Here is a 57671-nt window from a genome sequence, read left to right on the forward strand (position 1 = left end):
CGTGTGATTCCAAGAAGAGATGAGAAACGAATCGCTTGTGAACGAAGACTGGGCGCGTGTTGTTTCGCGGCTGGGCGGAGCTGAGGCTCTGGAGGCTGGCGCGCGGGAGACGAAGGCGTTTGTTCGCCCGCGCGAGATCAGCAATGCAGTCGATCTGCTGCGGCTGATCCTTGCGTATTGCCTGGGCACGAGAGGTCTGCGGTTGACGGCGGCATGGGCGACTTCGGTGGGCCTTGTCGATATCTCCAACGTGGCTCTGTTATACCGGCTGCGTCAGTCCGGGGATTGGCTTGCACAGCTGATAGGCCGGGCACTTGCGAGCGGTGCGCCGAAGGCAAGCCGCGGTCGACTGATCCGCATCGTTGACGCCACGACGGTCCCAAAAGCTGGAACCGGCGGCAGGCAGAAGAATGCGGTGTGGCGCATCCACAGTGCGTTCGATCTTCCGCAAGAACGTTTTGGTCACTTCGAGCTGACCGACGAACGCGCGGGCGAGACGCTGGACCGGATCCCGCTGATTGCCGGCGAGATCCGTCTTGCCGACCGCGCCTATCTGCAGCCGGAGCGCATGGCGTATCTGGTCGAGGCCGGTGCGGACTTCGTGATCCGCTCGGGCTGGAAGAGCGCTTGTTGGCTGGATCGCAAAGGCAATCTGATCGATCTCGTCGCCGAACTGCGCAAGGCCGCGGCACGCGGCATCATCGACCGGCCGATCTGGGTAAAACGCAAGTCTGGTGGAGCACCGCTTGCTGTGCGTTTGGTTGCCGTCAAGAAACCTGCAGATGCGGCTCAGGCTGCACGGCGCAAGGCACGCAGGACGGCTCAGAAGGGAGGCCATCGTCTCTCCAGGCAAACGCTTGATGCTGCGGATTGGGTGATCCTGGTGACCTCGCTCAAGCCCGAGGACTTCACAACCGCTGATCTGCTTGCCCTTTACCGGCTGCGATGGCGGATCGAACTCGGCTTCAAGCGGCTGAAGAGCCTGATTGGCTTGAAAGGACCTCCAGGAACTGACGAGCGGTCTGCCAGACCCCATATCCTCGCTCACCTGCTGATCATTCTTCTGCTCGAGCCGCTTGTCGACGAACTCGAGGACTCTCCCCGCTTGGCCGAAGCCGCCTAACCAGACCTGCAGCATGGCGCCTGCTCCGTCAGCTCATCGCCTCCCTGCTCCAAGCCATCATTCCCCAGCCCACAATCGCGCGTCTGCGCAGAGCCAGCCTCGCTCTCCAACGACATCTGCGCGAGCCTCCCAGACGTAAACGCCGCTATCAGGCCATGATCAAACTATCTTAGCGCCTATGGGCCTTCGCCGGGACGACAGCGAGTGTGTTGCGCCACTCGTGAGTCATACTTCCGCATTCTCGCGACATGATCTGCCCGAGCTTTGCATTTCGTTCCGCCCTCTCTCGAAACAGAGGGCGCAGGGAAAGCCGGGTGCGCGCTGCACCCGCGGTCTCGTGTGCAAGAGTAGAAAGAGAAGCGCACACGAGCATACAGGTCCAGCGGAGGCACTCCGGCTTTCCCTGCGCGATGGTTTTACGGCTTATACGTGCTCTCCCCGGCGAGACTAGGCTTTGTTGTCACCGCCCTCGCAAAGACGCTGTCGCGCACTTCACGAGAGGACACCTGCCACTGGGGCGTCAGGTCCACACGATTTCACCGTCCACGTCATGCGCCCTCGTCAGTTGCGCATTCCGCGTCCACCGCATCCCACCGCGCGTTCGTGACGTGCGCACGCCCCTCTTGTCGGGTGGGACGGCGGTATTAAACGGCTGAGTTGGGGTGCGCGTCATACGAAATTACTTCTGTCGCGATGGCTTGACCCGCCGGGCAACTCAGTGATTGGCGATTTGACGATGACTGGAGCCAAATCACTTCAGCACTTCGCCGGTGCGATCGGTCAGCGTCAGAACCGCCGCAAAGCTGATGACGGCCGCGCCCATCAGATAGAACGCCACCGTGACCGGCTGTCCGGTCCAGCTGATCAGGGCCGTAATGATGGCTGGCGTGAACCCGCCGAAGATCGCGACGCCAAGGCTGTAGGTGAGCGAGATCCCGGTGGCACGCACCTGGGTCGGAAACAGTTCGGCCAGCACCGCCGAGGCCGGTGCCGTATAGATCAACATGAACATGGCAACGACGATCTGAGTCGAAACCAGACGCTGCGGCGTCGGCGACGCAATCAGATAGGAGAACGCCGGATAGGCAACGACCGCAAGCCCGGCCGCGCCAGCGAGCATGATGCGGCGGCGGCCGTAGCGATCCGCCAGCGCGCCGATCAGCGGACAGAACAGCAGCACCGTGCCGATCACCAGCGGGCCGAGATACGACTGCGACAGCGACACTTTCAGCTCGCGCACCGCGAAGGTCGGAAAATAATTCGCGAGGTATTGCGCGACGGTCCACAGCATCACGATCAGAATGCCCGTCAGCACCGTGCGCCAATGCTCACGCAGCACCAGCCGGATCGGCGCCTCGGCCGCATGGTCTGATGCCTTGAACAGCGGCGCGTCCTCGAGCTCGCGGCGGATATAGAGTCCGACCGGCGCGATCAGGAGACCGACGACGAAAGCCAGACGCCACCCCCATTCGGTCACGGCATCGGCCGGCAACAGCAGCGCGATGGTGATCGCGACCAGTCCCGACAGCATGGTCGATCCACCCTGCGACATCTGCTGAAACGATGCAAAGAGCGCGCGGCGCTGCGGTGGCGCGTGTTCGACCAGCGTCGAGAGGGCACCGCCGATCTCGCCGCCCGCTGAAAATCCCTGGATCAGGCGCGCGACCAGGATGATAATCGGCGCCGCAAGTCCGATAGAGTTGTAACCGGGGCACAGCGCGATGATGCCGGTGCCGAGCGCCATCAGCAGGATCGTCAGACTCAGCGCGTCACGCCGGCCGCGCCGGTCGGCAAAGCCGCCGAGCACGATTGCGCCGAACGGCCGCGCAACAAAGCCGAGGCCGAAGGTCACGAAGCCAAGCAGCAGCGACACCACCTCGCTGTCAGCCGGAAAGAAGGCCTTCGAGATCGGGACTGCAAAGGCCGCATAGATCGCGAAGTCGTACCATTCGAGCATATTGCCGACTGTCGCCGCAACGACGGCGCGCACCGCCGACTGACGTTCATTCGCCGTCCCACCTTCCGCAATTGCGCTCACTCTGTGCCCCCTCCCAGTTGCAATCCCGTCGATGCCGCGCCAACCGGCGTCGGCTCGTCGTGTGGGGCAAAAAGCTTGCACGCAGCATCATGCTATGCAAATATTTATTTCCTTTCCGAATTTCTATGCGGTTGATGAATAGAAAACCCAACATCGTGGATTTGGCAGGCGACAGCAAGATTCGTCCCTCGCTGCGCGAGATCGAGGCGCTGCGTGCCATGATCGCGACGGGAAAGACGACACATGCGGCGCGCCAGCTCGGCATGTCGCAGCCGTCGGTGTCGCGCGCGATCGCAAGCCTCGAGGCGCGCCTCGGGCAGCCGCTGTTCGCGCGCCGCAACGGCCGTCTCGCGCCGACTGCGGAAGCTCTTGCGCTCGAAGCGCGGGCCGCCGTCGTCTTCGACCTGCTCGATCAGCTTGCGGCCCCGCGCGGCGACGTCGCGACCACGATCCGCGTCGTGGCACCGCCGACGCTCGCCCATCTGTTTCTCGCGCCGCTGCTGGCGCGCTTCATCGCCCGCGAGCCGGGCACGCGCGTTCATCTGGAAGTCGGCAAGTCGACCGACTGTCTCGGGGCTGTTGCTGACGGCAGCGCCGACCTCGGGCTGGTGGACCAGGCAACGTCCCATAACGGTGTCCGGCTGGAGATTTTCCGGCGGGCGCGCCCGCATGCGCTGCTGCCAAAGCGGCATCGCCTGGCCATCAGATCCGAACTGACGATCGGTGATCTCGTCGGCGAGCGCATGATCGCATTGAGCCGGCGCTTTCCCCTGCGCAACAAGATCGACGCGGCTTTTGCGGCGGTTCGTTCCGAACCGCTGATCGTCGCGGAGGCCTCCACCTCGGTGGTTCTGGTCGAGATGGTCCGCGCCGGCCTCGGGATCGCGATCCTCAATCCCTTCCCGCTCGAACTGCGTCCCGAAAAGTCCATGGTGTTCCGTCCGCTGGACCTCAAAATGACGCTCGAAACCGCTGTCGTCGTTCCAGCGCAGGGATCGCTGGCGCCGGCGGCGCGCTCGCTCGCCAATTTCATCCGGACCGGACACCCGGCCAGCCAGTTTTCCAACGCCATCGAGTAGACCAAAACATGCAAACCCCACGCCCCGAACGTATCCGCAAGATCCTCGCCGACCTCGTCGCCTTCGACACGATCAGCGATCGCTCCAACCTGCCGCTGATCGCCTATATCGAAAACTACCTCGCCTCGCTCGGCGTGACCGGGCAACGGATCGTGGACGACACCGGGCAGAAGGCCTCGCTGTGGGTCACCATCGGCCCCGAGGACAAGGCTGGCCTGGTACTGTCGGGGCATACCGATGTCGTGCCGGTTGCCGGACAGGAATGGACCCACAATCCATTCGAACTCGTCGAGCGCGATGGGCGGTATTACGGCCGCGGCACCACCGACATGAAGGGGTTTGTCGCCGTCTGCCTCGCCATGGTGCCGGAGATGATCGAGGCTGATCTGAAGACCCCGATCAACCTTGCGATTTCCTATGACGAGGAGATCGGCTGCGTCGGCGTACGCCCGATGCTACACGAGGTTTCCCAAAAACCGGTCAAGCCGCTCGGCTGCTTCGTCGGCGAACCGACGCAGATGCAGGTGATCATCGGACACAAGGGCAAGCACGGCGTCCGCGCCACCTTCCGCGGACTGGCGCGCCACTCCTCGATTGCGCCTGATGGCGTCAACGCCATCGAATATGCGGCCGACCTGATCACCGAAATTCGTCGCCGCGCCGTGCTGCTTGCCCAGGAGGCCGAACAGAACAGCATCTACGACGTCCCGCACTCCACGCTGCTCACCAGCATCGTGCATGGCGGCGCGGCGCTGAACATCGTGCCTGACCATTGCACCGTGGAATTCGAATGCCGAGGCATCGGCATCACCGAGTCCCGGCAGGTGACGGACGCGATCGTGGCCTGGGCCAAGGCCGAGATCGAGCCCGCCATGCGCAAGCGTCATCCGGATTGCGGCATCGATTTCGAGGAGATCCTCGACTATCCGGCGCTGGACACGCCGGCGGAGAATCCCATCGTCACGCTGGCGAAGCAACTCGCGGGCCGCAACGACCACGCCAAGGTCGCCTTCGGCACCGAGGCCAGCCTGTTCGTCGACATGGCTGGCGTGCCGTCGGTCGTGGTCGGCCCCGGCGGAATCGCGCAGGCCCACACGCCGGATGAGTTCGTCGAGATATCGCAGCTCGAGAGCTGCGGAAACTTCGTCGCGCGGTTGATCGCGCATTGTGCGAAGTCGGCGTAATTGCGTAGCCCGCATGAGCGCAAGCGATATGCGGGACCCCTGCCCCGGGTATCGCTTCGCTCACCCGGGCTACATCCTTGCTATTCCGGATACCCCAGAATCGTCTTCAGCAATTTGGGAAAGCGCGCATTGATATCGGCTTCGCGCACCACATTCCGATGCTCGACGCCTTTTTTCGAGGTTTGAATCAGACCCGCTTCGCGCAGAACGCGAAAATGGTTCGACAAGGTCGATTTGGCCATGCCAGGGCACGGCGCGGCTTCCGCGCAGGACATGCAATCGCCCTGCGCAAGCAGGCTTTTGACGATCCGCAGCCGCATCGGGTCCGCGAGCGCTGCCAGCACTCCGGCCAATGTGATGTCCTCGCGCGAGGGGTGAACGAATTGCACCATGCCCAAATATATAGCGCGGCCCTTGAACCTGTTCAATAGTTCACTATTACTGAACTATTGAACAAGCCGCGCGTCCGCGCGGTCATGGAGAGCAAGATGACCAAGAGACTTGAAGGCAAAGTGGCGCTGGTAACCGGCGCGTCAAAGGGTATCGGCGCCGAAATCGCGGTCCGCCTCGCCGCGGAGGGTGCCGCGGTTGCCGTCAACTACAGCGCCAGCAAAGGGGCGGCCGAGCGCGTGGTGGGTGCGATCACCGAAAAGGGCGGCAAAGCTATCGCCGTCCATGGCAATCTCACCGACGCCAGCCATGTGAAGTCGGTGGTATCAGAGACCGTCAAGGCGTTCGGCCCGATCGATATCCTGGTCAACAATGCCGGCCTCTACGAGTTCGCGCCGCTGGATGGCATTACGCCTGAGCACTTCCACAAGCATTTCGATCTCAATGTGCTCGGCCTGCTGCTGGTTTCGCAGGAAGCCGCGCGGCACTTCAATGCGGCCGGTGGCAGCATCATCAATATCAGCTCCGGCGTATCGACGATCGCGCCGCCAAACGCCGCCGTCTATACCGCGACCAAAGCCGCGGTGGACGCGATCTCCTCGGTGCTGTCGAAGGAGTTGGCGCCGCGCAAGATCCGCGTCAATACCGTCAACCCCGGCATGATCGCGACCGAAGGCGTCGTTTCCGCCGGCCTTGCCGAGGGCGACATGCGCAAGTGGATCGAGTCAGTCACGCCGCTGGCGCGGATCGGCAAGGTCGAGGAGATCGCAGCAGCCGTGGCTTTCTTCGCCTCGAACGATGCCTCCTACATCACCGGCGAAACACTGCACGTGACCGGCGGTCTGCACTGAGGCGCTTGTTCTCGTGACGTCACAACCCGTCCGGTGGCAAGCCTGATGCGCTTGCCGCCGGACGCAACCGGTCACGGATGCGCTCGCGATAGAGCGTGTAGAGGCCGGACGCCACGATCATTGCGGCACCCGCGATCATCGGGACATCGGGCCGGTCGCCGAATACGAAATAGCCCGTCACAATCGCCCAGAGCAGCGCGAGATAGCGGAACGGCGCCACCGCGGAGATATCGCCCGATCGCAACGAGATGATGGTGCACTGATAGCCGATCAGCACGAACACCGCCGCCAGCGCCAGCAGCCCGAGCGCGCTTGCGGATGGCGGGGTCCAGCCGCCGAGCGGAAACAGCACGATGGCGCCGGCGGTCGTCACCGCGAGCGTCGTCACCAGCGTGATGAACAGCGATGGCAGCTCCGCCGGGATCCGCCGGGTGACGAGATCGCGCACGGCGCAGAACGCGACCGAGAGCAATGCCAGCAGCGAGAACTGGCTGAAACCGGCCATGCCGGGACGGACGATGATGAGCACGCCGAGAAAGCCGGCCGAGATCGCAAACAAGCGCCGCCAGCCCACGGGCTCGCCGAACAGCAATGCGGCGCCGAGCGTGATCACCAGCGGCAGCGCCTGGAAGATCGCCGAGGCATTGGCGAGCGGCATATGCGCAATCGCCAGCAGATAGGTCAGTGTTCCCCCGATCTCGCCAAACACCCGCAGGCTCAGCGGCCCGACCGCCAACGCGGTCACCGGCCGCAGCGCCTGCCGATGCAGCGCCAGCGCGCCGATCAGCAGCATCGCGAACCCGCCTCGCACCAGCATGATCTGCCCGATGTTCATCTCGGACGAGACCGCCTTGGTGATGGTGTCGTTGGTGGTGAAACTGGCCATCGCGACCGCCATGAACAAGCCGCCGCGGACATTCGGGGAGAGCTTCAAGATGGTGCGTCCGATCAGGACAAGAGCTATTCCGTTCCGATGGAATCGGAACGGAGCTCTCGATTCTTGTTTTGACGCGTTTTCTTCACGCGAACCGGTATCCACTTCGCTCGAAAACGCTCCAGGGCAGGTTATCTGACCAATTCCCTTGCCAAAACAGCGCCGCAAACTCAAGCCGCCGTGGCGCATTTTGTCGCTCCGTGAGGGCTTTGGTGTCCGGTTTCGGGACCGTCGCCTCACCTGACGTGTGATCGGCTTCACTTGCGGGAACATTCTATCAATGGTTGAATGCCCTCATATTCGACGTTTGAAATTGAATGCAAGTCCATTGCCGGGAAGTTTCTTGAAGCTCCCCTCGACGCATAACCGGTTCAGCGTCAGCGCATAGGCACCAATCGCGTGCTTGAATCCTCAAGGCACGATTGATGCACGAGCAGAAAGCCGTTGCACGCTGCCGGATGCCTGCCGAGGGCCACAGATGTCTCTGACGCCCGCTCAGCAAAGGCGAATTGGATCATGTCTTATCTTAATCAGATTCTGAATGACGAGAGCGTGCTTCGCATGATGGCGATAGCCACCTTCAGCCTTCTTGTTCCACTGGGAGTTTATGTCGGTCGCATGAATGTGCGTGCCTCCCGGCACGAGATCGTGCTCGACCTCGAAAGACTGTTCCAGTTTGCAAAATCCGACGGCCGGCCGATCATCCTGCCGTCCTTCGAGCTCGTCAAATACAAGTACGATCCCAAGTCCAACCCTAAGCGGAGCGGATCGACCAATGCCAACTCGATCCGCTACTACGTGTTTCCGGTCGCGATCTATGTCCTGCTGACTTATCTCTGCTTCGAATTCGCTTTCACACCGCGTAATTCCAGCGGCCTCTATGATCCCCATGGCCTGAGCTTTTACGCGCAACCCAAAGGGTGGCCGGGAATGGTCACCTACACATTCCTCAGCAGCTACATCTGGACGCTGCAATATCTGGTGCGGCGGATCGCGAATTTCGACCTGTCTCCGATCTCGTTCTTCACCTCCTTCATGCACATCACGCTGGCACTGTTCGTCAGCGCCGCGGTGGCGCAGAGCGGTGTCTTCGACCTGCTGGGCGACAAGCCGAAGATTGCTGCGGCGTTCGTCATCGGGTTCGTCCCCGACCTGTTCATCAGCGTGCTGATCGCGAAGTTTCCCTGGATTCGGCTGCGGCGCGTCTCACCGGCCAGCAAGGCGCTGCAGGAGGAGCTGCCACTCGACATGATCCTGGGCATCGACCCGTTTATGAAGCTTCGCCTCGGCGAGTTCGAGATCGAGGACGTGCAGAACCTCGCGACGATGAATCCGATCCAGATATTCGTGGAGACGCCCTATGGACTCTACGAGGTAATCGACTGGGTCGCGCAGGCGCAACTCATCCTTGCCGTCGGGCCGCTACGCACAATCGCGCTGCGCGAGATCCACATCCGCACCATCTTCGATCTCGAGCGCTGCCTCGACAATCCGCTCCTGAAGGAGCGCGTTGCCCGCATCCTGCTAGGACTGGACATCAGCGGCTTTACGGACAAGGCCGTCCCGGTCCCGCAGGACGGCGCAGTTGGGACCGAACGCATCCTCGACCCAACCGACATCCTCGCCGCCGTCATCTCCTACATCCGCGACGATCTTCATGTCAGGCGGCTGCGGCAGATCTGGGATGTGATCAACAGCAGCCTGGACGGCCGCTACCATGAACCCAAGGGGCAGGCCGCGAAGGCCCGCGATGCAAAGACGGCGTCGCGGAAGCTTCCCTCCGAGCCGCCGCGCCCCCCGCACAAGCCGAAAAACGGCGGCATCGATAAAGCGCCCCCCCAACCGTCCGGCGGCCCACATTGAAGCGCGATTTCGCCCGTCAGCGACGCGTGGACGCAAAGCAAAGGCCCCGGTGGAACGCGAAGCATCGCGTTCACACCAGGGCCTTGATCATTGAACCATGGAACGCGGCGTTGCCTGCGTCAGACCGCGCCGGCCTTCTGCGCGTAGTCCCATGACGCCTGCGACAGCGGCACGGTGCGCTTGGCCGATTCGAGGGCCTTGGCATTCGCGGCGGTGCCGTCGCGGACCCGCCCCGCAATACCCTGGGTGATGCCGGCAAGGCGGAACAGATTGTAGGAGAAGTACCAGTTCAAATCCGGCACCGTCATGCCGGTGACGTTGCAATAGATCTGCGCGGCTTCGTCCTGGCTCGGAATGTTCAGCGCCTTGAGGTCGGCGCCCGCCAGGCCCGGCATGGTCCACTGCATCAGCAGATAGGTGAAGTCGGCCATGGGATCGCCGAGCGTCGACAACTCCCAGTCCAGCACCGCCTGCACCCGCGGCTCGGTGGCATGGAAGATCATATTGTCGAGGCGGTAGTCGCCGTGCACGACCGAGACCCGCTCCTGCGGCGGCACGGTCTTCGGCAGCCACTCGGCGAGCTTCTCGAATTCCGGAATGTGCTGCGTTTCCGACGCGCGATACTGCTTGGTCCAGCGATCGACCTGGCGCGCGAAATAATTGCCGGGCTTGCCGAAGTCGCCGAGCCCGATCTTCTGGGGCTCGAGCATGTGCAGATGCGCCAGCGTCTCGATCTTGCTGATGAAGATCTTTCGGCGCGCCTCCGGCTCCTGGCTCGGCAGCGCCGGATCCCAGAACACCCGCCCCTCTTCCATCGACATGATGTAGAAGGCGGAACCGACCACGGCGTCGTCGGTGCACAGCGCGTAGGCTTTGGCGACCGGAAAATTCTGCTTGCCGAGGGCGGCGATGACGCGGAACTCGCGATCGACCGCATGCGCCGACGGCAACAATTTACCGAACGGACGACGGCGCATCACGTAGGAACGGCCGGGCGTCTCGATCTGGTAGGTCGGGTTGGACTGACCGCCCTTGAATTGCAGGACCTTCAGCGGGCCCTGATAGCCTTCGACGTGTTCCCGCATCCAGGCGTCGAGGTTCGCCTCGTTGATACGATGGCGCTCCTCGACTTCCCTTGTGCCGGAAAATTCTTCGTCTTTCCTGACGCCGTCCGCCACGATGACGCTCCCTCAACTGTTCTTGGAGAGCGCCATCTGAGGCCAGCTCCCTAAATCAGGCTGGCTCGCCAGCCCGATTTTTTCTACGTTTTGAGCATGATCTTCCGGAAAACCGGTGTCCACTTTTCCGGATCATGCTCTAGTGCGTCTTGTTTGCATACTTCCGAAGTTCAAGTCTGGCAATGGCACGATTGTGCACCTCGTCCGGACCATCCGCCAAGCGAAGCGTGCGGATGTGGGCATAGTCCTTGGCGAGGCCAGCCTCGTCGGAGACGCCGCCGCCACCATAGGCCTGGATCGCGTTGTCGATGATCTTCAGCGCCATATTGGGGGCCGCGACCTTGATCATCGCGATCTCGGCCTGCGCACTCTTGTTGCCGACCTTGTCCATCATGTCGGCGGCCTTGAGGCACAGCAGGCGGTTCATCTCGATATCGGCGCGGGCTTCGCCGATGCGCTGCTCCCACACCGAGTGCTCGATGATCTTCTTGCCGAACGCGGTGCGCGACGCCAGCCGCTTCACCATCTTCTCCAGCGCTTCCTCCGCCTTGCCGATGGTGCGCATGCAGTGATGGATGCGGCCCGGACCGAGCCGGCCCTGCGCGATCTCGAAGCCGCGGCCCTCGCCGAGCAGGATATTCTCCTTCGGCACGCGCACGTTCTCCAGCAGCACCTGGGCATGGCCGTGCGGCGCGTCGTCGAAGCCGAACACCGGCAGCATCTTCTCGACCTTGATGCCGGGAGTGTCGAGCGGCACCAGGATCTGCGACTGTTGCTGATGCTTGGCAGCGTTGAAATCGGTCTTGCCCATCAGGATCGCGATCTTGCAGCGGGGGTCGCCGACGCCCGACGACCACCATTTGCGGCCGTTGATGACGTAATGATCGCCGTCCTTCTCGATCCGGGTCTCGATGTTGGTGGCGTCAGACGAGGCCACCGCCGGCTCGGTCATCAGGAAGGCGGAACGTATCTCGCCGTCCATCAGCGGGCGCAGCCATTTGCGCTTCTGCTCCTTGGAGCCGTAGCGGATGAACACTTCCATGTTGCCGGTATCGGGTGCCGAGCAGTTGAAAACTTCCGACGCCCAGGAGATGTGGCCCATCTCTTCCGACAGCAGCGCATATTCGAGGTTGCTCAATCCCGCGCCGTGGAATTCATCGTCCTCATGCGAGGACGGCGGCATGAACATGTTCCAGAGGCCTTCGGCCTTCGCCTTCTTCTTCAGGTCCTCCAGGATCGGGATCACCTTCCAGCGCGGGCCTTCGGCGTCCTGCTTGTCGTAGATCGGCACTGCGGGACGGACATGCGCCTTCATGAAGGCCTGAACGCGCTCGAGCCATTCCTTCTGCCGTGCCGACAAAGTGAAATCCATGGGACGCTCCTCGTTTTTCTAGACTTGGGCCGTACTGTCCACCCCGCGCCCGCGCGCCGCAAGGGCGTTCGCCGGAACACGCTGAGTTGGCGTGCCAGAACGCCGCCCCGCGAGATGCAGATTGACATTTCCGGCTGTTCAAACGATAGTTTCATACATATGTTTGAAATGCAACCGCAGCATCGGGGGTAACCCATGCCGAGCGACCAGACCCGATCCGCCATTCTTGCCGCCGCCGAACGCCTCTATGCCGACCGTGGCTTCGGCGACGTCACGCTGCGCGACATCGTCGCGGAGGCGAACGTCAACCTCGCGGCCGTGAACTACCATTTCGGCTCCAAGGACGAGTTGATCGCGGAGCTGTTCGTCACCCGCAGCATCCAGACCAATCGCGAACGCCTCAATGAATTGAAGGCGGCTGAGGAAAAGGGCGGCGGCCGCGCTTCGATCGAGGATATCATGCGCGCTTTGGTCGGCCCAACCTTGCGCGGCTGCCTCGGCCCCGACCGCGAAGGCTCCACGGCGGCGCGCTTCATGATCCGCGCCTCGATCGAATCGGTGCCGCCGATCCGCCGCATCAAGAACCGCGAGGTCGATCATTTGCGCAAATTCGCAGCCGCGATGCGCCGCGCGATGCCTGGCCGCGACGACACCGAACTCTATTGGGGCCTGAACTTTGCGCTTGCGATGGCGCACCACACCATCCGCGAGAAGGAACGGCTGATCCGGCTCTCGGAAGGCAAATGCGATCTCGACGACGTCGCAGGGATCATCGACCGTGTGGTCGCTGTGTCGGTGATGGCGCTGACGACGGGAGATGCCGCAAGCAAATCACCGCCCGCGCGGCCGGCCGTGGTGCACGGGCGGCTGACGCGGCAGGATTTGTGAAACGCCCCTGACCTCACACCATCGCGATGCAGTCAACCTCGACGTCGAACGGCCCGGTCCATTCCGGGATACAGACGAAGATACGCGCCGGCGGTTCGTGCGGGAAATACTTTGCATAGACCGCGTTGAACGTGGCGAAGTGCTTGGCGGACGTGCAGAACACGTTGCACTTCATGACATTGTCGAGCGTGGCGCCGGCGGCTTCGAGACACTGCTTGAGCTGTGCCATGACCAGTTCGCTCTGCCGTTCGATCGACGCGCCGGCGGCGAACTCGCCGGTTGCGGGATCGAATGGCGGCAAACCGGAGACAAAGATCATGTTCCCGGCCCGGGTCACGGCCGACGCCGGCGCCTTCCAGCGCTCCAGCCAGCTGGAGATCGGCTCGACGCGAACGACTTCTCGTTTCATGGGTGCCACCTGCGATGGGATGATCGATGGCGCCAAACTAGCAGGCTTGTGTCAACAATGATTCGATACCGGTCGAAGTGTGGATGATGATCGCGACGGTCTCATGCCCCGCGATAGATCGCAACAGCCGCCGCAGCCAGCTCCGCATTGTCGGCTGCCTCGGTCCCGTCGGGTAACGCCTTGCCATCTTCGAGGCCGATCCGCGTCGACCAGCGCCGCCGGCGCGCCTCCGCGACGAACGGCCAGACGGTGGCGTCGAAGCCATGCAGCAATATCTGACGCCGGACATTGGCGCGATCGAGCACCGAGGCGACGTCATCCGCGATCCGCAGCGCCTTACCGAGGTCCTGCACGTCGATTTCGATCAGGACCCGAAACACGTCCTGATGCCCGGGAAGCCGGACAAAGCGCTCGGCGTCGGCGGCCGATGCGAGGCCGGCTTCGATCCCGACATGGCGGCCGCGCAGCAGCTCCATCACCGCCGGCGCGTCGGGCTCGGACAGATTGACCGACGCATAGTCAGGCAACTGTCGCCAAGCAGCGATCGCAGCCCGCGTCCGCTCCACATCGTTCTCGATCCACGCCCCGGTGGAGACGCCGATCAGGGTGCCGGGACAGCTTTGCCGGACGGCCAGAACCGCCTCATCGACGGCATTCAGGCTTTCGCGGCGTTCGACGCCGCGCGGATGGATATGCAGTTCGGCGGCACCTGCCGCGACACAGGTTGCCCCATCGCCCGCCATCGCGTCCGCCGACAGCGGAAGGTGCGGGTGAAAATCAGTGGGACGCGCGCCGTTGAGGCAGGCCTGAACAATCATCTGCGGTCACGCCCCAGCTTTGCTTGACGCGGCGATCAATCGCATCACGGTAGTTCAGCGGCGATGGAATGTCACCGCCGCTCTACCCTGCCCGCTATACGATCCCTTGCGCCTTCAGCCCGTCGACCTTGGCCTCGTCGTAGCCGATCGTCGCCAGCACGTCCTTGGTGTCGGCGCCGAGCAGCGGCGGGGCGCGGTAGTCGGTGATCGGGGTGCCAGAAAAGGTCAGCGCATTGCGGATCAGCGACAAATCAGGTTCGTAGGGATGATCGACCTTGACCCGCATGCCGTGCGATTGCACGTGCGGGTCGTTGAACACCTGCTCGAAATTGTTGATCGGACCTGATGGCACGCCGGCCTCCTCCAGCTTGTCCAGCCAGTACGCGACCGGTTGCTTCAGGAACAGCCCGGCGAAGATCGCCATGATCTCCTTGCCGTGCACGACACGGTCGTTGTTCTTGACGAAGCGCTTGTCGTTGGCGAGCTCGGGCTCGCCGAGCACCGCGCAGGTGCGCTGGAACTGGCCGTCATTGCCGACCACCAGCATCAGCTCGCCGTCGGTGCAGCGGAACACACCTGCCGGCATGCCGCCATTGCCCCAGGTGCCGCGGCGCGGCGGCATCTTGCCGTTGACGAGGTAGATCTGGAGCCAATGCGACAGCGAGGCGATCACGGTGTCGAACAGGCAGACGTCGACATGCTGCCCTTCGCCATTGTTGGCGTCGCGATGGTAGAGCGCCGAGAGAATCCCGATCGAGGTGTTCATGCCGGTCATGTAATCGACGATCGAGGGGCCGACCTTCATCGGACCCTCGCCAGGCTCGCCGTCGATATGGCCGGTGACGCTCATCAACCCGCCCATCGCCTGCAGGATCGCGTCATAGCCGGCGCGCCCAGCATAGGGACCGGTCTGGCCGAAGCCGGTCACCGAGCAATAGATGATGCCGGGGTTGAGCTGCTTGATGGTTTCGTAATCGAGGCCATAGCGCTTGAGGTCGCCGACCTTGTAGTTCTCCATCATCACGTCGACCGACTTGGCCAGCTCACGGATGATCGCCTGCCCTTCGGGCTTTGCGATGTTGACGGTGACCGACTTCTTGTTGCGGTTGGCGCAGAGGTAGAACGAGTTGTTGTTGTTCTGCTTGCCGTCCGGGTCCGTCAGGTAAGGCGGGCCAAAGGCGCGGGCGTCGTCGCCGCCACCGGGGCGCTCGATCTTGATCACCTCGGCGCCGAGATCCGCCAGCATCTGGGCCGACAGCGGGCCCGCAAGCACCCGCGTCAGGTCGAGAATTTTGATGCCCGAGAGTGGCAGAGCCGACATGAACCTTCCTCCGATATTTTGCAAAATCTTGATTATGCGGCGCCGGGGCATGTCCCGGCGCGGCAGAGCTTGCCGATACACCATTTTGGCAGCGCGAGCACTGCGTTGTCGGCATGACACCATCCGCCTGCGGCCTATGTGCGGTGCGCCCGCGGGTTTTTGCCGGAGCCAGCCGGACCGTTCCCCCGCGCGATTGTGAAGCGGCCGACATCAATTTGACGCCGCGGCAACGGTAGCGTGGCGCGATCAGGAGGCCAGAACATGCGCGAGGATATGCGGACGATATTTGCGGCGGGAATAGCTCTCGCCATAATCGCTGCCACCATGGCGGCAGCAGACGCCCGTGGCGGACACGGCGGGCATGGCGGCTTCCATATGCACGGTATGCGCACCGGCGGCGCAGACGGCGCCGGCGGATTGGCCGCCGACAAGCGTCACGCCGACGATCCCTACACCAAGGCGGCCTCCGAGGAGGAAGACCGCCTGCTCAACAGCAAGCTGAAAAGCATCTGCCGCGGCTGCTAGGCCTTGAGTTCAGCGGCGACCAGCGGCGCAGTCGGTCGCTGCGCGCCTGCGGGCTTGCGCAGCCGGCGGCTGAAGAACCGCAGCATCGGCCGCTCGATGGCATAGTGGATGGCGCAGCCGACCACGACCGCGACCAGAACGCCACTCAGGAAGAACCCTACCGGCGACCACGCGCCGGTGACCAGCCGTGCCCAGACGTCGCGGAACGGCCGCAGCACCATCGTGTGGCTGAGATAGATGCTGTAGGACGCATCGCCCAGGATCGTCAGCCAGAACGTTGCGCGGGACTCCTTCAGCGGCGGGCAAAGCACGAGACCTCCGACGATCAGCATCGCGGGAAGCCCCGCCGAGAACACCGCGGGCCAGTTGAATTCGGGATAGCCGAGCGCCACGCCGGCGAGCACAAGAGCGATGGCGGCGATCCGGCTGACGCGAAAACCGCTCTGGTAGATCAAGCCGAGATAAATGCCGAGGACGAATTCCAGGATCAGGCCGTCGGTCCAGGTGAACAGCATTGGCGTGGAGATATCGAGGTTGCGCCCGAGGATCGCGAGCGTGAGGAAGCCTGTGGTCAGGATCGCGATGCCGATGCGCCGTGGCCACAGGATGGCGAACGCGAAGGCGGCGTAGAAGAACATCTCGTAATCGAGCGTCCAGCCCTGCCCCAGGATCGGGCGCAAATCATCGGCCGCGCGGAGCACCGGAATGAAGAGATATGAGCTGGCGATATAGTGCCATTTGTCGGCGGGGAGTTCGAGCGAATGCGGCGCCATCAGCACGCCTGCAACCATCACCGTCGTCAGCACCCAGTAGAGCGGCACGATGCGGATGATGCGGCGGACCAGGAACGCTTTCCACGCGCCCGGCTCGCCGAAACTCTTCGTGGTCAGGATCATGATGAAGCCCGAGATCACGAAGAAGATGTGGATCCCGAACGACCACGGAATGTGCGCAAACCACGACGGCGCGAGGCCTGCCTTCTCGCGCAGAAACTCGGTATGGAAATTGAGATGATGGATCACGACCATCATAGCCGCGATGCCGCGCAGCCACTGGACCGAAGGCAGCATCTCGGTTGTTGACCCGGCGATGCGGACCGCACTCGCACCCTTCACAAGCCGCTTCTCCCTGCCAAGACGCAATTCAGAAGGCCAAAATGCGCCTTCGATCGACTGCAAATTAGCGTCGCAGCAGCAATTGACAACGAACGCTGTCGCTTAATCTAACCAATCAACTTTAATGCGGCCGGCATCTCGAAACGGGGCGCTTCGCCGTCACGGCGATGCCGCGTTCTCGGACATGTGCGTCCCGAACCGAGTCACGTCGCGCCCACGGCGATCCGCTCAGACACGCAAGGACGGCGTCACTCGATCACGCCGCTCCATCTTCAAGCGCAACGCCCGTTCAGCGCGTTCCGAGTGACGACGTCGAACAGCAGCTTGAAATTCAACAGCAGGATGATGGCGGCCACGATCCAAGCCGCGATCGCAATCGGCCTCGTGCGCGGGCCTTCGTCTGCCGCTCCGGATTCCACCGTCATGATCGCTGTCCTCGCGTCGCAATTGACAATCAATTGCAACTAGCTTGACAGCCCGCCGCGCGCCGGGCAACCTTGTTGCAATTGACTTGCAATAGCGAAATGGGGCGAACGATGGTGCGGATCTACTGCGTGGTGGGCTGCCTGGCGGCATTTACGGCGGCCAAAGCGGCAAACGCTGCCGATTTGCCCAAGGCGGCGATCGGACCAGGCACGCCGTTCGATTGGTCAGGCTGGTACGTCGGGGGACATGTCGGTTACGCGGCAGGCCAATCCGACTGGTCGGCCGATCCGGCCGGCGGAATCCCGTCGTCCGGCACCACCGTTCTCACCAACGGTTTTGACCTATTCAAAGGCTCCGGCAGTTTCTTCGGCGGATTTCAGGGTGGCGCCAATCTGACGTTGCCGTCCCGTGTCCTGCTGGGTTTTGAAACGGACGTCTCGTTTCCCAACCTGATTGCGGGCACAACGAGTACGGGCACCGTGAGTTACGGCGACACCCAGCTCTATTCCGGCACGGTGCGCGGACGCCTCGGCTACGTCTTCGACAACAATTGGCTGGCATACGGAACGGGCGGATTTGCCTGGAGCTACGACCAACTGTCCCGCACGCAACTTGCCGGCGGCGTGCTGCCATCAGATACCAATGAAGGCGCCTTCCTGTGGCGGTTTGGCTGGGCCGCCGGCGCCGGTGTCGAAATTCCGGTTGCGCCGAACTGGAGCGCACGCGGCGAGTATCTCTACACCGGCTTCGGGAGAAACAGCCGAGCGTTCGCCGGCACACAAGAGCTATTCAATTCCGACATGTCGCTGCATCAGGTCAGGTTCGGCCTGAACTACAGGCTGTTTGGAGACGACGCGGTGACGAATCCGGCGCTCGTCACCAAGGTGCCCGCCGCGGCCACGGAAGATATCTGGGCCGTCCATGGCCAGACCACCTTCGTCAGACAATATGCGGCTCCGTTTCGTGCGCCCTACAGCGGCCCAAACAGCCTTGCCGCCAACGCCGGGCGAGAGACCTGGGACGCCACCGCCTATGTCGGCCTGCGTCTGTGGAAAGGCGCCGAGGCCTGGTTCAATCCGGAGATCGATCAGGGCTACGGCCTCAGCGGAACGCTCGGCGTCGCCGGCTTCACCAGCGGCGAAGCCTACAAGAAGGGTGCAGACTATCCCTACACACGCCTGCATCGCGCCTTCATCCGCCAGACCATCGATCTCGGCGGTGAAACCCAGACGGTGGACGCCGGAATCAATCAGTTCGCAGCCACCCAGACCGCCGACCGGCTGGTGTTCACGGTCGGAAAGTTCGGGGTCGGCGATGTCTTCGACACCAACAAATACGCGCACGATCCGCGCAGCGATTTCCTGAACTGGTCGATCATCGGCGCCGGCACTTTCGACTACGCCGCGGAAGCCTGGGGCTATTCGCTGGGCGGCGCCGTCGAGTGGTACCAGGGCGACTGGGCCTTCCGCGGCGGCCTGTTCGACATGTCGATCGTGCCGAACAGCACCGATCTCGATCCGCAGTTCGGACAGTTCCAGTGGATCGGAGAGATCGAGCATCGCCACGAATTGTGGGGCCAGCCGGGCAAAATTGCAGTGACCGGTTTTCTGTCGCGCGGCCGGATGGGCACATTCCAGGATGCCCTCGCGCTTGCGGCGTCGACCGGCGATCCCATCAATATCAGCGCGGTGCGCGAATATCGCAGCCGCGGCGGGGTCAGCCTCAATGTCGAGCAGCAGATCGCCGATGGGGTCGGATTGTTCGGCCGCGCCGGCTGGGCCAATGGCGACGTCGAGCCCTATGAATTCACCGACATCGACCGCACCGTATCGGCGGGCCTTTCGGTGCAGGGCAAGCGATGGGGACGGCCCGACGATACGTTCGGAATTGCCGGGGTCATCAACGGTATCAGCAAGGTCCACCAGGAGTATCTCAACGCCGGCGGCCTCGGTATCCTCGTCGGCGACGGTCAGCTTCCGCATCCGGGATCGGAACAAATCCTCGAGACCTATTACAGTTTCCCGGTGTCCTTTGCGCGGGTGACGCTCGACTATCAGCTCATCGTCAATCCCGGATACAACCGGGATCGTGGACCGGTGTCGGTCTTCGCAACACGGTTGCACACACAGTTCTGAGCCCGGCATGGCGGACGCCCCCTCCCCGGATTCGACGTCACGGTCTGAGGCTTGTCCGCCCGCGGCGTTCCCTCAATGAGGGATCGGGTGCAGCGTTGCCAGTTGGTCGATCGACAATCCCGCTTCTCGATCCGTCAGCGGGAAGCGGACAATCACGTCCTGTCGGGCGAGCTGCCCCCACAGCGCGTCCGACGACCATTTCTGCGGTTCAGGTCCGCGGAGCCCTTCGACCCAGATGAAATACCATTCCGCCATGACACGCGTCCGAAGACCACCACACCGGACAATTGGTGCTTCGCCGGCACATCCGCAACATCAGAGACCCGTGGGGAGTCACGCGCGCCCAACCAGATCCTTCGCCATCAGGATATCGTCGTAGTAGCGGCCGTCGATCTTCAGCGCGTGCCGCTCCAGGCCGTACTCCACGAAGCCTGCGCTTTGGTAGAGTCGCAGCGCCGGGTCGTTGCCATCAACCACGATCAGCTGGACCAGTTCGACGGACTGTGCCGCCAGATCGAGCGCGGCACCAAGCAGCCGGCGGCCGGCGCCGACGCGCCGCGCGGCCTGCCGCACATACATTCCCACAAGCGTGCCCTTGTGCTGGCGCTTCGGTCCGTCGGCCACGATCAATCCCACTATTCCGACAAGTTCGCCGCCGCGAAATGCCCCGAGCATCACCGTGCCGCCGTCGAGCCATCGCGCAAACCAACCGATGGGCTGGACGCTTTCAGTCTCGAACGCACTGCCGAATGCCTCGGGACTCAATCGCAGCGCCTCGAGCCTGACATCGCGAAACACGGCGGCGTCTGCAACCGTCAGGCGCCGGATCTCGATCGAAGACGCGGTCATTGGGTATCCTTCAGGCACGTTCAACTGGACAGGACGCATAATGCATCCCGGACACTTCGTCACTGATAAAGGATACGCTGCCCGCCGGCCGCTGGTGACTGCCGTATCAGCTACTTGATGAAGTAGTACGGATTCGGCACCTTGAAGCGGCATCCGGAATTATCGCCGTCGATGTCGCTCATCTGGTCGCCGATATTGACGATGATTGTATAGCCCTCGCCCGTGACCTTGGCGCGTTCTTTCGTCTTGAACTCCTGCACGGTCCCATCGTCCCTGTCGGGACGGGTGTGGAGTTCGGTCCAAGCGAAACCGGCGTGGTCGAGATTGATCACAGTTGCGTCACGCTGCGAATCGCGACGCCCGGTAATGAAGATCACCGCGATCCGCTTGAACTTGGCCGCCTTGAACAAATCCTGCGCCGGCTTGAATGGCTCGGCCTGCGCCAGCGCGATCCACTTGTTGAAGCCGCAAGGCCCCGCGGGCAGCACATCGCAGGCACCGCCCGCAATGAATCCGAAATTATCCGCAGCTAAATTCGGCCAGTTGGTCAGCGACGTCTCGTCGATGTCGAACACGATCGCGGGCAACGGCGCCGGCCCCGAATAGTTTTCGACGAACTTCTGAGCCAGGCCGAACACCGCTGCGATGTCGGCGAGGTAGAAGTTCTCGTGATAGTCGGTCAGCCGATCCTTGATCTTGTCGATATTGAGCGGCGGCGGTGGAGCGTCCGGAATATGATTGGGTGGCATCACCGGGCAATCGTCCGCGGCGGCGCATGGCGAAATCGCCAGCATGCCGAGAACGGCTGCAACGGCCAGCCGTTTGCGCCTGTTACCCCAACGCCTCATGTCCGCCCTCCGGGTTGATCGAGCGACGCGAACAGCGGCGCGGTCCATCACAAGACCCGCTTGATCAGGTGGTCAGCCGTCCGCAGGCTCAGCGCCGCAATCGTCAGCGTCGGATTGGCAGTGGCACCCGTCGGGAACGTGCCGCTGCCGACGAGATAGAGATTCGCATGGTCCCATGACTGCTGCATGTCGTTGACGACAGAATGGCTCTTGTCGGCGCCCATCCGGTAGGTCCCCATGATGTGTCCCGCGCCGGTGTAGTTGAGCTTCACCGTCTCGCCGTCGACGACCTCGTCGAAACGCATCGGATTGTCGTCGCCGACATTGGTGAATTCGTTCTCCCTGATGATGCCCATCTTGCTGAACATCAGCTTCTTCATACGGTACGATGCGACGATCCCCTTCTTGGTGTAGTCGGAGAGCGAATAGGAAACCTCCGGCCGCGGCAGGCCCAATCCGTCGGTCAAGTTTTTGTGCAAGGTCACCTTGTTGCCGGGCTCCGGCGTCTGCTCGACCAGGAAACCGACGCGGAACTGACGGGTGAATATGTTGTTGAGTTTCGTCGCGAGTTCCTTGCCAAACAAGGCGTCCGCGGACGGGTTCGTTCCGGTCCTGTTCAAGCCGTTGACGAAGTCGACGGTGCTGATGTTGGGGTCGCCACCGACGACGAAGTTCCAGCCCTCATTGCCGATGTCGACGCGAAACGCGCCGCGCTCGCGCCGGAACGGTCCGTCGCAAAGGTCGCCGATTCCGGAGGTGATCAAGGGGCCGCGATAAGGATAAATCGGCTTAGGCACGAGGCCCCAGGAGACATAATAGGGATGGTCCATCAGATGCTGGCCGACCATGCCGCTGCTGTTGGCGATGCCCTTCCGGTCGCGGGACATCAAGAGCAGCCGCGCGGTCTCGATCGCGTTGGCGGCAATCACGAAGGCCTTGGCCCTCACCGACCCCGGCTTGGCCTCGCTCTTTGGTCCCCGCTCGTGCTGATAGCGGAGGAAGTTGATCTGCGTGATGCGTCCGTTCTCGCCGACCACGATGTCGTTCGCCACCGTGCGATCCATCATCTTGACGAAACCGGTGCTCAGCGCATCGTTCAGCGACACCGTGGGATCATATTTGGCCTGGATCGGGCAAATCGGAATGCAGTTGGTGTTGCCGGCGCAGGCGCGGCGGTTGCGATAAGGCTCCGAATTGCGCGCCGCCGGCAAGCTGCGGACGGGGATATTCGCGACCGGCTTGCCCATGCCGAGAAACCCGGTCTCCGCGTCGGTCAGGGGCGTGCCGTTCAGCGAAGCGTCGACATATTGGTCGACCATCGATTGCGGGATCGGCTGCATCGGGTAGTCCTTGCCGATCTTGATGCCGAGATATTCCTGATCGGCGACAGCGCCGGACACCCCGATCTCCGCCTCTGCGGCATCGTACCAGCATGCGAGGTCCTGATAGCCGATCGGCCAGTCGACGAACTGACCATAGGCCGACCGCATCCTGAAATCGTTTGGCACAAATCGCAGACTGGTGCCGAGCCAGTGCTGAGTGCCGCCGGCGACGCGGTCATAGGTGCTGGCGAACGGCGTTTTGCCGACCTGAACGAGATAGCTCGTTTTCGGATCGGTCCAGTCGCCGAACTTGCCCTTGGCGCCGAGACTCAGCACCGTGGGACGGCCGGCGTTGACGGTTGCCGGATCGATCAGTCCTTTGTCGTCAAAAATCTCAGGTGTGTACGGGCTCTCCGGCACCTTCGCAGATGCCTTGTAGAAGCGCGTCATGTAGTCGTTGATGTTGGTCGGAATGCGGGCGCCGGCTTCCAGGATCAGCACCTGCTTCCTCGCCTTGCCAAGCTCGTTGGCGATCAGCGCGCCGGCAAACCCCGACCCGACGATGACGACGTCCCAAACCTTGTCTGCATCGTGAGCTGTTGCGTCGACCATGAGCGCGCCTCCTGGACATCAAAGCCATTAACCGACGAAGTCGCCGAGATCCCTGGGGGGATGCGACCAGTAGCCGAACTGAAAGCGGCTAAAGCCCATCGGATGCGCCTGGGCCACGTACAGCGCCCAGCCCTGCGTGTAGGCCGCCGGCGAGATGACGCTGAAATTGGGCTCGGCGCCGCCGGGATCCCGGCTGGTGGTCTGCAGATCGTCCGGCGCGAACCAGGCCCCGAGGTACCACATCAGCACGATGCTGCGCGCAAGGTATTTGGTGTCGTCGCTGGTGGAAACCTTCTGGATGATCGCAGCGTCGCGGTCGGATGCGCCGATACTGTCCTTGGCGATCTGCAGCAGTTTCGGAAACGCCTTGCGATTGTCATGACCCGGGTCCGAGACCCATCTGAAATAGGTCTGCTTGATGCTGACAGGATCCGAGCCCTCATTCATCTTTAGCGGATCGGTCGGTTGCGGCTGCGGCGGTGGATCGGCGAAACCGGGCGCGAGCTTGTCTCCGGCAATTCCGGTGAGCGCCGACGACAGATAGATGAAGGCGACCATGTCGTCCGGCATGATCGCAGCCGGCGCCTGCGCTGCGGCGGGAAGCTCCATCCCCACAACGCCCGCGGCCACCGTGGTCGCCGCCACACCGGCTAGCACCGTGCGCCGGGTCAGTTCGCCGCCGTGCTCGGCGTGATGACCGTCCTGCGGAAGATGCGGATGCTCGCTCATGACAGAAGTTTCCCGTTGTTCGAAGTGGGGCATGGAAGCCGCACGCCTTGCCGGCACCCGCTCATTGCGCCTTCTCTAGCGTGAACGTGAAATCGGACTGATTGAAACCCTTGATATCTTTTGGATCGATGGGGCGTGCGTGCTGGAAACTCACCGCGTTGCCGTGACAAGCCATGCAGCTTGACGACGCCAGCGGCACCCTGCCCTGACTGAAGGTCTCCAGTGTCGAATTGGCAAGATAAGTCGGCGCCGGCGCACCGAGCGGATCGACCTTGCTGTCGAACTCGCTTGGCCATTGCGTGGCGAGCAGCATGTAGTTCTCCCAGACCGTTCCCTTGAGGATCGCGCGGAACGATGTGTTGAACTGCTCGACTTCCTTGAGGACGGGTGCTGGAAGCATGGTCTTCCTGACCACCTGGCTTCGGAACGCGGTCGAAAACTTCAGCGACACTGACGGATCCCAGGGCTTGGGCGGTGTCGCGTTATCGGCACAGCCGACGCATTTGGCGCTGAAGAAATTGTAACGCTTCAGGAGATTTCCGCTCTTGATCTCGGTCTCGTCCGGCACGTTGCTGACATGCTCGAAGGAGGTCCATACCCATTGCGGCGCAAAGTTCGTCTTGTGTCCAACGTGGAAACCAACCAAGCCAAGCTTCTTCTCGACACAGGCCGGCCCCTCCTTGGTGGCCGGCGGGCCGGGGAAATAGATCAGTGCATCGGAGGTGTGAAACTGGCTGATGATGTCTTTGTTCTTCACCGGGTCGAGGATGCGGTAGGAGACCTTGAGCATGATCGCGCCCATCTGCCCGGGAACGGCTTTGCCGTCCTTGGTGGTGGGGTTGCTACCGTGCGGAAACTCGACTCCCTCATTGAACGCCTGCTGGCCCTTCTTGCTGTAGAGACCTTTGCTCTGGACATAGGAGAACATCGGCCTGTTCATCAGAATGTCGAACAGCGCGTAATTGCCGTCCTGATCGATCAGCGGTCCTGTCTTGAAGGGTTGGTTGAACGCCTCCTCGCCGAGCTGGAAGATAAATTTCTGTCCCTCCGGCTTGTCCAGCGGCTTGCATGCGTCGGGCACTATGCGCGTGCCCCAATCCGGCCGCATGCCGTCCTTGAGCATGACATTGGCAAGCGGCCGGTAGTTCTGCAGGTCCTCCCATATTGTCTTCGCATCGCCGCCCGGCATGGTACCTTTGCCAATCGTCGTCATGCCGTCGGCCGGAGAGTTCATGGCGATGAACGTCAGCCAGGAATAGAAATCGAAACCGCGCTGGCGATTGGCGAGCGAATTGTTCCCGAACAGACCCGTGATGTTGACCACCTGCTGGCACGGCTGGCCGGACGTCAGAAGGGCTGAGGTGATCGGGGTTGGCGTGGCCGATCCCCTGGGCGTCGTATCGGGCGTGACGTTGCAATTCGCGACCGGTGGATTGATCTCGTCGAGAGAAGGCGGGGCGCCTTGCGCTATTGCCGACCGAGCGAGTCCGGCAGCAGCGACAACCACAAGCAAGCCCGGCACGCCGACGGAGATGAAATATCCACTTCGCATCGCCGTTTCCTCCAGAAGCGGTCCCGACACCTTGCAACAACGTCTCGGTATCGAAACTCGAGCGGGACGCAAAAATTCTTGTCGTCCACCCTTGGGAAAATCGCAATCGACAGGCTCAGACGATGACTTCAACCGTATCGTAGGGTTCGAGAACCTGATCCTTGGGATTCTGCGAAGTGCCATGTTCGGCCTCCGCTCGTGAAATGAATGGCGGATCGCCAGTCAGAAATGTGCTCGCAAAAAACCAACTAACGGAAAATGTTCAAATGCGGACCAATGCGCGGATAATTGCACGTCGTTCGCAGGAATGCAACCAGAGGTTTTTCCGCTGAATCGCGTGGCGGCGCCGACGAGCTGTTGCTCAGCGCAGCAGCACGCCGCACAGGATCATACACTAAAGTGATCCGCCAAGCCTCTGAACGGGAACGATTTTGCCGCCGAAGCCGGCGACGATCGCAATTCAGCCCGGACATACCGTATGGCGCGAAACCTGAAGAGGGCAGCATGGCTGCCGGCCTAATCGACGATCTTTGCGCGCGCGGTGGGGTACCCTTCCGTTACCAGCAGGTGTATCCGCCATCGACCAGGAGAATGGATCCCGTCACATAGCTCGTGGCGTCGCTGGCGAGGAACAGCATCGTGTAGGCGATTTCGGAAGGCTCGGCGAAACGACGCATCGGCGTCATCTCTTCCCACTGCTTCACCCATTCCGATGTGCTGAGACCGCGTTTCGTCATCTCCGTCAAAACGTAGCCCGGCGCAACCGCGTTGACGCGGATGTTGCGCGGCGCGAGCTCCACGGCGAGCGACTTCACCATCTGATGAACGGCCGCCTTGCTTGTGTTGTAGTGGGCCTGCGGCTGGGGCTTGTCGACGATGACCCCGGAGTTCGAGCCGATCGCGACGATGCTGCCGCCGCCATGGCGCGCCATCTGCCTGCCGAATGCCTGAGCCGCGAAGAACTGCCCGTTCACGTTGACGTCAATCACGTTCCGCCATTCCTCGGCGGGAATCTCGAGAACGGGCGTGTTGGGGTTGATGCCGATGCAATTGAAGAGAACCTGAACGCGTCCGAAATCCGCTTCGACCGCTGTCGCCGCCTCCTCGACGTTGCGCGGCTGCCGCAAATCGGCCCTGTAGAACCGGACCTTGCGGCCCGACGATGCCGCAAGCCGCTGAGCGGCATCGGCACCGGCCTCTTCCAGGATATCAATGATCGCGACATCAGCCCCGACGGACGCACTGAGTTCGGCGACGGCATAGCCGATGCCGCGAGCTCCGCCGGTCACGACAACGGTTTTGCCATCGAGCTTGAATCTGTCGATCGCCGTCATAATCTTCTCCGATGAAGATAGCTCAAGGTGGATTGCACGAATGTTTAGCGATCTGATCGCTACCGGGCGAAGAGATAGGCCCTATCAGGGTCGAAGGTCAGCGCGATCTTCTCCCCGACGGACAGGTTCACGTCCGGCGTCGTCAGAATTCGCATGGAGCCGCCGTCAATCGTCTGGACGATGACAACATTTTCCTTGCCATGGCGCTCGACCGCCCAGACTTCGCTCGGGATCGCATGCTCCACGGCTGGGTCCGATATCCGCATGTGCTGGGGGCGAATGCCCAGCCAATGGGTTGCGCCATGTTCCCCTGCCCAATCGCGCAGCCGTTGCGGCAACAGGACGCAGGAATTCTTCGCCTTCAACTGCAGCGAACCGTCACCCTCCCCGAGGACTCCCTCGATGAAGTTCATCGCCGGTGATCCGATGAAACCCGCTACAAAACGGGTGTTCGGCTTGTTGTAGATCTCATCCGGAGAGCCGACCTGCTCGACCTTTCCCTTGTTCATCACCACGATGACATCGCCCATCGTCATCGCCTCGATCTGATCGTGCGTGACGAAAACGGTCGTGACCCCAAGCGTCTTCTGAAGATGGACCAGCTCCGCCCGCAGCGAATTCCGCAGCGCTGCGTCCAACGCCGAGAACGGTTCGTCCATCAGGAACACCGATGGTTGCCGGACGATGGCCTTCGCCAGTGCCACCCGCTGCCGCTCCCCGCCGGAAAGCGCGCTCGGCTTCTTTGCCAGCAGCTGATCGACCTTCAGGAATTGTGCTGCCGACAATATCCGTGCCTTGATTTCGTCCGCGGACAACCCCGCATGCCTGAGGCTCATCTGAATATTGGCGAGCGCCGTCAGATGCGGATAGAGCAGCGCCGATTGAAACACCATTGCGACGTTGCGCGCATGCGGAGGAAGGTCGTTCACGGTCCGGCCGTCGAGCAGCACCCGCCCTTCGGTCGGCGTCTCGAATCCAGCGATCATGTTCAACGTCGTCGTCTTGCCGCAGCCGGACGGCCCGAGGAAGACGACGAAGTTGCCGCTTTCGAATTCGAGATTGGTATTGTCCACGACCGTCTCGGAGCCGTAGACCTTCCGCAATCCTTCGAGCTTGATCGTGGTCATGCGCAATCCTGGCGAACGTGCTGATCAGTGAATCGCATCGACCATGCCGAGCGATGCGATGTGCCGCTGCAGATAGTAGGCAACGAGGGCTGCAGGGACGATTGATATCCACAGCGAGGCCGAGAGCAGTCCCGGCTGCGGCTGGAGGAACAGGAAGCCGGAGACCGCCGTCGGCAGCGTCGCCGCATCAGTGCCATTCACCAGCTGGGTCGCGAACACGAATTCATTCCAGGCGAACAGGAACGAAACCACCGCCGCGACCGCGATGCCGCTTCGCGCCATCGGAATCACCACGAGGAGAAGCGTTCCGAACCGCGAAAACCCGTCGATCTGCGCCAGCCGTTCGACCGGGGGCAGATTGCGGAAGTATCCGATCAGCATCCACGTCACGAACGGCACCGTCACGGTGAGGTTGACGATGACCAATCCGAACCGCGTACCGGTCAAGCCGAGCTGAATAAACAGGATGTAGAACGGGATCAGCGTGGATACCGGAGGTACCGCGACAGAAAACAGGATCGCCATCAGCAGTGCGGTCTTGCCGCGGAACGAAAACCGCCCGAACGCATAAGCCAGGGGAACCACGATCACCAGGGTGATCGCCGTCACGGCCGCGGCCACGATCAGACTGTTGACCAGACCGTGGATGATCTGCGGCGCCTGGCGCTGCCCGGCGTCATCGAGGTCCGCCGCGCCGAGGACGGCATCCGGACCTGGATGGCCGAGCCAGGCGAATATCATCATTCCTTCACCGGCGAGCTCGGCGGATTGTGGCGCCGCATCGGGCGTCCGCCGAACCTGATCTGCGGCGTCGGGTTCATCGCGCAAGGCTTCGACGTCTCCGGCTTCTACCGTCGCGCGCCCGATGCCGCCGATCCGCGCGCCGCCTTCATCTTCGAGGGCGTCGAGGACGAGATCATCGGGGATTTCGGCTTGATCGGCGGCGGCACCGCGGGCATCGAGCTGGACTGCCTCACGACCGAGCTCGGCTCCCCGCCCAACATGCTGCGGCTTGCCTCGTCCGACGGCCATTCCCCGATGATGCTGCTCGTCAACGAGGAGTTCGGCGTCGTGCCGCCCAACCTCGGCGCCGACGTCAACCCGCGCGTCAAGGCCGACCTCGCCTTCGGCGAAACCGCGTCGGGCGGGGCCTTGTTCTGCACCTCGTCGATCGCCTGGTGCGGGTCGCTGTCGCACAATGGGTATGACAACAACATTTCCAGGATCACCTGGAACGTGCTGTCTCGCTTTCTGAAGGACCAGGATTTCTCAACGTGACGCCTTTCGGCGGCTCTCATTTCTCGCTCAGCGTCCCGTCAATGGCAGAGCCAAACCTCACCCAGTTCTGGCCATCGAACTTCTGCAATTGCATCTGTTCGATCGGGTAGTGGTCGGCTGGCGATGTGCGCAACGTGACGTCCGGAAGCAGCATATCGAGATGAACCTGGTTCAACGCCTCGGCCTGCCTCATGATGTTGGCGCGTGTCAGGTCATCCTTGCACTGCTTGAGTACTCCGACCAGCGCCTGGGCGGCGTTGTATCCATAGACCACATAGAAATTGTCTTTGTCTTCTCCCGGCATGTATTTGACGATGAATTCGGAGAATCGCTTCAAACCAGGGTCGTCTTTCCAGGCCGCATCGGCAGGATCCTTGCTGTAACTCGCCGTGATGATGTCCTTGGCGTTCTCGAGGCCGGCGGGTTTTAGGACGGCGCTGATCGATTGCGAGTTGCCATGCAAGATATGCACCGGCTTCCAACCGATCTCCGCCGCTTTCTTGATAGCTTGCGCCGCAAACTTCGCCGAGGCGAAATTGACGAAGATGCTGGCGCCCGAGAATTTCAGCTTCACAAGTTCGGAGTCGATCGTCGGCGCGCTCGTCCCATACGTGACTTCGGCGACAATATTACCGACCGCATCACCGAGACCGTCCTTCAAGCCCTTGATATTGTCCCGTCCGAAGTCGTCATTGGACGAGAGAACGGCAATCTTTCCGCCGGGATAATTTTCGCGCAAGTACCTGCCATAGATGCGCGTCTCGCTCTGGTAGCTTGGCTGCAAGCCCATCGACCAGGGATATGTCCTGTGATCGCCGAAGATCGTTCCTCCGGCCGCGATAAACAGCTGCGGCACCTTTTTGGCGTTGACATATTTGATGACCGACATGGTCGTCGGCGTGCCTAGTTGATTGAAGAGAAGCAACACCTCGTCGCTTTCGATCAACTTGCGCGTCTGCTCCACCGTCTTGGGAGGGCTATACGCGTCATCGTAGGAAATGAACTCGATCTTGCGTCCGTTAACGCCACCCTGTTCGTTGATCATCTTGAAGTAGGCGCTTTCCGCTCTGGCGATAATGCCATTCGAGGAGAGCGGCCCGCTGTAGGGAGCCGTATTGCCAATCTTGATGATCGTATCGGATGCGCCGGGATCGTACCGCTTCTCTTGGGCGGTGCCAGGCGCTGTAAGGGCCAATCCGATAAAGATCGTCAGCGCGATAGCGTGCGCGTGTCTGGACATCTCTCGCCTCGCAGTTTTTGACGTTCGATCGACAATCGGCCAGGCCGTTAAGCCGTCTTCAAGTCGAAGTCGAAACGAGTTCCCCAGGTCGTCAACTGCTCGATCGTCCACACCCGAGGACGTTGGGGATACGCCTCATGCCAGGGCCGCGGCTCGAAAATGTTGAGCTCCGGAACGAGTACGTCCATGTCGGAATAGAGCTCGATCAGAAAACGGCTCGGGTCGTAGTGATAGGAAGCGAGGTTGTGGCCCGCAGTGTGCCGCGACGGCCCCCAGAGGATGGGATGGTTTTCCTTTGCAAGAAAATCGGCCACATCATGATGCGCGGCGCGGCTGCGCAGCTCAAACGCAAGGTGATGAAGCCGGGTTTCTGGCGCACCGATCACGTTAAGGACGTGGTGATCGTGATTACAGGTCAGGAATGTCGCTATCCCCTCGAACCAATCGGTGGTGCGGAACCCGATCGCCGAGCAGAATTCCACGAATTTGTCGGCCTCCGGCGTGATCAGGGCAACGTGTCCAAGACGCGTTGGAACGACGCCCGAGGTACGGAAGCCGGGGCCGGGCATGGCCATCTCCGGCAACAAATGGAGTGTGTGCCCCGCAACGACGACCTCGACCAGGGCAGGAACGCCCGGCCGCGCGTCGCTCTTCTTGTCCGGAGAGAGACCGAGGCCGCGCAGTGACCGGACCGTCTCGTCGGCCGCTTCTTGTTCGATCCTCAGGCCAAGCGCCGTGAGGCGCTTCTCGGGCGCCGGCTTGATGGTGATGTTGTGGTGATCGAGACCGAGGCTGAAATACGCGCGGCCGTCGGATCCGCGCTCGGCAGGCGTCGCTCCGAGCACGCGGTCGTAATATGCGACCTCCTGCTCCGCGTCAGGCGTATCGAGATCGACATAGGCGATTTGGAAAGCGCGGGTCATGGTTTTTCCTCCAGCGTCGCCGCGACGGCTTCTGCGTCGTAGCCATAAAGTCGGTTCATAGCCTCAGAACTGCCGCGCACACCTCGCGTGGCGAACAGGTGGTCCCTCTCGAGCTGTTGTGGTCCGTCCTGCAGGTGGAAGCTCGTGGAATTGGCGCGAGACCTTTCCTGCACCTCGGTCGCGCGCGGCTTGCGCAATGTGACGTAAGCCCGAAACGCCGACGGAATGTCGAAGGCTGTGTGTTTCAGGCAGGCCGCCAGCGCCGCGCCGTCCTCGATGGCCTGCGCCGCGCCCTGCGCCATGTAAGGCAGCATGGGATGGCAGGCGTCCCCCAGCAGCGCGACACGCCCCTGCGTCCATTCCGGGAGCGGATCGCGATCGAACAACGCCCATTTGAACGTCTCGTCGACTGCGTTGACGATCGTCGCGATCTGTGGGTGCCACCCCTCATACTTCCTTGCCGCATCGGAGACCGAACCGCGGTCGGACCATTGTTCCCGCGTCCAGGTCGCCTCTTCGCTAACAGCCACAAAGTTCAGGAATCGACCTGAGGAAACGAAGTAGTGGACAAAGTGTCCGCCCGGACCCACCCAGTTCGTGACATCGAGCGGAAGGCCGAGATGCGCGACACGTTCGGCAGGCGCGAGCCCCCGGTACGCGATCTGCCCCGAGAACCGCGGCTTTTCCACGCCGAACAGCCGCTCGCGAACCTGGGAGTGGATTCCGTCCGCCCCGATGAGGAGATCGCCGCGCTCGGACGTGCCATCCTCGAAGCGGGCGGTCACGCCCGCTTCGTCTTGCTCGACATCGACCAAACGTCGTCCAAGCTTGATCTCCTTGCGACCGAATGCGTCCGCCAGAAGGGCGATGAGGTCAGCTCGGTGGAAATGGTAGTAAGGCGATCCGTAACGGTTCTCCATGGCATCGCCCAGTTCTTCGCGCCCCAGGACACGACCGTCCTGCCAGCGACGAAACACGACCGAGGAAGGACGAACGGCGGCCCGCGCCATGGCGTCGCCGAGCCCGTAGCGCCCCAGCAGCCGGGAGACGTTGGGGCTGATCTGAATGCCCGCGCCAACCTCGCGTTGCGCCATCGTCTGCTCGAACAGGGAAACGTCGAGGCCCGCCCGACGCAACGCGATGGCAGCGGCCGTACCGCCGATACCAGCGCCGATCACCAGGGCATGAGGCGGCTTCACCGTTCCGTCCCCCAGCCGAGAGCCGCCGCGAGGATCGCGTCGGCGTTTGGCGTCTTGCCCGTTCCGCGCCAGGCAATGTGATGGTCGGGCCGCACGAGCAGCATGTCCTGTCCATAGACACCCTTCAGATCGGGTTCGTCGAGTTGCAAGACCGACAGCGGTATCCGTCGTCGCGCCGCAGCATCGATAAAGGGCGACAGATCGCCCCCGCGCAAATCGATCAGCGTGAAATATGTGCCGAGTCGATCGTAGAGCGCCGTCCCGTCCTTCAGGAACGTGCTGGGCAAGCGGGCGCCAGGCGTGGTCGTCGGCTTGTAGACAGCCGGATCAAACGCAAAGGGTGTCGCCGACTCGTCCGCGACGATCGGCGATCCCTGATAGATAAAGCCGTGTTCGATCCCGAACCATTCGTTCTCCGCGTTGCCAAGCTTGGCGATCCCTTCACCGACTTCCGCCCGGCGCCCGGGATCTTCGCTGTTATCGCCTTCCAACAGGCCTCCATAGGCTTCGGCAATCTGCATTCGCACCTGCATGTGGCGGCCGGATGCGTCGCGATTTCGTGCCGCGACGGGACGCCGCTCGATTTCATACGACGCGAGGAGGCCGGGTCCGCCGAAGGCCTGGAGCGTCGCCGCCAGTTTCCAACCGAGGTCAACGGCATCGCCGACCCCGGAATTCATCCCATAGCCGCCCGTCGGGATGAACTGATGCGCGGAGTCGCCTGCGAGCAGGACGCGTCCCTTGCCATAGCTTTCGGCGACCACCAGGTGCGGCGTCCACACGTTCGCGACCAGAATCTCAAAGGGGAATGGCCGGCCGGCATAGGCCTCGACGAGAGCGCGTGGATCGAGCTTGGTCGCGTCCTGGCCGGGAAATACAGGCACGTGAACGGTCCAGATATCATCGTCGTTCTGGGCGATCATCGTTCCGAGCGGCGACTGGTAGTGCCAGGCAACGCCCCAGCGCTGCAGCAGATCCCGCTCGGTCGATCGAAAGTGGATCATGTAGAGTTCGCCGACGCGCGCCTGCCCCTCCAGCTGGATGCCCAGCCCCGCCCGAACGCGGCTGGTACCGCCGTCACAACCGATGAGATATTGACAGCTGACCTGCTCCTGGGCGCCACTTCCCTGCTCCCGCAGATGAGCGACGACACGACCATCCTTCTCCTCGAAGCTTTCGAAGGCGACGCCGAACCTCACCTCGACTTCCGGACGAGCATCGATGGATTTTTTCAGAACGGGCTCGATCTCGATCTGTGAGACGCGCATCGGAGGCTCGAGCGGTTGAGTGCCGTCGTTCTTGATGCGGATTTGCTTTCGAAACTCGCTCGGTGCCATGTATCGAAAACGATGCAGCTCATGTCCCGCGAGACTTGTGATCCAGGAAACGTCGAACGGATGATCTTCCGGCACCGCGACTTTTCGCAATGCCTCTGACAGGCCGAACCGACGGAAAAGCTCCATGCTGCGGCTGTTGGTGATGTCCATCTTCGGGTGACGGGTCGTCGTCGCGTTCTTCTCGACCAGCATCGAGCGGATTCCGAAATGGGCCAGGACGCTCGCAAGCGTCATCCCGACAGGACCGCCCCCTGCAATCAGAACCGGAACTGATTTCATTCTTTCCTCCCACTACGACCGGCGAACGATCTATGTCGTGCTGCCGCCTTCGAATAACGCCGATCAGAACCTGGCCTGCTCAGCTCCCTCAAAACTAATCATTTCGCGACATCGCTCGCCGATGCGACTTCGGCCATGATTTCGTTCTCCCGGACAGCCGGCATGATATCCGCCCGAGCCTACGGGTAACAACGTCGACAGGGAATCAGGCCGCCGCACGGACTGCATCTTCGCCCTCCTGCGCAATCGGATTGCGAAGAACACCCAATCCTTCGATCTCGATCTCACATACGTCGCCGGGCTTCATATAGAGAGGCGGCTTGCGTGCGGCACCGACGCCGGACGGCGTGCCGGTCACGATAATGTCTCCCGGGAACAACGTGATACCGACGCTGATCAGCGCGACCAACGTTGCGACATCGAAGATCAGATCGGAGGTCGACGCCTTCTGCATCACGGTTCCGTTCAATCTCGTCTCGAGTTTCAGGCCGCTGGCACCCGACGGAAGTTCGTCGGCAGTGACAAATGCCGGCCCGAACGCGCCGGTGCCGTCGAAATTCTTGCCGATGGTCCATTGCGGCGTACGGAACTGATAGTCGCGGATCGTACCATCATTGAAGATCGAATATCCGGCGACATGGTCGAGGGCCGCGGACTGCGGGATATGGCGGCCGCCGCGCCCGATCACTGCGACAAGCTCTCCTTCGTAGTCGAGCGCCTCCGAGACATTCGGTCGCACGATCGGCGCGCCGTGCCCGATGAGGCTCGACGAGAACCGGGCAAAAAGTGTGGGGTAGTCAGGCTGCTGGATGCTGCTCTCGGCCGTGTGGTCCGCGTAGTTCAATCCCACACAGATGATCTTGCCGGGTGAGGACAGCGGCGGAAGGAACGTCACCGCTTCCGGATCGATCGGCTGCCCCTTGAGAAGAGCGGTCGCGAGATCCTTAAGTCCATCCCGTCCGCTGCCAAGCGCGCTATCGAGCCGGCTACGTGCTCCGCCATCATCAAGCCCCCAATGCCGGCCGGCCTGATCGGCCACCGCGAGGCCGCGCGTTCCGTTTCTCTCATAGGCGATGAAGCGCATGGGGCGTTTTCCTCCGTGTGCGATTCTCTATATCGTACAAAATGCATATTACAATATAAAATGCATTATTTCTAAAGTATGCATATTTACAAGTGACTCCCGTCATTCCGTCCGCTATGGCTATGAGCACCATGGAATCACCCACGAGCCTCACCCACGGAGCCTATGCGGAGCTTCGCTCCGAACTGCTCGCGTGCAACTTCGCGCCCGGAGAGAAGCTGAAGATCGACGATCTGTGCCGTCGCTTTGAGGTCGGCTCGAGCGCCGTGCGTGAGGCGCTGTCGCGCCTCGCATCGGAGGGGTTTGTCGTCAGCGAACCGCAGCGAGGCTTCCGTGTCGCGCCGCTATCGGTCGATGCCCTTCGCGATCTCACCGACGTCAGGTGCAGCATTGAGGCGCTGTGCCTTCGAGGTGCGATCGAGAAAGGTGGACTCGAGTGGCAATCGCAGGTCGTCGCCGCCCTGCACCGTCTGACGCATACGCCGGTATGGGCCGACAAGGCTGCGCGTCGCTATAGCAACGAATATGCCAAGGCTCACGAGACCTTTCACGAAGTCCTCGCGGCAGGATGCGGCAGCCCCTGGCTTCTTCATTTGCGAGCGGTCCTGTTCAATCACTCTGCACGCTACCGGTGGTTTACCGGTCCCTTGTCCAAGGTGGATCGAGACCTCGATAAGGAACATCGCGAGATTGCGGAGGCGGCTTTGTCGCGGGACAGCGAACGCGCGGTCGCACTGATGAACGCACACTTGCAACTGACCGCAAAAATCGTCCTCGACGCTGTATCGTCCGAGCGCGAGCCGACTGCGAAATCCGCAAAGGCAAAACCAGGCAAGGCTCACCCGCCTGAAAGCCTGCGTCGGAAACGCATGCGCGGCGCATCATCCGCCTGAGGATGTACGGCCGGGTCGCCAGGTCCTGATGGCACCGCGCCGGGGCGTCACTCCGCCTTGGCCTGCTCCCGCGGCACGGCGTCGACGCTCGTCTGAGGCCGTCCCCTGCCCGTCATTGGGCGGCGGCTGCGCTGTGCGAGGTACTGGTCGGCGAGCACGCCGATCAGGATCACCGTCCCCATCACCGCGAAGTTGAGCGAACTCGGGATGCCGAGCAGGTTGACGAGGTTTTGCAGCACCTGGAGCAGCACGGTGCCGAGTACGACGCCGATGATCGATCCCTCGCCGCCGCGTAGCGAGCAGCCGCCGAGCACCGCGGCGGCGATGGCGTAGAGCTCATAGAAGGAACCGTGGACCGCCGGCGAGATGGACCGCGTGTACATCGCGATCAGGATCGCCGAGAACGCGGTCAGTCCGCCGCAGATGATGTAGGCGGAGATCACGACGCGGTTGGCGCGGATGCCGGAATAGCGGGCCGCCTCCTCGTTCTTGCCGACCGCATAGAGGTAACGCCCGAACACGGAGCGGTGCAGCACCACCCAGGCAACCACCGTGACGATGATCAGCGCGACCACGCTGTGCGGCAGCGGAAAGCCCAGCACGTTGGTGCGGCCCGCGGCCAGCCATTCCAGGGTCGGAAAGCTCGCGCCGAAGCCAAAGCCGGCCGTGGCATCCTCGGTGTAGTAGCGCGCGGCGCCGCGGTAGATCAGCAAGCCGCACAGCGTCACGACGAACGGCTGAATGCGCGCCTTGGTGACGAGCAGGCCGTGCACCACGCCAATCGCAAGCCCGCCGGCGACGACAATGGCCGCGGCTGCAATCCAGTTGACATCGCGATTGACGATCAGGTCGATGAACAGAACGCCAAGCAGCGCAATCACCGATCCGACCGACAGCTCGATTCCGCCGGTGATGATGACAAAGGCCTCGGCGATCGAGAAAATGCCGAACAGCCCGACCTGGTTGGCGGTGTTGGAGAGATTGCCAACCATCACGAACCGCGGATTGATCAGGGCGACGACGGTGCCGACCACCAGGATCAGGATCAGGAGGCTCAGATCTTTCTTACGCAAAATTCCCTCGCCTAGACTGTGTGGCCGACGGCAAGCTGCAGCACATTGTGCTCGCTGAACTGGCTGCGATCAAGAAACCCCGAAATCGCGCCCTCGCGCATCACAGCGATGCGGTCGCTGATCCCGATGACCTCCTCCATATCGCTCGAGATCATCAGGATCGCGACGCCTGCATCGGCAAGACGGCGCAGTATGTCGTAGATCTCCTGCTTGGCCCCGACGTCGACACCGCGCGTCGGCTCGTCGAAGATCAGGACCTTCGGCCGCATCGAGAGCCATTTGGCGAGCACGATCTTCTGCTGATTGCCGCCGGACAGCGAGCCCGCGAAATTGGCCACACCGGGCGTGCGGATCCTGAGGCGCTCGCACTGGCGCTGCGCGTTCTCGGCCTCACGCGCGGTGTTGACCAACCAGAAGCGCTGGTAGGATTCGAGATCCGGCAACGAGATGTTTTCGGTAATCGAGACGTCGAGCAGCAGCCCCGAGCGCTTGCGGTCTTCCGGAACCAGATAGATCCCGCGCTGGATCGCCGCGCGCGGCTCGGCGATGCGGATCGGCTCACCGTTGAGCTTGATGGCGCCGCTGCGGAGCGGATCGATCCCGAAAATGGCGCGGGCAAGCTCGGTGCGTCCGGAGCCAACCAGCCCCGCCAGACCGAGGATCTCGCCGCGGCGGACCGACAGGCTGACCGCACGGCCCGGGTAGGTGTCAGTCACGGCATCGACGATTTCGAGCACGCTGTCGCCAGGCGGGGCCGCCGGTGGGACGTACAGGGATTTGAGGTCACGCCCGATCATCAGGCGGATCATCGCGGCCGGCGCGAGTTCGGCACGGGTGAGCGCGCCGACCATGCGGCCATCGCGTAACACCACCGCGCGTTCGGCGCATTGCATCACCTCGTTCAGCCGGTGCGTGATGAAGATGACGCTGACGCCGTCGGCCCGGAGCCCGGCGATGACCTGCATCAGACGGTCGGTCTCGGTCAGGGTCAGGCTGGAGGTCGGTTCGTCCATGATAACCAGGCGCGCATCGAGCGAGAGCGCCTTGATGATCTCGACGAGCTGGCGCTGGGCCAGCGACAATTCGGCGAGCGGTGCATCCGGCTTGAAATCGACCTCAAGACGATCGAGCAGCGGCTGCACCTGGGCATGCAACCGTTTGCGATCGATCAACTTCAGCGGCCCACCATGCAGCGGCTCGCGGCCGATATACACGTTGCCCGCGACATCGAGATTGTCGAACAGATTGAGTTCCTGATGGACGAAGGCAATACCCGCCTTGATCGCGTCGGCCACGGTGAGCGACCGCCGTTCGACGCCGTCGACCCGGATGACACCACTGCTCGGCTCGACCACGCCGCCAAGAACGCGCATCAGCGTCGACTTGCCGGCGCCGTTCTCGCCGATCAGGGCAATCACCTCACCGTGCGACACCGACAGGCTGACGTGGTCGAGCGCGGCCACGCCGGGAAAGATCTGGCTGATGTCGACCAGTTCGAGGAACGGCTCCGGCATTGGCGGCTGCACCGGCAGCAGCGCTGACATTCCCGACTTTACTTGTGAAGCATCTGCTTCATCTGGCCCATGAAGTCGTCGACGTTCGACTTGTCGATGACCTTGCCGGGAACGATGATGATGCCACCAGCTGGAATGCCCGACTTGTCGCCTTCGAGATATTTCGCCATCAGCTTCATGCCCTGATAGCCCCACTCGAACGGCTGCTGCACGACGGTGCCGACGATGCTGCCTTCCTTGACGCCGCCGAGCGTGATCGGATCCTCGTCAAATCCGATGATCTTGATCTTGTCGAGCTTGCCGGCCTCCTTCAACGCCTCGTAGATGCGCGGCGTGTTGTAGGAATAGAAGCCGACCAGGCAGCTCACGTCGGGCATCGCGGCGATGATATCTTCGACATTGCGCTTGGCGCGGGTCTGATCGATCTCGTCACCTCTGACATCGACGAGCTCGACTTTCGAACCCTTGATCGTTTCCTTGACGCCTTCGATGCGCTCACGCGCGTTGTCAGCCCCGGGCAGGCCGACGAAGCCGACGCATTTGCCGCCGTTCGGCAACGCCTTCAGCATCATCTTGCCGGCTTCCTTGCCGAGATCGGTGTTCGACGAACCGATATAGGCGACGCGCTTCGACTGCGGGGCGTCGCTGTCGGTGGTGAACAGCACGGTCTGGGAGGCGACCTTGTTCAACTGCTCGGTCTGGTTCTTTGGATCAACCGAGCTGACCATGATTCCGGCGGCGCCTGCCGCCACCAAATCGTCCATCACCCGCTGCTGCACCGCAGCGGCCGCCTGTTCCGGATATTTGAACTGAAGGTCGTATTTGGGCAACTCGCCCTGCGCCTTCTTCACGCCGGCTTCGGCGATCTTCCAGAAATCGGAGGCGCCGTTGACGACGAAGGCCAGAACCTTCTTGTCGGCCGCATTCGCGGAACCCAAACCAAACGCCATTACCAACGCAACCGACGCCGCCGAGAGCAGAAGACGCTGCATCACATTCCTCCCTGTGGTTAGCCGTCTATGCGGCCAACTCGTCATCCTTAGCGAATGCCCATCTCTGCAACCCGCAAGGCGTAGCTGCCATCCGCATTCGCGGAAAAGGCGCAGCGTCGTCAGCTCGGCCCGAGGGAAGAGAAATGAGGCACGCAGCTTAAGGTAGCTGAAGCGCAGTAGGCGCGCAACAGCAAGCGCGTCGCCCGTACAGCACGACCGGTCGACATTCTTGATCCACACCACGGAACTGCAAAGTCGTTGCTCAGCCCCGCGTTGCGCGTGTGCCTGCCTTCGGCGTCTCGCGGTCGTTCGCAAGGCCGCTCGCGAACCCCTGCGTCGCCGCAATCAGCGCCTCGATCCCTCGCGATGACCTCGCCTTGTTGGGCTTCGCCAGCTCCTGCAGCAATAGCCCGTCGATGCCGGCCAGCATGAAGCGCGCGACATCGGCGCATCCGGCGGCATCGAGTTCGCCGGTTCGCGCGGCGACGCCTTGCAGGATGTCCTGATAGAGCTTGATGTAGGCGTCATACTGATAGGCGGCGAGTCCGGCCGCATCATCGCGCCGCAGCGCATACAGCGTGAGCTCATACTGCACGATTTGCAGCTCGAGGGTCAGCGTCAGATAACGCCAGCCGGCGTGCAAGGATTCACGGATGCACGCGGCAATGTCGGCGGTGTCGCCGGTTTCCTCGCGGAGCGCCGAGGTGGTCTCGTCGATCAGATGTTCGAGGACGGCCAGCAGCAGCGCGCTCTTGCTGTCGAAATGATAGTGCAGCGTGGCGAGGCGGACGCCGGCACCGGCCGCGATGTCGCGCGTCGTCGTCGCGGCAACGCCCCCGGTTCCGAGCGCCTGCAAGGCCCCCTCGATGATCTGGCGGCGGGTGCGTTCGCCCTTGGCGCCGACCTGCTCACGTCCTGCAGTTGTCATCATCCACTCCGATGCGCGCAACAATTGTCGATCCCGTGCCGCACAAATTTGCATGTTGCACAAAATTGGTCATTTGACCAATTTTGGTTCTTGGGTCTAGGATGTCCTCCCTGAGCGCCGCGCCCCCGAGGGAACAAGGAACAGAGGAACAGAAAATGTCCGTAGCAGCCGCTCGAAACAACGACACGCTGACCCGTCACCTCGTCTACCCCTTCGCCAACGCCAACTTCCTCGCCGAGAACCCGCCAATCTGCATCGAAGGTGGTGAGGGTGTCTACGTCACGGACGGCCAGGGCGGCCGCTATCTCGACGGACAGGCCGGGCTCTGGAACGTCAATGTCGGGCATGGCCGGCCCGAGATCAAACAGGCGATCATCGAACAGCTGGACCGGCTGAGCTTCTATTCGACCTTCGGCAACACCACCAACAGTCCGTCGGTGGCGCTGGCGGAAGAACTCTGCCGGCTCGCCGCGCCGGAAGGCATGGTCCGCGCGTTCTTCTCGTCGGGCGGCTCGGAGGCGAACGAAGCCGCGATCAAGCTCGCCAAGCAATACTGGCGCCTCGCCGGCCAGCCGCTGCGCACCAAGATCATCTCGCTGCGCGGCGCCTATCACGGCGTGACGCTCGGCGCGCTGTCGGCCGGCGGCGTCAATGTCTACAAGGAGCAGTTCACGCCGCTGCTGCCGGGATTCTTCCAGGTCGAGACGCCGCATGTCTATCGTAATCCGTTCACGTCGGATCCGGAGGCGCTCGGCCGTCTCTGCGCCGAACTGCTCGAGCGCGAGATCATCTATCAGGGGCCGGACAGCGTTGCGGCCTTCATGGCCGAGCCGGTGCAGGGCGCCGGAGGCGTGATCGTGCCGCCGGCAAACTTCTGGCCGCTGCTGCGCGAGGTCTGCGACCGGCATGGCGTGCTCCTGATCGCGGACGAGGTCGTCACCGGTTTCGGTCGTTCCGGCAGCATGTTCGGCAGCCGCGCCTGGGGCGTGAAGCCCGACATCATGGTGTTCGCCAAGGGCATCAACAGCGGTTACGTCCCGCTCGGCGCCACGCTGATCAATGCCAAGGTGGCAGCCGCCTTCCAGTCGGACGACAAATCGCAATTCTCGCCACGCGCCTTCATGCACGGCAACACCTATGCCGGCCACCCCCTCGCCTGCGCCGCCGCGATCGCCAACCTGCGCATCGTCGAGCAGGAAGAGCTTCCGGCCAATGCCGGCAAGGTCGGTGCCTATCTGCTGGCGCGCCTGAAGGACATTCAGACGCGCCATCCCAACATCGGCGACGTGCGCGGCAAAGGCCTGATGGTCGGCATCGAGCTGGTCGCCGATCCCGAGACCAAGCGTCCGTTCGATCTCGCGGAAAATTTCGGCGCGCGGATTTGGGACCGCTGCGTCGCCAAGGGCATTCTGATCCGCAACCTTGCCGACACCTTCATCATCTCGCCGCCGCTGACCTTCACGACCGAGCATGCCGACAAGATCGCGGACACCTTCGACGAGGCGATCGGTGCGGTCGAATAGAGCAGCACAAGGTCGGCGCGCACTTTAGGAAGGGATAGCTCGCATGGTGACTGGGTTCGTCTGCCATGAACTTTACATGTGGCATAACACCGGCAACTGGGCGCAGGTGTTTCCTCCCGGATTGACGATCCAGCCCGGTACCCACGCCGAGAATCCGGAGACCAAGCGCCGTTTCCGGAACCTGGTCGAGGTGAGCGGCCTGCTCGATCATCTCGTGCAGTTCAAGCCGCGCGCGGCAACCGTGTCGGAGGTCGCCCGCGTCCACACGTCCGACCACATTGCGCATATCAAGCGCCTCAGCGACGCCGGCGGCGGCGATGCCAGCGAACTGACGCCGCTCGGCGCTGGCAGCTATGAGATCGCGCTGCTGGCAGCCGGTGGCGCTATCGTCGCCGGCGAAGCGGTGGCGTCGGGCGCGGTCGAGACCGCCTATGCGCTGATCCGGCCGCCGGGACATCATGCCAAGCCGGATCTCGGCATGGGCTTCTGCCTGTTCTCCAACGCCGGCATCGCGATCCGCCATCTGCAGGCGACCGGTCAGGTCTCGCGTGTGGTCGTCGTCGACTGGGACGTCCATCACGGCAACGGCACCCAGGCCGTGTTTTACGAAGACCCCAGCGTGCTGACGATCTCGCTGCATCAGGACAATCTGTTTCCGCCGAACTCCGGTTCGCTTGCCGAGACCGGTGCCGGAGCGGGCGAAGGCTACAACATCAATGTACCGCTGCCGCCGGGATCGGGCATTGGTGCCTATCGCAGCGCTTTCGAACGCGTGGTGCTCCCTGCCCTCCATCGCTTCCGGCCCGACATGATCGTGGTCGCCTCCGGCTTCGATGCGTCCGGGGTCGACCCGCTCGGCCGCATGATGCTGTCGTCGGCGGCCTATCGCGAGATGACACGCATGCTGCTCGCAGCCGCAAGGTCGCTGTGCGGCGGACGTATCCTGATGACGCATGAGGGCGGTTATTCGGAGATGTATGCCCCGTATTGCGGGCTCGCCGTTCTCGAGGAGCTCTCCGGCGTCAAGACACATATCGCAGACCCCTGGGAGCCACTGATGGCGGCGTGGGGCGGCAACGATCTGCAACCGCATCAGGCTGCAGTGATCGATGCGGCCACTGCGCTCGTGACTCGATTTCCTGCTGCCGGTTGAGTCAACGATGCGGTTCGCGGAATGAGTTTGTTCGATGCCAGTTTTCTCGATGCCGTGGCATAGTTCCTGCAACAACCGCCACGCATCGTTCGCTTTCGAGAGAGGCGCCGGATTGTCCGCGCCATAACGAGGGGTACTGACGATCATGCTTGACCGACGCTCACTTCTTGGCGGCGTTGCCGCTGGCGCAGGCTCGATTGCAATGCTGACGAGCCTCAACAATGGCGCCCGGGCCGCGGGCGGCCCGATCAAGATCGGCTCGGCGCTGCCGATGTCGGGATTTGCCGCCGCAGATGGCGTCGAGTTCAAGAACGGCCTCACTCTGGCCGCGGAAGAAATCAACGCCGCCGGCGGCATCCTCGGACGTCCGATCCAGATCGAGATCGAGGACACCAAGGAGATGGGCGCCGATATCGTGACCCAGGCCATGCAGCGCCTGATCGATCGCCACTCGGCAACCGCGATCATCAACGGCTACAACGTCGGCACCAACATGGTGGAGATGGACGTCGCGGCCGACAACGACGTCATCTTCGTTCACTACAATACGCTAATCTCGCACAACACCAAGTTTCTAAGCGATCCGCAGCGCTACTATTCCTGCTTCCAGGGCGACCCGCCCGAGTTCTACTACGGCCCGGGCTTCCTGTTGTTCCTGAAGTCGCTGATCGACAGCAAGCAGTGGAACCCGCCGAACAAGAAGATCGCAATCATCCCCTCCGCGAACGAGTATTCGATCGTGATCGCCAACGCGATCCGTGACCGCCTCAAGGAATTCGGTTTCGAGCTCGGACTCTACGAGACCGTCCCCTTCCCCACCAATCAATGGGGACCGACGCTTGCAAAACTTCGTCAGGATCCGCCGGCCGCGATCGCAGTGACGCACTTCCTGCCGCAGGATCTGGCGCAGTTCATGACCCAGTTCCTGCCGGAGCCGACGCAGAGCCTGGTCTACATGCAATACGGACCGTCGCTGCCCGCCTTCCGCGAGATCGGCAAGGAAGCGATCAACGGCGTGATCTATTCCACGGTGATCGGCTGCCTGCCCGATGACTTCTCCGCAACCTATCGCAAGACCTACCGCGAGAAGTTCGGTGCCAACTCGGCCTACATCACGGGATCGCAGACCTATGACGGTCTTTGGCACTACGCATTGTCGGCGTCGATCGCCGGCGGTGCGGGCGAGTCCGGCAACAAGGAGCAGACCCACAAGGTGTCGGAGGCGATGAAGCGGCTGATCTACCGCGGCGTCAACGGCATCTACCATGCCGATCCGAAGGGCCAGTCGGCCTATTGCTATCCGACCCAGATCAAGGACCCCTCGCTCGGCATGGCGCATCAGTTCCTGCAGCACCAGGACTACCGCACCGATCCCAAGCTGATCGCGCCGCCGCTCTACGCGACGGATACGATGAAGCTGCCGCCCTGGATCAAGGTGTAAGAGACAAGACGTGACTCCTTCTCAACAGACGAACGGTCCACTGCTCGTCTGCGAAGGCGTGACCAAGACCTTTGGCTCGCTTCGTGCGGTGGACGGTCTCTCGCTGACCGTTCACCCCGGCGAAGTGGTCGGTCTCGGCGGTCCGAACGGCGCCGGCAAGACGACGTTCTTCGACGTCGTCACCGCCGTCACCCCGATCACCGAAGGCCGTATCCTGTTCGGGGGGCGCGATATCACCGGCCTTGCGGCGCACGAAGTGTGCCGCGCCGGCATCGCCCGCACCTTCCAGCTCAACGCAGCCTTCGACAGCCTGTCGGTGCAGGAGAACATCGAGGTCGCCGCCCATTTCGGCCACGACGCCAGCCGTTTCCCCGGCTTTGCGATCAGCCGCGCTGCCCGGCAGCGCGCCGCCGCGGCGCTCGATCTCGTCGGCCTGGCGGGCCGCGAGCGCATCGCACGAGACCTGCCAGTGCTGGACCGCAAGCTCTTGATGATCGCAGGCGCGGTCGCGACATCGCCCCAGCTGCTCCTGCTCGACGAACCCGTCGGCGGTCTCAGCCCATCGGAGGTCGACCGGATCGCCGAGGTGGTCAAGCGGCTGTCGGCGTCGGGCATCGCGATCCTCTTGATCGAGCACGTGATGCGCTTCCTGCTCTCGCTCTCGACGCGCGTCGTGATCATGCACCACGGCAAATCGATCTTCGAAGGCGCGCCGTCGGCGGTCGCCGACGATCAGACCGTGGTGGAGACCTATCTCGGCGAGGCCGCGACCAAACGGCTCAAGGCCTTTTTCGTCAAACAGCCGGAGATGATCGCTCATGGCTGAGGCGCCGGATACACCCTGCCTGGCCGTCAACGGCCTGGTCACCGGTTACGATGCCCGCAACGTCCTCACTGGCGTGTCGCTGTCGCTCAAGTCAGGCGAACTCGTGACCGTCGTCGGCCCGAACGGACACGGCAAGTCGACGCTGCTGCGTGCGATCTCCGGCCTGCTTCCGGTTCGCAAGGGTTCGGTGTCGCTGAATGGCAACGTGATCTCCGGGCTGCCGGCACATCGCGTCGCGGCGAACGGCGTGATCCATGTACCGCAGGGCGATCTGCTGTTCGCCGGCATGAGCGTGCTCGAGAATCTGCTGATGGGCGCCTATCTCGATTCCGACCGCGCGGCCGTCACCCGCCGCCTCGACGAGGTTTTCACTTTGCTGCCGAAGCTCGCCGAACGGCAGACGCAGATCGCTGCCAGTCTCTCCGGCGGCGAACGGCGCATGGTCGGCATCGGCCGCGGCCTGATGATGAAGGGTACGGTGATGCTGATCGATGAGCCGTCGCTCGGCCTCGCCCCGATCATCATCGAGCAGATCTACGACGTCATCACGCGGCTGAAGGCGAGCGGCCGCACCATCCTGCTGGTCGAGGAAAATCCGGCGCGTGTCGCCGATATCGCCGATCGCATTCATTTGCTCGACAACGGCGCCTTCGTCTGGTCGGGCGAACCGGCCGTCCTGCTCGAGCGCGACGAGCTTCTTGCAACCTATCTCGGAGGCTGACGATTTGGAGATCATAGGACCGGTCCTCGTCTCCGGAATCACCACCGGCGCGCTCTACGCACTGGCGACCCTCGGCCTTTCGCTGGTCTGGGGATCGCTCGGCATGCTCAACATGGCGCACGGCACGCTGCTGACGATCGGTGGCTACGCGGCTTTCACGGCAGCCAGCCAGCTTGGTTTGCCGGTCCCGCTCGCGGTGCTCGCCGCCGTGATTGTCGGCGGCCTGATCGGCGCCTTGATCTTTGTGCTGGTCGCCTATCCGCTGTCGCGCCGCAGCCCCGAGACCTTCGAGACCACGATCATGATCGCGACATTCGGTGTCGCACTGACCTTGGAGAATACGGTATTGCGACTCTATGGCGGCCAGCCGCTGGGGCAGCCGCTCTCGGTCCCAGGTGCGATCAGCCTCGGTGCCTTCGTGCTGCCCTGGCAGAACCTCATCATCATCGTGAGCGCCATCGCCCTGATGGGCGCCACCGCCTTATTCCTCACCCGCACCAAGATGGGCCGGGCCATTCGCGCGACCGCGCAGAATCCGGATGCGGCGAAACTGATGGGCGTGCCGGTCGCGCAAGTCTATCTTCAGGTCCTGATCCTGTCGGGCATGCTGGCCGGCGTCTGCGGCGTGCTGGTGTCGTCGATCACCCAGCTCTCGCCTTCGCTCGGCGCCGACCCGATGCTGAAGGCCTTCATCATGTGCGTCGTGGCCGGGCTCGGCAATTTGCCCGGTGCGATTATCACGTCGTTCGGTCTCGCCATCGTCGAAGCGCTGGTCCAGTTCCTGGCCGGCGCGCGATGGGGTTTCCCGGCTCTGCTCGCCATCGTCATCCTGGTCCTCATTCGCCGGCCCGGCGGACTGTTCGGCCGGGTCGACGTGCGACGTCTGTGAGGTCAGTGTGAAACGCCAGGATATCGCCAACCTCCTGATCGGTCTCGTCGTCCTCGCCGCGGCGATCGCGCTTCCCTTCTACGTCGACAGCCGCTACGTGATCGGCCAGGTCACGCTCGGCCTGTTCTATGCGATCGTCGCCTCACAGTGGAATCTGCTGTTCGGCTTTTCCGGCGTCTTCTCGCTGGCGCAGATGGCGCTGTTCGGCTTCGGCGGCTATGCCACCGCGATGCTGTGCTTCTACTTCGGCATCAGCGTCTGGATCGCGATGCCGCTCGCAGGGATCGCAACCGTGCTGTTTAGCCTGGTGATCGGCGCGGCGTGCCTGCGCCTGACCGGCGCCTATACCGCGCTGCTGACGCTGGCCGTCGCGCAGGTGATGTATCTGCTGATCGTCACCGACACCGATTGTTTCGTCATGATCGGCACCCAGTGCCGGCAGCTCACCGGCGGCGCGGTGGGATTTGCGCGTTTCGGCGATCTCGGCACCCGCGCGATGTTCAAAGCCAAATTCCTCGTGGCCGACTATGCGCTCGTCGTCGCCCTGTTCACGGCGACGATGCTGTTCACCTGGGCCATTATCCGCAGCCCGATCGGGCTCGCGTTCCGCGCGTTGCGCGACAACCCCGGCTGCGCGATGGCCCGTGGCATCAGCCGCTTCCAGATGCAGTTGCTGGTGTTTGGCCTGTCGTCGTTCTTCACTGGCCTGGCCGGCGGACTCTATGCCGCGCATTTCAATGCGATCGGCCCCGGCGTCCTGTCGTTCTCGACGCTGTTCTTCATCATCGCGATGGTGGTCGTGGGCGGCATCGGTCGGCTCTGGGGACCACTGGTCGGCGCCATCGTGCTCATCGCCGCTGATGAAGCGATGCGCGAGATCGGCGAATTCCGCTCGCTCGGGCTTGGCATCATCATCGCCGCCGTGATGGTGCTGATGCCGAACGGCCTGATCGGCTTGTGCGAGAGCATTTTTGACCGACTGCGCCGGCTGCGCACGCGCAGCTCGACGATGACAGCAGAAGTATCCGGCGACACGCCGGCGTGACCAATGGAGTGAGTGATGTTTGACACGATCATCGTGGGCGCCGGCTCGGCCGGCTGCGTGCTGGCCAATCGGCTGTCCGCCGATCCCGGCCGCAAGGTGCTGGTGCTGGAGGCCGGCCGCGCCGCGCCACTGGCGTCGGATATTCCGTCGGACTGGCCGACGATGTTCAACACCGCGGTCGATTGGGGCTACTACACCGAACCGCAGGCGGGTTGCCGCGGCCGCCGCGTGTTCTGGCCACGCGGCAAGATGGTCGGCGGCTCCGGCGCGATGAATGCGATGATCTATATCCGCGGTCTGGCGTCCGACTATGACGGCTGGGAAAAGGCAGGCTGCGCCGGCTGGGGCTGGCGCGACGTGCTGCCGGACTTCATCGCATTCGAGAACAACGCCGACTTCACCGACAGCCCGCTGCACGGCACCAAGGGTCCGCTCCATGTCGCCAGTGTTCCCTTCATGGATCCCAACGAACATCTGTGGCTGCAAGCCGCGAAGGCTGCCGGGTTCTCGCACAATCTCGATTTCAACGGCGCTAGCCAGGAAGGCGCCGGCTTCTTCCAGTTCGTGATCAAGCAGGGCGAGCGGTTCGGAACCGGCAAGGCGTATCTGCGGCCCGCGCTGGAGCGAACCAACCTCACGGTCAAGACCGGCGTCCGCGTGATCCGCATCGTGATCGAAAAAGGACGCGCAACCGGCGTGGAATATCTCGAGAACGGCCAGTTGCAGACGGCGCAGGCGAGCAGCGACGTCGTGATGTCCTCCGGCGCGATCGGCTCAGCCCAGCAATTGCTGCTGTCCGGCATCGGTCCGGCCGGTGAGCTCAGGGCCGTCGGCGTGACGCCGGTGCATGACTTGCCCGGCGTCGGCAAGGACCTTCAGGACCACATCAATATTCCAATCACTTTCTACACCACGGAAAAGATCGGCGTCGGCGCCTGGACCGACGAGAGCCTTGAGGCTAGCCTGAAGGAATGGCAGGACAGCCGCAGCGGTCCCCGCTCCTCGCCGTGGGTTGCAGCCGGCGCCCATGTCCGCAGCCGTCCCGAGGTCGAGCCCGATCTGCAGCTCTACGGCGCGATCAGCCCGCACCGCGACTATGTGCGCTTCCTGTCGTCGAAACCGGGCATCACGCTGCACTCGACCTTGCAGCGGCCGAACAGCCGCGGCGAACTGACGTTGCGCTCGGCCGATCCACTGGAATATCCCTCGATCGATCCGCGCTATTTCTCATCCGACCCGACCGGCCAGGACATCCGGACCCTGGTGGAAGGCGTGCGGATCAACCGCCGCATCGCCGCACAGTCGCCGCTCAAAGAGCTGATCGAGGGCGAGATCACGCCGAGCGCGGAGGCCACCAGCGAAGCCGAGATCGCCGAGTATGTGCGTGGCCATTGCACGACGTTGTATCACGCTTCCTCGACCTGCCGCATGGGCACCGACAAGATGGCGGTGGTCGACCCCAAGAACTTCAAAGTGCGCGGCCTCGAAGGCCTTCGCGTCGCCGACGCCTCCGTGATCCCGATCATGATCTCCGGCAACATCCAGACGCCGACCATCCTGATCGCCGAGCGCGCCGCTGCGGCGATCATCGGCTAGCACTGCCCCCATCTTTCTCGCTAGAAGGGAGGGACGGCGGCAAGGATCGCTGATCGATGAATCGAAGCGGGCTGTCGAGATGACCGAGATCAAGTTAGTCAATGTCTTCACGCATAGGGGCGCCGGCGGCAATCCCTGTCCTGTTGTCACCAACGCCTCGGCGCTGCCGAGCGAGGCTATGCAGGGTATCGCCGGACATTTCGGGCACGAGTCCGGGTTCGTCCTGCCGGCCGCCAACGACGACGCCGACTACATCTTCCGGTTCTGGGTTCCCCGCCATGAGATGGAAATGTGCGGCCACGCCACGATCGGCGCGCTTTGGGCGCTGGCAACGACCGGACAGCTGCGAACCGAACAGGTTCGCATCGACACCCGCAGCGGACCGGTGACCGGTTTCGTCGACATGACCAGCCCCGAGGATCCCTATGTCGAGATCACGCAGCCGGTCGGGAAAGTGGTCGCTCTGTCACGTGAGGAGGAAGAAGCGGTGTTGGCGGCGCTTCACATCTCACGCGCCGACCTGCTCGACCTGCCGATCCAAAACGCGGTCACGTCGCGGGTGAAGACGCTCATTCCGATGAAAAGCGTCGATCTCCTGAACAGTCTGACCTCGAACATGGCGACGACCGAGCAGTGTTGCGAAAGCATTGGATCGACCGGACTCTATCCCTACGCGGTCGACGATCAGGACGGCCGTCGCTTCGAAGCCAGACAGTTCCCGAAGTCGTCAGGCTACCCCGAGGACGCAGCGACCGGAATTGCCGCAGCCGCGCTGGCATTCGGGTTGCTCAGGAATGGCCTCGTCAAGGCTGACAGCGAGCGCATCACCGTCCTGCAAGGGCGAGCCATGAATTCCTTGTCGGAGATCAGCATCCGGCTCGGTTTTGCCGGCGACAGACCGATCGGCTGCCTGCTTGGAGGATCGGTGCAACTCGTCGGCTCCCACAAGTGGTGACGTCGCGGACAAGGCAGCGATCTGGATCGGGTGAAGGGAATCGACCCCTCATATTCAGCCGGGAAGGCTGCGAATTCCCTCGGCGTTCAACCGGCGTTCCGACAATACACGGCTATTTCAGTCATTGAGATCGCCAGCGCTCGACTGGTTGCGGTCACGTTGATAAGCCCCCATGCCGCAGGGAATTTTTGAGTCGAGATATGACCGTTGCGATCGAGATGGGGAATACGACGGCAGGCGGCTCCGCGACCCTGGATCTCGAGGAACTGCTGGCAACCCGCCTGCTGGTGCAAGGCAATTCGGGCTCCGGCAAATCCCATCTGCTGCGCCGGCTGCTGGAACAGAGCGCCCAATGGGTGCAGCAGACCATCGTTGACCCCGAAGGTGACTTCGTAACGTTGGCCGAACGATTCGGCCATCTCGTGATCAATGCCGAGGACCATACCGAGCGCGGCCTGCAGGTCGCCGGCGAGCGGGCGCGCATCCATCGCGTCTCCACGGTGCTCAATCTCGAAGGGCTCGACGCCGAGAACCAGATGCGGCGCGCGGCCGCCTTTCTTGGCGGGCTGTTTGAGGTGGCCCGTGACCATTGGTACCCGGTGCTGGTGGTGGTGGACGAAGCGCAGCTCTTCGCGCCGGCGGTCGCCGGAGAGGTTTCCGACGAGGCACGCAAACTCTCTCTCGGAGCCATGACGAACCTGATGTGCCGTGGCCGCAAACGCGGACTTGCAGGGGTTATCGCAACCCAGCGGCTGGCAAAGCTTGCCAAGAACGTCGCGGCCGAGGCTTCCAATTTCCTGATGGGCCGAACCTTCCTCGACATCGACATGGCGCGCGCCGCCGATCTTCTCGGCATGGAGCGGCGACAGGCAGAGGCCTTCCGGGATCTCGAACGTGGTCAATTCATGGCGCTGGGCCCCGCCCTCTCCCGCCGTCCTCTCGGGTTGCGCATCGGTCCAACGGAGACCCAGCCACGCAGTGGGACGCCGCGACTGATGCCGCTACCTGGAAAGACACTCGAGGATGCACGCGCCATTATCCTGGCAGCTCCACCGCCCGAGAACATCCGGCCGCAGCGCAGGACGGCGCCAGACCTGCTGGGCCAGCTGATGGCGGCGACGCCGGCGCCAGCTGAGGCGGTGGAGCAGCCACTCAGCGCTGAGGAACTGGCGGAGCGGCGTGAGCGGCTGGACCGCATCCTCTGTGCCATCCTGGCTGAACCCGACGCCGGATTCCGGGCCATCGGCGTCCTCTACCAGGAGTTCGTGGTCCGCTGCCGAATCGAGGGCCTCGGTTTGACCGTGCCGGACCTCGGTGACTTCCGCCGCATGCTGACGCGGGCCCGCGCCGGGCTTGGCACCGACATGGCCGAGGATGACGGATGGCAGGATGTCTCGGTCCGTGCCGCCGTCCTGCCTGAGGACATGCAGGGCGTCTTCATGATGATCGCTCGCGCGGCGAAGGAGGGCCAGCCCTGCCCCAGCGATGCGGCGATTGCCCGCGCCTACGGCACACATTCGTTTCGCCGCGCGCGGCGCCTGCTGACCTATATCGAGGAGCAGGGCCTCATCGTTTGCCAGCTCGATGGTGCGGGTCGCCGCACCGTGACGCTGGTCGAACTGGCCTGGGCGACCGCACCGGGTGCCCCCGATGCGGAAGAATTGTCGGCATAACGACGTTTGAGCCTGGCCGACTGCGTCGGTTGCAGACATTCTGCCTTTTTGTCTGCACGCGGACTGTTCTCGACGCCGAAGTTCCAATTCTCGTTGGTTAGCCGTTCTCGTCAGCGGACGGCCCGTCAGGTCGTCGCCGACATTGAGCCCGCAGCACAAAGACCGCTGAACCAATCGACGAAGCTCGTAACCATCTTGCGCCGCGGCGTCCGTGAGATGATGTAGTAGCCCTTGTCCTCCAGCGTCGCGATGTCGGACATCACCACAAGATCGCCGCGCCGTATTTCTTGCGAAAAGACCTGCACCGGGCAAAGGGCAACACCATGTCCCGCAACCAGTGCAGTCGCGAGCATATTGAAGTCCTGAAAGACAGGACCCCTCAGCCGCTTCGGTGGCGTTACCTCCGCCTTCCTGAACCACTCGCTCCACGCATCGGTCGTCTCATCGTGCAACAAATCAGATCGTGCGATGCCTTCCTTGGCAAGCAGACCGCTATGCGTTGCCAGATAGTGAGGGCTCGTCACCGGTTTGTTGGCCCTGGAAAACAGCAGCCCGCAATTCAGACCGGCCGAATGATCCTCGCCGAGCGTTATTAACACGTCGAGGTTCTCCTCGTCGAAGCGCTCTTCGGCCCGGGCGTAGACGATCCGCACATTTGTTTCGGGATGAACCGCGAAGAAGTCTGGAAGCGCCGGGACGAGCCAACGCGCAGCGATCGAGGGGATACATCCGACGGTGATGGCGCGAGGATCGTGGTCCCGACGCAGATTCGTGGTCGCCGTAGCAATTGTCGCGAGCGCACCCGTCACGATCCGATAGTAGTCGAGGCCGGCAGGCGTGAGTGAAATGCCACGGCCCGAGCGCTGCATCAGACGACGTTCCAGCCAAGTCTCCAGATGACGGATCTGATGACTGATCGCCGCGTGTGTGACGTGCAATTCGTCGCCGGCGCGGGAGATGCTGGTGAGCCGCGCGGCCGCTTCGAACGCGCGCAAGGCATTCAGTGGCGGAAGCATCATTTGTAAGATTTTCTCACATATATGTCAGGTTTGATCATTTGTCCGGCGTCGTTTCGCGCAGCATAGTCCATATCAAATGCTTGGCGACCGACGACACCCGATTTTGCAGGCTGGATGCAAGAAGGCGCCGCCGCAAGTTAGCATTTCTCACATGTGGCAACAATCCTCGCTGTGAGGTTTGCCGCAAACCACAGACACGGGCGGAGGCAATATTGATCGTACGTACCTTTGAGGAGATCGCCGGAAGTGACTGCGACGTAGCGTGGGGAAACGGTCAAAGCCGTCGCTTGCTACTGGCCACGGACGGCATGGGTTTCGCCGTCGCGGACACGCTTGTGCTCGCCGGGACGGAGTCGCTCCTCGAGTATAAAAAACATTTCGAGGCCTGTTACTGCATGTCAGGCGAGGGCGAGATCGAGGACATGGAGGGCACGCGGCATGTCATTCGCCCCGGCGTGATGTACGCCCTCGACAAGCACGACAGGCATTACCTGCGGGCCAAGACCGATCTCCGGTTGGTCTCCGTATTCAACCCGCCGATCCAGGGTCACGAGCGACACGATCTGAAATCCGGCGCCAGCTCCGCCTACTAACCAGGCGAGCAAGCCCGCCGACAACCAAATGAGGACATCATGATCAAGACAATCGGTATCGTCGCAACGCTTCTTGCCTCGACGACCGCAGCTCTTCTGATGAGTGCGACTGCACGGGCCGGCACCATCGCCAGCGGGGTGCTGCTGGTGGGCTCCGACCAAACGTATCCGCCGTACGACTATGTCGACGGCGACAACAAGCCCGCCGGCTTCGACGTGGAGTTCATGACCGCCATCGCCAAGGCCGCTGGCCTGACAGCGAAGTTTCTCGATAGCAGGTTTGAAAACCTGATCATTGGAGTCGGCGGCGACAAGTTCGACGTGATCGCATCAACGCTCTATGTCAAACCCGCGCGCGCTCAGCAGATCGACTTCATCCCCTATATGAAGACCGGCGTTTCAATCGCGGTGTCAGCGAACGCCAAGCGCAAACCCGTCAGTCCGGAAGACCTTTGCGGACTGAAGGTGAGCTCCATCAAGTCCGCTGCATGGATCGCAAACCTGCAAGAGGTCTCGCAGACGACGTGCGCGACAAAGGGACTCGGTCAAATCGACGTGCGCGAGTTTCCGACGTCGCCCGAAGCCACACAGGCCGTACTCTCTGGAGGCGTTGATGCACAGATGGAAGACTCCGCTGTGCTCAAGCAGGCGGTCACTGCCACGAACGGCAAGATTGTGATTTCAAGCACTTCGACCCTTTATCCGGTCATCGTGGGTCTCGGCTTCAAAAAGGGAAATGCCGACGTCAAGAAAACCGTCACCGACGCCTTCGAAAAGATCAAGGCTAACGGCGAGTATGACGCGCTCTTGGCAAAGTACAACGTCTCGGGCGCGACCGACGGTGAATTCAAGCAGGCTGTGTCTGGGACAAATTAAGAAAGGCGGACGGCTGCAGAGAACGCCGGAGGGAGATGTGGACTGGCGCTATGTCGTCACGCTGTTTGGAAACAGGGACTTGTGGCTGGCGACGGGGACCGTCGTCATCCTGAGCATATCGACTTGGGGCCTCGGCAACGTGCTCGGACTCCTCGTTGCCCTGGCCAAGAACACGACGATCGCCCCGCTGCGAGCCGCGGCCTCGATCTACGTGTGGTTTTTCCGAAGCTTGCCTTTGCTCGTTCTGTTGATTTTCGTCTACAACCTTCCCCAATTGGTGCCGCAACTCTCGGGCGTTCTATCCGAGCCGTTCTGGGCGGGTCTCGTCGCGATGGTCGTGAGCGAAACGGCCTACATCGCCGAGATCCATCGTGGCGGACTGCTCGGGGTACCGCAAGGTCAACACGAGGCAGGGCGAGCGCTGGGGATACGCTACATAGGCCGACTTCGCCTGATCGTGGTTCCGCAGGCGTTGAGAATAGCTTTGCCTTCGCTCGCCAATGAATTCATTACGATCGTGAAGCTGACGTCGCTGGTATCGGTGATTTCGCTGGCAGAAATCCTGCTGGTCGGACAGCGATTGTACACCAGGAATTTCAAGGTCATCGACACGCTCTTGGCGGTCGCGGTGTACTATGTGCTGATCGTCAGCGTCTTTAGTCTCCTGATCCACTTCCTTGAAAGGCGCCTCGATGTGTCCCTTCGCAAGACGCCAGCCCCACGCCCGACCGACGACAAGGTCGTTCCTCTGGGTCGTACCGAGCGTCCGTTGCGCCGCTCGATCGATGCGACGGCCGAGCCCATTCTCGAGATCGTAGAGGTGACCAAAAGCTTCGGGCACCGGAGGGTGCTGGATCGCGTGTCGCTGGAAGTCCGCCGGGGGGAAGTCGTCAGTATCATTGGACCGTCCGGGTCCGGAAAAACCACTCTCATACGAACCATCAATGCCCTTCAGAATGTCGATGAAGGGACGATTTTGTTCGACCGAGAACCGTGGGTGGAAGCGAAAGGCGGTTCCTATCGATTGGCCCCTCATTTCAACGAGCGGGTCACGGCAATTGGAATGGTGTTCCAAAGCTTCAACCTGTTTCCGCACCTTTCAGTGCTGGACAACGTCAGGCTTGGACCTCGGTATCACCGCAGTGGTTCGCGCCAGAACATCGAGGCGACAGCTCTCGCGATGCTGGACAAGGTCGGCATGCTGGATCACGCGCACAAGTTTCCCTTCCAACTTTCGGGAGGGCAACAGCAGCGTGCGGCAATCGCCCGTGCCTTGGCGATGCAGCCGGACATCATGCTCTTTGACGAGCCGACGTCTGCCCTCGATCCGGATTGGTGAACGAGGTCCTGCGCGTCATTGAGGTGCTCGCGAACGAAGGCACGACCATGGTTATCGTCACGCACGAGATGCGCTTTGCACTCGGCATTTCGGATCGAGTAGCGTTCATCGACGACGGGCGCATTCAGACGATAGGCACGCCGACGGAACTACTGGCCGCCCCCGCAGAGAGTCGGATCGCGTCGTTTCTCACGCAGTCGCGGCACTAGCTGGGGCAGCGCGGGAATACGAGAACCCATCAGACACGCAAAACAGCCGACCGAAAAGCAAGCATCAGGGCGTGCAAGGCAGCCCACTTGTCGGAATGAAATCCGACCCTCTCGCTAAATCTATGAAAACGCTGGAGCGGGTGAAAGGAATCGAACGCTCGTACTCAGCTTGGAGGTCGGGAAATCTTGTTGTGTGTTCAATAGCCGTTTTGACGTTCTCGGCGTTTTTTGGCCATTGAGATCGTTACAGAATTTCTCGCGGGCGGAATGGCGGTTGCTACCTAGCGTTTTCCGCCCGGTCTCAGGGCGCCTATGTCCGTTTTGATGAGCCACCTGCATATCCTCGCGATGGGGAACTGAAACCTGCTTCAGTACTTATCAAACGACTTCGCGAACGCCTGGCATCGACACCGGCTCTTCGGCAGCATCGCCTACACGTCGCCTCCGGCCCAGTTGCTCCGAAAACGCGAAAATCAATCACTTGATCCCCAATGCTGCGCTGGTTGCGCGCACGCCCCAAGTCTTGGAAGACAAGACTTGGAACACAAGATTTGGAGCAGGAGAACAAGTGTTAAGCAAGAAATCAAACCGAGCCAAACTGGATCGCACGAGTTGCCTCCAGGAACTCTCGCGCGCGATCGAGGGATGCTCCGCCGGTCGACAACGAGCCGGACAGAACGTTCTTGACCGGCAAAGGTATTGAGTACGCGGCCCCTTCTGGGCGCGGCAACCCAAGACGAAACGTTGGTGCTTAGACCAGGCGGTTCCTGGACCGCCGCAAACGCGGCCACTCTCGAACATCTCGTCAATCGTGTCTCGCCCCAGGTGCGGGAGACACAGAAACTGAAGATCGACATGGCCGATGTCCGTGAACTGGACACCCTTGGCGCATGGTTGCTCGAGAGGATGTCACGCGGTGCATCCGAAGCCGGTCATGCCGCGTTAGTTGTTGGCGTTGCGGGACGATATGAGGGCCTTGTCGAGGATGTTCGGCAGGTCAACCGCCGCAAGCCTCCGAGCCTGCCGGTGCAAAATCCCGTCCTTGCGCGAT

The 57671-nt window shown here is 62.4% G+C and carries 54 protein-coding genes (1 of these 54 running past the window's edge); 25 read left to right on the forward strand and 29 right to left on the reverse strand.

Going from position 1 to position 57671, the window contains the following annotated elements:
• Positions 1-19 precede the first annotated feature (19 nt).
• Positions 20-1123 carry an IS4 family transposase gene (locus tag UP09_RS07965; RefSeq protein ID WP_044535962.1) on the forward strand — a complete coding sequence of 368 codons (1104 nt, stop codon included), beginning with the start codon at positions 20-22 and terminating at the stop codon, positions 1121-1123.
• Between the two features lie 751 nt (positions 1124-1874).
• Here UP09_RS07965 and UP09_RS07970 read toward each other — a convergent pair.
• Positions 1875-3161 carry an MFS transporter gene (locus tag UP09_RS07970; RefSeq protein WP_063840135.1) on the reverse strand — a complete coding sequence of 429 codons (1287 nt, stop codon included), beginning with the start codon at positions 3159-3161 and terminating at the stop codon, positions 1875-1877.
• Positions 3162-3295: 134 nt separating this feature from the next.
• Here UP09_RS07970 and UP09_RS07975 point away from each other — a divergent pair, with 134 nt between their 5' ends.
• Complete coding sequence (locus UP09_RS07975; protein ID WP_197082633.1) at positions 3296-4240, forward strand: LysR substrate-binding domain-containing protein; 945 nt, start codon at positions 3296-3298, stop codon at positions 4238-4240.
• 8 nt (positions 4241-4248) lie between these two features.
• The gene (gene argE, locus UP09_RS07980; RefSeq protein WP_044537550.1) at positions 4249-5424 is read left to right on the forward strand and encodes an acetylornithine deacetylase; all 1176 of its coding nucleotides are present in this window, start codon (positions 4249-4251) and stop codon (positions 5422-5424) included.
• 80 nt (positions 5425-5504) lie between these two features.
• On the opposite strand, the gene UP09_RS07985 is transcribed toward argE, so the two are convergent.
• Complete coding sequence (locus tag UP09_RS07985) at positions 5505-5816, reverse strand: ArsR/SmtB family transcription factor (RefSeq protein ID WP_044537551.1); 312 nt, start codon at positions 5814-5816, stop codon at positions 5505-5507.
• A 96-nt stretch (positions 5817-5912) separates the two neighbouring features.
• Between UP09_RS07985 and UP09_RS07990 the strand changes: the two genes are divergently transcribed.
• The gene (locus UP09_RS07990; RefSeq protein ID WP_044537678.1) at positions 5913-6665 is read left to right on the forward strand and encodes an SDR family NAD(P)-dependent oxidoreductase; all 753 of its coding nucleotides are present in this window, start codon (positions 5913-5915) and stop codon (positions 6663-6665) included.
• Between the two features lie 19 nt (positions 6666-6684).
• Here the strand turns inward: UP09_RS07990 and UP09_RS07995 are convergent, their stop codons facing one another.
• Positions 6685-7599 carry a DMT family transporter gene (locus tag UP09_RS07995; RefSeq protein WP_044537552.1) on the reverse strand — a complete coding sequence of 305 codons (915 nt, stop codon included), beginning with the start codon at positions 7597-7599 and terminating at the stop codon, positions 6685-6687.
• A gap of 516 nt (positions 7600-8115) precedes the next feature.
• On the opposite strand from UP09_RS07995, the gene UP09_RS36270 reads away from it, so the two are divergent.
• Complete coding sequence (locus UP09_RS36270) at positions 8116-9462, forward strand: hypothetical protein (protein WP_052833007.1); 1347 nt, start codon at positions 8116-8118, stop codon at positions 9460-9462.
• A 119-nt stretch (positions 9463-9581) separates the two neighbouring features.
• On the opposite strand, the gene UP09_RS08005 is transcribed toward UP09_RS36270, so the two are convergent.
• Positions 9582-10640 carry a phosphotransferase family protein gene (locus tag UP09_RS08005; protein WP_044537554.1) on the reverse strand — a complete coding sequence of 353 codons (1059 nt, stop codon included), beginning with the start codon at positions 10638-10640 and terminating at the stop codon, positions 9582-9584.
• 139 nt (positions 10641-10779) lie between these two features.
• Complete coding sequence (locus UP09_RS08010; protein ID WP_044537555.1) at positions 10780-12012, reverse strand: acyl-CoA dehydrogenase family protein; 1233 nt, start codon at positions 12010-12012, stop codon at positions 10780-10782.
• 195 nt (positions 12013-12207) lie between these two features.
• Between UP09_RS08010 and UP09_RS08015 the strand changes: the two genes are divergently transcribed.
• Positions 12208-12900 (forward strand): TetR/AcrR family transcriptional regulator, encoded by a 693-nt coding sequence (locus UP09_RS08015; protein ID WP_044537556.1) that lies wholly within the window; start codon positions 12208-12210, stop codon positions 12898-12900.
• 13 nt (positions 12901-12913) lie between these two features.
• Here UP09_RS08015 and UP09_RS08020 read toward each other — a convergent pair whose 3' ends face one another.
• From UP09_RS08020 to UP09_RS08030, 3 genes are all read right to left on the reverse strand, one after another.
• Complete coding sequence (locus UP09_RS08020) at positions 12914-13309, reverse strand: RidA family protein (RefSeq protein ID WP_044537557.1); 396 nt, start codon at positions 13307-13309, stop codon at positions 12914-12916.
• Positions 13310-13410: 101 nt separating this feature from the next.
• Complete coding sequence (locus UP09_RS08025; protein ID WP_044537558.1) at positions 13411-14127, reverse strand: 3-keto-5-aminohexanoate cleavage protein; 717 nt, start codon at positions 14125-14127, stop codon at positions 13411-13413.
• Between the two features lie 94 nt (positions 14128-14221).
• The gene (locus UP09_RS08030; RefSeq protein WP_044537559.1) at positions 14222-15448 is read right to left on the reverse strand and encodes a CaiB/BaiF CoA transferase family protein; all 1227 of its coding nucleotides are present in this window, start codon (positions 15446-15448) and stop codon (positions 14222-14224) included.
• Positions 15449-15709: 261 nt separating this feature from the next.
• Between UP09_RS08030 and UP09_RS37505 the strand changes: the two genes are divergently transcribed.
• On the forward strand, positions 15710-15973 hold the full coding sequence (locus tag UP09_RS37505; protein WP_156164520.1) for a hypothetical protein: 264 nt from the start codon (positions 15710-15712) through the stop codon (positions 15971-15973).
• On the opposite strand, the gene UP09_RS08035 is transcribed toward UP09_RS37505, so the two are convergent.
• Entirely contained in the window at positions 15970-17088 is a 1119-nt protein-coding gene (locus tag UP09_RS08035; RefSeq protein ID WP_156164521.1) for an acyltransferase family protein, read from the reverse strand. The genes UP09_RS37505 and UP09_RS08035 overlap by 4 nt on opposite strands.
• 272 nt (positions 17089-17360) lie before the next feature.
• A complete protein-coding gene (locus UP09_RS37510) occupies positions 17361-17513 on the reverse strand; it encodes a hypothetical protein (RefSeq protein WP_156164522.1) in 153 nt (50 codons plus the stop codon).
• A 111-nt stretch (positions 17514-17624) separates the two neighbouring features.
• On the opposite strand from UP09_RS37510, the gene UP09_RS08040 reads away from it, so the two are divergent.
• Complete coding sequence (locus UP09_RS08040; RefSeq protein WP_044537560.1) at positions 17625-19649, forward strand: carbohydrate porin; 2025 nt, start codon at positions 17625-17627, stop codon at positions 19647-19649.
• A 72-nt stretch (positions 19650-19721) separates the two neighbouring features.
• Here the strand turns inward: UP09_RS08040 and UP09_RS08045 are convergent, their stop codons facing one another.
• The 9 genes from UP09_RS08045 to UP09_RS36855 all read right to left on the reverse strand — a co-directional run bounded on the left by UP09_RS08045 (position 19722) and on the right by UP09_RS36855 (position 28766).
• Positions 19722-19904 carry a hypothetical protein gene (locus tag UP09_RS08045; RefSeq protein WP_044537562.1) on the reverse strand — a complete coding sequence of 61 codons (183 nt, stop codon included), beginning with the start codon at positions 19902-19904 and terminating at the stop codon, positions 19722-19724.
• Positions 19905-19982: 78 nt separating this feature from the next.
• Positions 19983-20498: a GNAT family N-acetyltransferase gene (locus UP09_RS08050; RefSeq protein WP_052833009.1), complete on the reverse strand. Its 516-nt coding sequence runs from the start codon at positions 20496-20498 to the stop codon at positions 19983-19985.
• A 110-nt stretch (positions 20499-20608) separates the two neighbouring features.
• Positions 20609-21346 (reverse strand): HAD family acid phosphatase, encoded by a 738-nt coding sequence (locus UP09_RS08055; RefSeq protein WP_197082634.1) that lies wholly within the window; start codon positions 21344-21346, stop codon positions 20609-20611.
• A gap of 47 nt (positions 21347-21393) precedes the next feature.
• Complete coding sequence (locus tag UP09_RS08060) at positions 21394-23280, reverse strand: GMC family oxidoreductase (protein WP_044537681.1); 1887 nt, start codon at positions 23278-23280, stop codon at positions 21394-21396.
• Between the two features lie 27 nt (positions 23281-23307).
• A complete protein-coding gene (locus UP09_RS36275) occupies positions 23308-24009 on the reverse strand; it encodes a hypothetical protein (protein ID WP_052833011.1) in 702 nt (233 codons plus the stop codon).
• Between the two features lie 61 nt (positions 24010-24070).
• On the reverse strand, positions 24071-25561 hold the full coding sequence (locus UP09_RS08070) for a hypothetical protein (RefSeq protein ID WP_052833012.1): 1491 nt from the start codon (positions 25559-25561) through the stop codon (positions 24071-24073).
• Positions 25562-26118: 557 nt separating this feature from the next.
• Complete coding sequence (locus tag UP09_RS08075; RefSeq protein WP_044537565.1) at positions 26119-26895, reverse strand: glucose 1-dehydrogenase; 777 nt, start codon at positions 26893-26895, stop codon at positions 26119-26121.
• A gap of 59 nt (positions 26896-26954) precedes the next feature.
• Complete coding sequence (locus UP09_RS08080; protein ID WP_044537566.1) at positions 26955-28022, reverse strand: ABC transporter ATP-binding protein; 1068 nt, start codon at positions 28020-28022, stop codon at positions 26955-26957.
• A 24-nt stretch (positions 28023-28046) separates the two neighbouring features.
• A complete protein-coding gene (locus UP09_RS36855; RefSeq protein ID WP_197082635.1) occupies positions 28047-28766 on the reverse strand; it encodes a carbohydrate ABC transporter permease in 720 nt (239 codons plus the stop codon).
• On the opposite strand from UP09_RS36855, the gene UP09_RS38070 reads away from it, so the two are divergent.
• Positions 28740-29300, forward strand: coding sequence for a N,N-dimethylformamidase beta subunit family domain-containing protein (locus UP09_RS38070; protein ID WP_197082636.1), 561 nt, complete (start codon positions 28740-28742; stop codon positions 29298-29300). The genes UP09_RS36855 and UP09_RS38070 overlap by 27 nt on opposite strands.
• Positions 29301-29316: 16 nt before the next feature.
• On the opposite strand, the gene UP09_RS08095 is transcribed toward UP09_RS38070, so the two are convergent.
• The 5 genes from UP09_RS08095 to UP09_RS08115 form a co-directional block, all read right to left on the reverse strand.
• A complete protein-coding gene (locus tag UP09_RS08095; protein ID WP_044537568.1) occupies positions 29317-30540 on the reverse strand; it encodes an ABC transporter substrate-binding protein in 1224 nt (407 codons plus the stop codon).
• A 47-nt stretch (positions 30541-30587) separates the two neighbouring features.
• The gene (locus tag UP09_RS08100; protein WP_044537569.1) at positions 30588-31463 is read right to left on the reverse strand and encodes a VOC family protein; all 876 of its coding nucleotides are present in this window, start codon (positions 31461-31463) and stop codon (positions 30588-30590) included.
• Positions 31460-32662 (reverse strand): FAD-dependent monooxygenase, encoded by a 1203-nt coding sequence (locus tag UP09_RS08105; RefSeq protein WP_044537570.1) that lies wholly within the window; start codon positions 32660-32662, stop codon positions 31460-31462. The genes UP09_RS08100 and UP09_RS08105 overlap by 4 nt, the downstream gene beginning before the upstream one ends.
• Positions 32659-34278, reverse strand: a complete 1620-nt coding sequence (locus tag UP09_RS08110) for an FAD-dependent monooxygenase (protein WP_044537571.1) — start codon at positions 34276-34278, stop codon at positions 32659-32661. Before UP09_RS08110 ends, UP09_RS08105 begins: the two co-directional genes overlap by 4 nt.
• A 205-nt stretch (positions 34279-34483) precedes the next feature.
• A complete protein-coding gene (locus tag UP09_RS08115) occupies positions 34484-35362 on the reverse strand; it encodes a fumarylacetoacetate hydrolase family protein (RefSeq protein ID WP_044537572.1) in 879 nt (292 codons plus the stop codon).
• A gap of 131 nt (positions 35363-35493) precedes the next feature.
• Here UP09_RS08115 and UP09_RS08120 point away from each other — a divergent pair, with 131 nt between their 5' ends.
• Positions 35494-36255: a GntR family transcriptional regulator gene (locus UP09_RS08120; RefSeq protein WP_210166767.1), complete on the forward strand. Its 762-nt coding sequence runs from the start codon at positions 35494-35496 to the stop codon at positions 36253-36255.
• Positions 36256-36302: 47 nt separating this feature from the next.
• On the opposite strand, the gene UP09_RS08125 is transcribed toward UP09_RS08120, so the two are convergent.
• From UP09_RS08125 to UP09_RS08140, 4 genes are all read right to left on the reverse strand, one after another.
• Positions 36303-37328, reverse strand: coding sequence for an ABC transporter permease (locus UP09_RS08125; protein WP_044537574.1), 1026 nt, complete (start codon positions 37326-37328; stop codon positions 36303-36305).
• An 11-nt stretch (positions 37329-37339) separates the two neighbouring features.
• Positions 37340-38842, reverse strand: coding sequence for a sugar ABC transporter ATP-binding protein (locus UP09_RS08130; protein ID WP_044537686.1), 1503 nt, complete (start codon positions 38840-38842; stop codon positions 37340-37342).
• 38 nt (positions 38843-38880) lie between these two features.
• On the reverse strand, positions 38881-39834 hold the full coding sequence (locus tag UP09_RS08135; RefSeq protein WP_044537575.1) for a sugar-binding protein: 954 nt from the start codon (positions 39832-39834) through the stop codon (positions 38881-38883).
• A 262-nt stretch (positions 39835-40096) separates the two neighbouring features.
• A complete protein-coding gene (locus UP09_RS08140) occupies positions 40097-40762 on the reverse strand; it encodes a TetR/AcrR family transcriptional regulator (RefSeq protein WP_197082637.1) in 666 nt (221 codons plus the stop codon).
• 155 nt (positions 40763-40917) lie between these two features.
• On the opposite strand from UP09_RS08140, the gene UP09_RS08145 reads away from it, so the two are divergent.
• The 10 genes from UP09_RS08145 to UP09_RS08190 all read left to right on the forward strand — a co-directional run bounded on the left by UP09_RS08145 (position 40918) and on the right by UP09_RS08190 (position 52584).
• On the forward strand, positions 40918-42285 hold the full coding sequence (locus tag UP09_RS08145; protein WP_044537576.1) for an aminotransferase class III-fold pyridoxal phosphate-dependent enzyme: 1368 nt from the start codon (positions 40918-40920) through the stop codon (positions 42283-42285).
• 43 nt (positions 42286-42328) lie between these two features.
• A complete protein-coding gene (locus tag UP09_RS08150; protein WP_044537577.1) occupies positions 42329-43438 on the forward strand; it encodes a histone deacetylase-like amidohydrolase in 1110 nt (369 codons plus the stop codon).
• A gap of 145 nt (positions 43439-43583) precedes the next feature.
• Positions 43584-44879: an ABC transporter substrate-binding protein gene (locus UP09_RS08155; protein ID WP_044537578.1), complete on the forward strand. Its 1296-nt coding sequence runs from the start codon at positions 43584-43586 to the stop codon at positions 44877-44879.
• 10 nt (positions 44880-44889) lie between these two features.
• On the forward strand, positions 44890-45705 hold the full coding sequence (locus tag UP09_RS08160; protein WP_052833016.1) for an ABC transporter ATP-binding protein: 816 nt from the start codon (positions 44890-44892) through the stop codon (positions 45703-45705).
• Positions 45698-46426: an ABC transporter ATP-binding protein gene (locus tag UP09_RS08165; RefSeq protein WP_044537579.1), complete on the forward strand. Its 729-nt coding sequence runs from the start codon at positions 45698-45700 to the stop codon at positions 46424-46426. The genes UP09_RS08160 and UP09_RS08165 overlap by 8 nt, the downstream gene beginning before the upstream one ends.
• 4 nt (positions 46427-46430) lie before the next feature.
• Positions 46431-47315, forward strand: coding sequence for a branched-chain amino acid ABC transporter permease (locus UP09_RS08170; RefSeq protein WP_044537580.1), 885 nt, complete (start codon positions 46431-46433; stop codon positions 47313-47315).
• Positions 47316-47322: 7 nt separating this feature from the next.
• Positions 47323-48360: a branched-chain amino acid ABC transporter permease gene (locus UP09_RS08175; protein WP_044537581.1), complete on the forward strand. Its 1038-nt coding sequence runs from the start codon at positions 47323-47325 to the stop codon at positions 48358-48360.
• A 15-nt stretch (positions 48361-48375) separates the two neighbouring features.
• Positions 48376-49956, forward strand: coding sequence for a GMC family oxidoreductase (locus tag UP09_RS08180; RefSeq protein ID WP_044537582.1), 1581 nt, complete (start codon positions 48376-48378; stop codon positions 49954-49956).
• A gap of 79 nt (positions 49957-50035) precedes the next feature.
• The gene (locus tag UP09_RS08185) at positions 50036-50911 is read left to right on the forward strand and encodes a PhzF family phenazine biosynthesis protein (protein ID WP_044537583.1); all 876 of its coding nucleotides are present in this window, start codon (positions 50036-50038) and stop codon (positions 50909-50911) included.
• Between the two features lie 200 nt (positions 50912-51111).
• Positions 51112-52584: a helicase HerA domain-containing protein gene (locus UP09_RS08190; protein WP_044537584.1), complete on the forward strand. Its 1473-nt coding sequence runs from the start codon at positions 51112-51114 to the stop codon at positions 52582-52584.
• Positions 52585-52709: 125 nt separating this feature from the next.
• On the opposite strand, the gene UP09_RS08195 is transcribed toward UP09_RS08190, so the two are convergent.
• Complete coding sequence (locus UP09_RS08195) at positions 52710-53603, reverse strand: LysR substrate-binding domain-containing protein (RefSeq protein ID WP_044537585.1); 894 nt, start codon at positions 53601-53603, stop codon at positions 52710-52712.
• Positions 53604-53815: 212 nt separating this feature from the next.
• On the opposite strand from UP09_RS08195, the gene UP09_RS08200 reads away from it, so the two are divergent.
• The 5 genes from UP09_RS08200 to UP09_RS08215 form a co-directional block, all read left to right on the forward strand.
• Positions 53816-54196 (forward strand): ectoine synthase, encoded by a 381-nt coding sequence (locus UP09_RS08200; protein WP_044537586.1) that lies wholly within the window; start codon positions 53816-53818, stop codon positions 54194-54196.
• A gap of 39 nt (positions 54197-54235) precedes the next feature.
• Complete coding sequence (locus tag UP09_RS08205; protein WP_052833017.1) at positions 54236-55072, forward strand: ABC transporter substrate-binding protein; 837 nt, start codon at positions 54236-54238, stop codon at positions 55070-55072.
• Between the two features lie 37 nt (positions 55073-55109).
• Positions 55110-56411, forward strand: a complete 1302-nt coding sequence (locus UP09_RS36865; RefSeq protein WP_245301813.1) for an amino acid ABC transporter permease/ATP-binding protein — start codon at positions 55110-55112, stop codon at positions 56409-56411.
• Positions 56408-56620, forward strand: a complete 213-nt coding sequence (locus tag UP09_RS38430) for an ATP-binding cassette domain-containing protein (protein ID WP_245301815.1) — start codon at positions 56408-56410, stop codon at positions 56618-56620. Before UP09_RS36865 ends, UP09_RS38430 begins: the two co-directional genes overlap by 4 nt.
• 699 nt (positions 56621-57319) lie before the next feature.
• Positions 57320-57671, forward strand: partial view of an ABC transporter permease gene (locus UP09_RS08215; RefSeq protein WP_044537587.1) — the 5' end (the start) only. Its footprint extends 785 nt past the window's final position; the window shows 352 of its 1137 coding nt (coding positions 1-352); it begins with the start codon at positions 57320-57322; the stop codon falls past the right edge of the window.

Source organism: Bradyrhizobium sp. LTSP885, from assembly GCF_000938305.1.
Taxonomy (GTDB): domain Bacteria; phylum Pseudomonadota; class Alphaproteobacteria; order Rhizobiales; family Xanthobacteraceae; genus Bradyrhizobium.

Coding starts and splice junctions, on each gene's coding strand:
- UP09_RS07965 (WP_044535962.1), top strand. CDS start 20: ATGAGAAACGAATCGCTTGTGAACGAAGACTGGGCGCGTGTTGTTTCG.
- UP09_RS07975 (WP_197082633.1), top strand. CDS start 3,296: ATGAATAGAAAACCCAACATCGTGGATTTGGCAGGCGACAGCAAGATT.
- argE (WP_044537550.1), top strand. CDS start 4,249: ATGCAAACCCCACGCCCCGAACGTATCCGCAAGATCCTCGCCGACCTC.
- UP09_RS07985 (WP_044537551.1), bottom strand. CDS start 5,816: ATGGTGCAATTCGTTCACCCCTCGCGCGAGGACATCACATTGGCCGGA.
- UP09_RS07990 (WP_044537678.1), top strand. CDS start 5,913: ATGACCAAGAGACTTGAAGGCAAAGTGGCGCTGGTAACCGGCGCGTCA.
- UP09_RS36270 (WP_052833007.1), top strand. CDS start 8,116: ATGTCTTATCTTAATCAGATTCTGAATGACGAGAGCGTGCTTCGCATG.
- UP09_RS08010 (WP_044537555.1), bottom strand. CDS start 12,012: ATGGATTTCACTTTGTCGGCACGGCAGAAGGAATGGCTCGAGCGCGTT.
- UP09_RS08015 (WP_044537556.1), top strand. CDS start 12,208: ATGCCGAGCGACCAGACCCGATCCGCCATTCTTGCCGCCGCCGAACGC.
- UP09_RS08020 (WP_044537557.1), bottom strand. CDS start 13,309: ATGAAACGAGAAGTCGTTCGCGTCGAGCCGATCTCCAGCTGGCTGGAG.
- UP09_RS08025 (WP_044537558.1), bottom strand. CDS start 14,127: ATGATTGTTCAGGCCTGCCTCAACGGCGCGCGTCCCACTGATTTTCAC.
- UP09_RS08030 (WP_044537559.1), bottom strand. CDS start 15,448: ATGTCGGCTCTGCCACTCTCGGGCATCAAAATTCTCGACCTGACGCGG.
- UP09_RS37505 (WP_156164520.1), top strand. CDS start 15,710: ATGCGCGAGGATATGCGGACGATATTTGCGGCGGGAATAGCTCTCGCC.
- UP09_RS37510 (WP_156164522.1), bottom strand. CDS start 17,513: ATGACGGTGGAATCCGGAGCGGCAGACGAAGGCCCGCGCACGAGGCCG.
- UP09_RS08040 (WP_044537560.1), top strand. CDS start 17,625: ATGGTGCGGATCTACTGCGTGGTGGGCTGCCTGGCGGCATTTACGGCG.
- UP09_RS08045 (WP_044537562.1), bottom strand. CDS start 19,904: ATGGCGGAATGGTATTTCATCTGGGTCGAAGGGCTCCGCGGACCTGAA.
- UP09_RS08050 (WP_052833009.1), bottom strand. CDS start 20,498: ATGACCGCGTCTTCGATCGAGATCCGGCGCCTGACGGTTGCAGACGCC.
- UP09_RS08055 (WP_197082634.1), bottom strand. CDS start 21,346: ATGAGGCGTTGGGGTAACAGGCGCAAACGGCTGGCCGTTGCAGCCGTT.
- UP09_RS08060 (WP_044537681.1), bottom strand. CDS start 23,280: ATGGTCGACGCAACAGCTCACGATGCAGACAAGGTTTGGGACGTCGTC.
- UP09_RS36275 (WP_052833011.1), bottom strand. CDS start 24,009: ATGAGCGAGCATCCGCATCTTCCGCAGGACGGTCATCACGCCGAGCAC.
- UP09_RS08070 (WP_052833012.1), bottom strand. CDS start 25,561: ATGCGAAGTGGATATTTCATCTCCGTCGGCGTGCCGGGCTTGCTTGTG.
- UP09_RS08075 (WP_044537565.1), bottom strand. CDS start 26,895: ATGACGGCGATCGACAGATTCAAGCTCGATGGCAAAACCGTTGTCGTG.
- UP09_RS08080 (WP_044537566.1), bottom strand. CDS start 28,022: ATGACCACGATCAAGCTCGAAGGATTGCGGAAGGTCTACGGCTCCGAG.
- UP09_RS38070 (WP_197082636.1), top strand. CDS start 28,740: ATGGCCGAGCCAGGCGAATATCATCATTCCTTCACCGGCGAGCTCGGC.
- UP09_RS36855 (WP_197082635.1), bottom strand. CDS start 28,766: ATGATGATATTCGCCTGGCTCGGCCATCCAGGTCCGGATGCCGTCCTC.
- UP09_RS08095 (WP_044537568.1), bottom strand. CDS start 30,540: ATGTCCAGACACGCGCACGCTATCGCGCTGACGATCTTTATCGGATTG.
- UP09_RS08100 (WP_044537569.1), bottom strand. CDS start 31,463: ATGACCCGCGCTTTCCAAATCGCCTATGTCGATCTCGATACGCCTGAC.
- UP09_RS08110 (WP_044537571.1), bottom strand. CDS start 34,278: ATGAAATCAGTTCCGGTTCTGATTGCAGGGGGCGGTCCTGTCGGGATG.
- UP09_RS08115 (WP_044537572.1), bottom strand. CDS start 35,362: ATGCGCTTCATCGCCTATGAGAGAAACGGAACGCGCGGCCTCGCGGTG.
- UP09_RS08120 (WP_210166767.1), top strand. CDS start 35,494: ATGGAATCACCCACGAGCCTCACCCACGGAGCCTATGCGGAGCTTCGC.
- UP09_RS08130 (WP_044537686.1), bottom strand. CDS start 38,842: ATGCCGGAGCCGTTCCTCGAACTGGTCGACATCAGCCAGATCTTTCCC.
- UP09_RS08135 (WP_044537575.1), bottom strand. CDS start 39,834: ATGCAGCGTCTTCTGCTCTCGGCGGCGTCGGTTGCGTTGGTAATGGCG.
- UP09_RS08140 (WP_197082637.1), bottom strand. CDS start 40,762: ATGACAACTGCAGGACGTGAGCAGGTCGGCGCCAAGGGCGAACGCACC.
- UP09_RS08145 (WP_044537576.1), top strand. CDS start 40,918: ATGTCCGTAGCAGCCGCTCGAAACAACGACACGCTGACCCGTCACCTC.
- UP09_RS08150 (WP_044537577.1), top strand. CDS start 42,329: ATGGTGACTGGGTTCGTCTGCCATGAACTTTACATGTGGCATAACACC.
- UP09_RS08155 (WP_044537578.1), top strand. CDS start 43,584: ATGCTTGACCGACGCTCACTTCTTGGCGGCGTTGCCGCTGGCGCAGGC.
- UP09_RS08165 (WP_044537579.1), top strand. CDS start 45,698: ATGGCTGAGGCGCCGGATACACCCTGCCTGGCCGTCAACGGCCTGGTC.
- UP09_RS08180 (WP_044537582.1), top strand. CDS start 48,376: ATGTTTGACACGATCATCGTGGGCGCCGGCTCGGCCGGCTGCGTGCTG.
- UP09_RS08185 (WP_044537583.1), top strand. CDS start 50,036: ATGACCGAGATCAAGTTAGTCAATGTCTTCACGCATAGGGGCGCCGGC.
- UP09_RS08190 (WP_044537584.1), top strand. CDS start 51,112: ATGACCGTTGCGATCGAGATGGGGAATACGACGGCAGGCGGCTCCGCG.
- UP09_RS08195 (WP_044537585.1), bottom strand. CDS start 53,603: ATGATGCTTCCGCCACTGAATGCCTTGCGCGCGTTCGAAGCGGCCGCG.
- UP09_RS08205 (WP_052833017.1), top strand. CDS start 54,236: ATGATCAAGACAATCGGTATCGTCGCAACGCTTCTTGCCTCGACGACC.